Annotated in this window: 53 protein-coding genes (2 of these 53 running past the window's edge); 14 read left to right on the top strand and 39 right to left on the bottom strand. The window is 67.7% G+C overall.

Annotated features, from left to right (window positions below; translation table 11 throughout):
* Positions 1-53, top strand: the 3' end of a protein-coding gene (locus AC5P6A_RS08885; protein WP_155030320.1) for a slipin family protein. The gene continues 1072 nt to the left of window position 1, outside the view; 53 of the gene's 1125 nt are visible here — the last part of the coding sequence; its start codon lies beyond the left edge, outside the window; its stop codon occupies positions 51-53.
* 56 nt (positions 54-109) lie between these two features.
* Positions 110-1330, top strand: a complete 1221-nt coding sequence (locus tag AC5P6A_RS08880) for an RtcB family protein (RefSeq protein WP_019661691.1) — start codon at positions 110-112, stop codon at positions 1328-1330.
* A 109-nt stretch (positions 1331-1439) separates the two neighbouring features.
* Here the strand turns inward: AC5P6A_RS08880 and AC5P6A_RS08875 are convergent, their stop codons facing one another.
* Both AC5P6A_RS08875 and AC5P6A_RS08870 read right to left on the bottom strand, forming a co-directional pair.
* Positions 1440-2345 carry an NAD(P)/FAD-dependent oxidoreductase gene (locus tag AC5P6A_RS08875; RefSeq protein ID WP_180876363.1) on the bottom strand — a complete coding sequence of 302 codons (906 nt, stop codon included), beginning with the start codon at positions 2343-2345 and terminating at the stop codon, positions 1440-1442.
* Positions 2335-2790 carry an Rrf2 family transcriptional regulator gene (locus tag AC5P6A_RS08870; protein ID WP_065177851.1) on the bottom strand — a complete coding sequence of 152 codons (456 nt, stop codon included), beginning with the start codon at positions 2788-2790 and terminating at the stop codon, positions 2335-2337. The genes AC5P6A_RS08875 and AC5P6A_RS08870 overlap by 11 nt, the downstream gene beginning before the upstream one ends.
* A 183-nt stretch (positions 2791-2973) precedes the next feature.
* Between AC5P6A_RS08870 and AC5P6A_RS08865 the strand changes: the two genes are divergently transcribed.
* Together AC5P6A_RS08865 and dkgB are read left to right on the top strand one after the other, a co-directional pair.
* Complete coding sequence (locus tag AC5P6A_RS08865; protein WP_219633861.1) at positions 2974-5094, top strand: methyl-accepting chemotaxis protein; 2121 nt, start codon at positions 2974-2976, stop codon at positions 5092-5094.
* A 245-nt stretch (positions 5095-5339) separates the two neighbouring features.
* Positions 5340-6149 (top strand): 2,5-didehydrogluconate reductase DkgB, encoded by an 810-nt coding sequence (gene dkgB, locus AC5P6A_RS08860; RefSeq protein ID WP_134732091.1) that lies wholly within the window; start codon positions 5340-5342, stop codon positions 6147-6149.
* 73 nt (positions 6150-6222) lie between these two features.
* Here dkgB and AC5P6A_RS08855 read toward each other — a convergent pair whose 3' ends face one another.
* Entirely contained in the window at positions 6223-6924 is a 702-nt protein-coding gene (locus tag AC5P6A_RS08855; RefSeq protein ID WP_019661696.1) for an alpha/beta fold hydrolase, read from the bottom strand.
* Positions 6925-7176: 252 nt separating this feature from the next.
* Between AC5P6A_RS08855 and AC5P6A_RS08850 the strand changes: the two genes are divergently transcribed.
* Positions 7177-7263 (top strand): hypothetical protein, encoded by an 87-nt coding sequence (locus AC5P6A_RS08850; protein WP_260832893.1) that lies wholly within the window; start codon positions 7177-7179, stop codon positions 7261-7263.
* A 42-nt stretch (positions 7264-7305) separates the two neighbouring features.
* On the opposite strand, the gene AC5P6A_RS08845 is transcribed toward AC5P6A_RS08850, so the two are convergent.
* Positions 7306-10032 carry a bifunctional acetate--CoA ligase family protein/GNAT family N-acetyltransferase gene (locus AC5P6A_RS08845; protein ID WP_346715003.1) on the bottom strand — a complete coding sequence of 909 codons (2727 nt, stop codon included), beginning with the start codon at positions 10030-10032 and terminating at the stop codon, positions 7306-7308.
* 129 nt (positions 10033-10161) lie between these two features.
* Positions 10162-11532: a magnesium transporter gene (mgtE, locus tag AC5P6A_RS08840; protein ID WP_180876359.1), complete on the bottom strand. Its 1371-nt coding sequence runs from the start codon at positions 11530-11532 to the stop codon at positions 10162-10164.
* A gap of 344 nt (positions 11533-11876) precedes the next feature.
* Here mgtE and AC5P6A_RS08835 point away from each other — a divergent pair, with 344 nt between their 5' ends.
* Positions 11877-13655 (top strand): monovalent cation:proton antiporter-2 (CPA2) family protein, encoded by a 1779-nt coding sequence (locus tag AC5P6A_RS08835; protein ID WP_180876357.1) that lies wholly within the window; start codon positions 11877-11879, stop codon positions 13653-13655.
* 134 nt (positions 13656-13789) lie between these two features.
* On the opposite strand, the gene AC5P6A_RS08830 is transcribed toward AC5P6A_RS08835, so the two are convergent.
* The 23 genes from AC5P6A_RS08830 to AC5P6A_RS08720 all read right to left on the bottom strand — a co-directional run bounded on the left by AC5P6A_RS08830 (position 13790) and on the right by AC5P6A_RS08720 (position 37058).
* Positions 13790-17128: an ankyrin repeat domain-containing protein gene (locus AC5P6A_RS08830; RefSeq protein WP_346715002.1), complete on the bottom strand. Its 3339-nt coding sequence runs from the start codon at positions 17126-17128 to the stop codon at positions 13790-13792.
* On the bottom strand, positions 17121-17381 hold the full coding sequence (locus tag AC5P6A_RS08825; RefSeq protein ID WP_014648833.1) for a YcgL domain-containing protein: 261 nt from the start codon (positions 17379-17381) through the stop codon (positions 17121-17123). Before AC5P6A_RS08825 ends, AC5P6A_RS08830 begins: the two co-directional genes overlap by 8 nt.
* 160 nt (positions 17382-17541) lie before the next feature.
* Positions 17542-17982, bottom strand: a complete 441-nt coding sequence (locus AC5P6A_RS08820; RefSeq protein WP_005420284.1) for a hypothetical protein — start codon at positions 17980-17982, stop codon at positions 17542-17544.
* Positions 17983-18043: 61 nt separating this feature from the next.
* On the bottom strand, positions 18044-19282 hold the full coding sequence (locus AC5P6A_RS08815) for a beta-ketoacyl-ACP synthase (RefSeq protein WP_019661702.1): 1239 nt from the start codon (positions 19280-19282) through the stop codon (positions 18044-18046).
* The gene (locus tag AC5P6A_RS08810; RefSeq protein ID WP_021203490.1) at positions 19282-20013 is read right to left on the bottom strand and encodes a 3-ketoacyl-ACP reductase FabG2; all 732 of its coding nucleotides are present in this window, start codon (positions 20011-20013) and stop codon (positions 19282-19284) included. Before AC5P6A_RS08810 ends, AC5P6A_RS08815 begins: the two co-directional genes overlap by 1 nt.
* Entirely contained in the window at positions 20010-20465 is a 456-nt protein-coding gene (locus AC5P6A_RS08805) for a hotdog family protein (RefSeq protein WP_019661704.1), read from the bottom strand. The genes AC5P6A_RS08810 and AC5P6A_RS08805 overlap by 4 nt, the downstream gene beginning before the upstream one ends.
* The gene (locus AC5P6A_RS08800; RefSeq protein ID WP_346715001.1) at positions 20462-21646 is read right to left on the bottom strand and encodes a beta-ketoacyl-[acyl-carrier-protein] synthase family protein; all 1185 of its coding nucleotides are present in this window, start codon (positions 21644-21646) and stop codon (positions 20462-20464) included. Before AC5P6A_RS08800 ends, AC5P6A_RS08805 begins: the two co-directional genes overlap by 4 nt.
* A complete protein-coding gene (locus AC5P6A_RS08795) occupies positions 21643-22200 on the bottom strand; it encodes a DUF3261 domain-containing protein (protein WP_019661706.1) in 558 nt (185 codons plus the stop codon). Before AC5P6A_RS08795 ends, AC5P6A_RS08800 begins: the two co-directional genes overlap by 4 nt.
* Positions 22188-23438: an NAD(P)/FAD-dependent oxidoreductase gene (locus AC5P6A_RS08790; RefSeq protein ID WP_346715000.1), complete on the bottom strand. Its 1251-nt coding sequence runs from the start codon at positions 23436-23438 to the stop codon at positions 22188-22190. The genes AC5P6A_RS08795 and AC5P6A_RS08790 overlap by 13 nt, the downstream gene beginning before the upstream one ends.
* A 53-nt stretch (positions 23439-23491) precedes the next feature.
* Positions 23492-25846, bottom strand: a complete 2355-nt coding sequence (locus tag AC5P6A_RS08785) for an MMPL family transporter (RefSeq protein WP_155030332.1) — start codon at positions 25844-25846, stop codon at positions 23492-23494.
* Positions 25839-26468, bottom strand: coding sequence for a LolA family protein (locus AC5P6A_RS08780; protein WP_495222297.1), 630 nt, complete (start codon positions 26466-26468; stop codon positions 25839-25841). The genes AC5P6A_RS08785 and AC5P6A_RS08780 overlap by 8 nt, the downstream gene beginning before the upstream one ends.
* On the bottom strand, positions 26465-26890 hold the full coding sequence (locus tag AC5P6A_RS08775) for an acyl-CoA thioesterase (protein WP_111102292.1): 426 nt from the start codon (positions 26888-26890) through the stop codon (positions 26465-26467). Before AC5P6A_RS08775 ends, AC5P6A_RS08780 begins: the two co-directional genes overlap by 4 nt.
* A complete protein-coding gene (locus tag AC5P6A_RS08770) occupies positions 26883-28433 on the bottom strand; it encodes an HAL/PAL/TAL family ammonia-lyase (protein ID WP_058979158.1) in 1551 nt (516 codons plus the stop codon). The genes AC5P6A_RS08775 and AC5P6A_RS08770 overlap by 8 nt, the downstream gene beginning before the upstream one ends.
* Positions 28423-29364, bottom strand: coding sequence for a lysophospholipid acyltransferase family protein (locus tag AC5P6A_RS08765; protein ID WP_134735289.1), 942 nt, complete (start codon positions 29362-29364; stop codon positions 28423-28425). The genes AC5P6A_RS08770 and AC5P6A_RS08765 overlap by 11 nt, the downstream gene beginning before the upstream one ends.
* A 1-nt stretch (position 29365) precedes the next feature.
* Positions 29366-30136, bottom strand: coding sequence for a glycosyltransferase family 2 protein (locus AC5P6A_RS08760; protein ID WP_134735290.1), 771 nt, complete (start codon positions 30134-30136; stop codon positions 29366-29368).
* Entirely contained in the window at positions 30126-31811 is a 1686-nt protein-coding gene (locus AC5P6A_RS08755; protein ID WP_134735291.1) for an ApeI family dehydratase, read from the bottom strand. The genes AC5P6A_RS08760 and AC5P6A_RS08755 overlap by 11 nt, the downstream gene beginning before the upstream one ends.
* Positions 31804-32355: a COG4648 family protein gene (locus AC5P6A_RS08750; protein ID WP_026347223.1), complete on the bottom strand. Its 552-nt coding sequence runs from the start codon at positions 32353-32355 to the stop codon at positions 31804-31806. Before AC5P6A_RS08750 ends, AC5P6A_RS08755 begins: the two co-directional genes overlap by 8 nt.
* A 22-nt stretch (positions 32356-32377) precedes the next feature.
* Positions 32378-32635, bottom strand: a complete 258-nt coding sequence (locus AC5P6A_RS08745; protein ID WP_006402206.1) for an acyl carrier protein — start codon at positions 32633-32635, stop codon at positions 32378-32380.
* A gap of 17 nt (positions 32636-32652) precedes the next feature.
* Positions 32653-32910 (bottom strand): phosphopantetheine-binding protein, encoded by a 258-nt coding sequence (locus AC5P6A_RS08740; protein ID WP_005411610.1) that lies wholly within the window; start codon positions 32908-32910, stop codon positions 32653-32655.
* Positions 32897-33694, bottom strand: coding sequence for a lysophospholipid acyltransferase family protein (locus AC5P6A_RS08735; RefSeq protein WP_233653554.1), 798 nt, complete (start codon positions 33692-33694; stop codon positions 32897-32899). The genes AC5P6A_RS08740 and AC5P6A_RS08735 overlap by 14 nt, the downstream gene beginning before the upstream one ends.
* The gene (locus tag AC5P6A_RS08730; protein WP_233653553.1) at positions 33687-34430 is read right to left on the bottom strand and encodes a beta-ketoacyl synthase chain length factor; all 744 of its coding nucleotides are present in this window, start codon (positions 34428-34430) and stop codon (positions 33687-33689) included. The genes AC5P6A_RS08735 and AC5P6A_RS08730 overlap by 8 nt, the downstream gene beginning before the upstream one ends.
* Positions 34431-34645: 215 nt before the next feature.
* The gene (gene cydB / locus AC5P6A_RS08725; protein WP_346714998.1) at positions 34646-35659 is read right to left on the bottom strand and encodes a cytochrome d ubiquinol oxidase subunit II; all 1014 of its coding nucleotides are present in this window, start codon (positions 35657-35659) and stop codon (positions 34646-34648) included.
* Between the two features lies 1 nt (position 35660).
* Positions 35661-37058, bottom strand: a complete 1398-nt coding sequence (locus tag AC5P6A_RS08720; protein WP_308305633.1) for a cytochrome ubiquinol oxidase subunit I — start codon at positions 37056-37058, stop codon at positions 35661-35663.
* Positions 37059-37361: 303 nt separating this feature from the next.
* Here AC5P6A_RS08720 and AC5P6A_RS08715 point away from each other — a divergent pair, with 303 nt between their 5' ends.
* Positions 37362-37904: a hypothetical protein gene (locus AC5P6A_RS08715; RefSeq protein WP_095378252.1), complete on the top strand. Its 543-nt coding sequence runs from the start codon at positions 37362-37364 to the stop codon at positions 37902-37904.
* Positions 37905-37994: 90 nt separating this feature from the next.
* On the opposite strand, the gene AC5P6A_RS08710 is transcribed toward AC5P6A_RS08715, so the two are convergent.
* Genes AC5P6A_RS08710 through AC5P6A_RS08700 form a run of 3 tightly spaced genes read right to left on the bottom strand, consistent with a single transcriptional unit; the run spans position 37995 to position 39227 of the window.
* Positions 37995-38210, bottom strand: coding sequence for a hypothetical protein (locus AC5P6A_RS08710; protein ID WP_227844895.1), 216 nt, complete (start codon positions 38208-38210; stop codon positions 37995-37997).
* Positions 38207-38860 carry an RNA polymerase sigma factor gene (locus AC5P6A_RS08705; RefSeq protein WP_095378254.1) on the bottom strand — a complete coding sequence of 218 codons (654 nt, stop codon included), beginning with the start codon at positions 38858-38860 and terminating at the stop codon, positions 38207-38209. The genes AC5P6A_RS08710 and AC5P6A_RS08705 overlap by 4 nt, the downstream gene beginning before the upstream one ends.
* A gap of 37 nt (positions 38861-38897) precedes the next feature.
* Positions 38898-39227, bottom strand: coding sequence for a hypothetical protein (locus tag AC5P6A_RS08700; protein WP_010482336.1), 330 nt, complete (start codon positions 39225-39227; stop codon positions 38898-38900).
* A 167-nt stretch (positions 39228-39394) separates the two neighbouring features.
* Here AC5P6A_RS08700 and AC5P6A_RS08695 point away from each other — a divergent pair, with 167 nt between their 5' ends.
* The 5 genes from AC5P6A_RS08695 to hemF all read left to right on the top strand — a co-directional run bounded on the left by AC5P6A_RS08695 (position 39395) and on the right by hemF (position 45495).
* Positions 39395-41764, top strand: a complete 2370-nt coding sequence (locus tag AC5P6A_RS08695; protein WP_346714997.1) for a S9 family peptidase — start codon at positions 39395-39397, stop codon at positions 41762-41764.
* On the top strand, positions 41761-42180 hold the full coding sequence (locus AC5P6A_RS08690) for an NUDIX hydrolase (RefSeq protein ID WP_134732117.1): 420 nt from the start codon (positions 41761-41763) through the stop codon (positions 42178-42180). The genes AC5P6A_RS08695 and AC5P6A_RS08690 overlap by 4 nt, the downstream gene beginning before the upstream one ends.
* 30 nt (positions 42181-42210) lie before the next feature.
* Positions 42211-42771: a hypothetical protein gene (locus tag AC5P6A_RS08685; RefSeq protein ID WP_346714996.1), complete on the top strand. Its 561-nt coding sequence runs from the start codon at positions 42211-42213 to the stop codon at positions 42769-42771.
* A 141-nt stretch (positions 42772-42912) separates the two neighbouring features.
* On the top strand, positions 42913-44559 hold the full coding sequence (locus AC5P6A_RS08680) for a hypothetical protein (RefSeq protein WP_346714995.1): 1647 nt from the start codon (positions 42913-42915) through the stop codon (positions 44557-44559).
* A 39-nt stretch (positions 44560-44598) separates the two neighbouring features.
* Positions 44599-45495 (top strand): oxygen-dependent coproporphyrinogen oxidase, encoded by an 897-nt coding sequence (gene hemF, locus AC5P6A_RS08675; RefSeq protein WP_021203513.1) that lies wholly within the window; start codon positions 44599-44601, stop codon positions 45493-45495.
* A gap of 36 nt (positions 45496-45531) precedes the next feature.
* Here the strand turns inward: hemF and AC5P6A_RS08670 are convergent, their stop codons facing one another.
* Positions 45532-46011 (bottom strand): DUF421 domain-containing protein, encoded by a 480-nt coding sequence (locus tag AC5P6A_RS08670; RefSeq protein WP_021203514.1) that lies wholly within the window; start codon positions 46009-46011, stop codon positions 45532-45534.
* A gap of 354 nt (positions 46012-46365) precedes the next feature.
* Complete coding sequence (gene polA, locus AC5P6A_RS08665; protein ID WP_134735302.1) at positions 46366-49140, bottom strand: DNA polymerase I; 2775 nt, start codon at positions 49138-49140, stop codon at positions 46366-46368.
* A gap of 98 nt (positions 49141-49238) precedes the next feature.
* Here polA and AC5P6A_RS08660 point away from each other — a divergent pair, with 98 nt between their 5' ends.
* A complete protein-coding gene (locus tag AC5P6A_RS08660) occupies positions 49239-49523 on the top strand; it encodes a DUF2782 domain-containing protein (protein WP_005411628.1) in 285 nt (94 codons plus the stop codon).
* Positions 49524-49670: 147 nt separating this feature from the next.
* Here AC5P6A_RS08660 and AC5P6A_RS08655 read toward each other — a convergent pair whose 3' ends face one another.
* From AC5P6A_RS08655 to AC5P6A_RS08645, 3 genes are all read right to left on the bottom strand, one after another.
* Positions 49671-50117, bottom strand: coding sequence for a universal stress protein (locus AC5P6A_RS08655; protein ID WP_005420335.1), 447 nt, complete (start codon positions 50115-50117; stop codon positions 49671-49673).
* A gap of 285 nt (positions 50118-50402) precedes the next feature.
* On the bottom strand, positions 50403-50957 hold the full coding sequence (locus tag AC5P6A_RS08650; protein WP_155030348.1) for a hypothetical protein: 555 nt from the start codon (positions 50955-50957) through the stop codon (positions 50403-50405).
* A 106-nt stretch (positions 50958-51063) separates the two neighbouring features.
* Positions 51064-51390 (bottom strand): low molecular weight protein tyrosine phosphatase family protein, encoded by a 327-nt coding sequence (locus tag AC5P6A_RS08645; protein ID WP_155030349.1) that lies wholly within the window; start codon positions 51388-51390, stop codon positions 51064-51066.
* A 138-nt stretch (positions 51391-51528) separates the two neighbouring features.
* On the opposite strand from AC5P6A_RS08645, the gene AC5P6A_RS08640 reads away from it, so the two are divergent.
* Positions 51529-52239, top strand: a complete 711-nt coding sequence (locus tag AC5P6A_RS08640; RefSeq protein WP_258009994.1) for a hypothetical protein — start codon at positions 51529-51531, stop codon at positions 52237-52239.
* A 106-nt stretch (positions 52240-52345) separates the two neighbouring features.
* Here AC5P6A_RS08640 and uvrD read toward each other — a convergent pair whose 3' ends face one another.
* The 3 genes in view from uvrD to cls are tightly spaced (at most 45 nt apart) and all read right to left on the bottom strand, a layout consistent with a single transcriptional unit that may run on beyond the window.
* Positions 52346-54538 carry a DNA helicase II gene (uvrD, locus tag AC5P6A_RS08635; RefSeq protein ID WP_251102439.1) on the bottom strand — a complete coding sequence of 731 codons (2193 nt, stop codon included), beginning with the start codon at positions 54536-54538 and terminating at the stop codon, positions 52346-52348.
* A gap of 9 nt (positions 54539-54547) precedes the next feature.
* Positions 54548-55969, bottom strand: a complete 1422-nt coding sequence (locus tag AC5P6A_RS08630; protein ID WP_164144854.1) for an FAD/NAD(P)-binding protein — start codon at positions 55967-55969, stop codon at positions 54548-54550.
* A 45-nt stretch (positions 55970-56014) separates the two neighbouring features.
* A protein-coding gene (cls, locus tag AC5P6A_RS08625) for a cardiolipin synthase (RefSeq protein ID WP_164144858.1) crosses the window boundary here: on the bottom strand, positions 56015-56148 show its 3' end. The gene runs 1285 nt beyond the window's last position; the window shows 134 of its 1419 coding nt (coding positions 1286-1419); its start codon lies beyond the right edge, outside the window; the stop codon is at positions 56015-56017.

Here is a 56148-nt window from a genome sequence, read left to right as displayed (position 1 = left end):
CCGTGTTCGGCGGCCTGGATGGCGTGCTGAAGCAGCTGGTGACGATCAGGTAGGGGGTAGCGGCGGCGCAGGGACGCGCCGCCGGCCCATCAAGGACATACACGAAGACATGGACACTCAACACAACTATCAATGGCTGCACGTCGAGGGCACCACGCCGATCAAGGGCTGGGTCAACGGTGTGCCGCTGGAAGCGCAGGCGCATGAGCAGCTGCGCAACATCGCCGCGATCCCGTTCGTCGGGCCGTGGGTGGCCGTGATGCCGGACGTGCACCTGGGTAAGGGCGCGACCGTCGGCTCGGTGATCCCGACCCGCGGTGCGATCATCCCGGCCGCGGTCGGCGTTGACATCGGCTGCGGCATGGCGGCGGTGCGCACCACGCTGCGCGCCAACGACCTGCCCGACGACCTGCGGCAGCTGCGCAACAGCATCGAGCGCAGCATTCCGGTCGGCAACGGGCGCGGCGGCGAGCATCACCGCATGCCCGACAGCATCCACACGCGGCTGGTGCAGTCCGGGCTGGCCGACGGCCTGGAGAAGATCAAGGACAAGCACCGCAGGATCCGCACCGATAAGCTGGACCGCCAGCTGGGTACGCTGGGCGGCGGCAACCACTTCATCGAACTGTGCCTGGACGAGACGGATACGGTGTGGGTGATGCTGCACAGCGGCTCGCGCGGCACCGGCAACCTGATCGGTACCTACTTCATCGAGAAGGCGCGCGAGGAACTGGCCCGGCGCGTGCTGGGCTTCCACCTGCCGGACAAGGACCTGGCGTTCTTCATGGAAGGCGAGCCGCTGTTCGATGACTACGTCGAAGCCGTGTCGTGGGCGCAGGACTACGCCCGGCAGAACCGCGAGGCGATGATGTCGCGCGTGCTGGCCGAGATGCGCCACCGGCTGCCGAAGTTCCAGCTGGCGGCAATGGCGGTGAACTGCCACCACAACTATGTACAGAAGGAAACGCACCACGGGCAGGAGCTGCTGGTGACCCGGAAGGGGGCCGTCAGCGCTCGCGAGGGGGAGCTGGGCATCATTCCCGGCAGCATGGGCACGCGCAGCTACATCGTGCGTGGCAAAGGCAACGCGGACAGCTTCCACAGCTGCAGCCACGGTGCCGGCCGGGTGATGAGCCGTGGCGCCGCGCGCCAGCAGATCACGCTGGCCCAGCATCGCGAGGCCACCGCGCACGTGGAATGCCGCAAGGACAGCGGCGTGCTGGACGAGTCACCGGCCGCGTACAAGTCGATCGACGATGTGATGGCCGCGCAGCTGGACCTGGTCGACGTGGTGCACACCCTGCGCCAGGTGTTGTGCGTGAAGGGGTAACGGAGCGGTGCCGGCCAAGGCCGGCACCCACCGCACCCGATTGCAGTAGATCCACGCCATGCGTGGATGGAACAGCGCCGACCAAGATCGGCCTCTACCTGTGCAACGTTCAGCGCGCGATGCTGTCTTCGGCCACCAGCGCGTGGTGCACGCCGATGCCCGCGCGCACGCCTTCGGCCATGGCCAGGGTGATGTTGCCGACCGTCGTCGCATCGCCTGCGGCATACACGTTCGGCACCGAGGTCTGCTTCATCGCATCGACCTCGATCAGCACGCCCAGCGGGCTCTCGACCAACGTGCAGCCCAGCTGCTGCACCAATGGCGTGGCCATCGCCTGGGTGGCCGGCACGAACAACGCACGCTGGGCGATTCGGCGGCCGTCGGCCAGCTCCACTTCCAGCCAGGTCGGCTGGTCGCCCTGCACGCCCAGCACGGGTGACGTCTCGATCTGCACGCCGCGCTGCTGCATGGCGGCGCGTTCCTCATCCGTGATGTCCAGTCCCATGCTGAAGAACGTGACATTGCCCCAGTCGGCGAACAGCGGCGCCTTGCTGGCGGACATCGGATGACCGCCAAGCAGGCCAATGGCACCACCACCCACTTCATAGCCATGGCAGTACGGGCAATGCAGCACGGTGCTGCCCCAGCGCTCGGCCAGGCCCGGCAACGCCGGCAACTGGTCGGCAATACCGCTGGCCAGCAGCAGCTTGCGCGCGGCCAGCACCTGGCCATCGGCGGTACGCACTTCCACGCCTTCGGCGCGGGCGGTGGCCTGCACGGCTTCGGCATGCACCCAACGCACTGTGGGGTAGTCCAGCAGCTGCTGTCGCGCGGTCTTCAGCAGCTCGGCGCCACTGATGCCATCCAGCCCCAGCACCCCGTGCGAATGGCTGGCGGAACGATTGCGCGGCAAACCGGCGTCGATGACGGTGACCGGGCGGCGGGCACGGGCCAGGATCAGGCCCGCAGCAATGCCGGCATAACTGCCGCCGACGATGAGCACATCAGGATTCATGGTGACCTTCCAGGGAGCGGTGATGGGCGAGGTGGCGGGCGAAGTCGGCGCCGAGCTTGTCCAGTGTGGTCGCCCGCAGGCGCTGTTCGAGCAGGCGCTGTGCTTCGCGTGCACCCTCCAGCAAAGCGCTGTTGACCAGCTGCTGGATCGGGCAGCCGCCGCCGGAATCGCGGGCGCCGACCTGCACCAGCGGTGGTGCGCCCACAGCCAGATAGATGTCATGCAGGGTGATCGTTGCAGCATCACGGGCCAGGTGGCTGCCACCGCCATGGCCACGGGCGCTGCGAACCAGGCCCGCCCTGTGCAGCTGCGCCAGCAGACGGCGGATCACCACCGGATGGGTCGGCAGGCAGGACGCCAGCTGCTCGGAGGTGCGCGGGCCGTCCTGGCCGACCAGATGCGCCATCACGTGAAGGGCGTCGGAGAGCGGGTTCGCGGTCTTCATGTAACTACGATAGTTACATTTATATCCCCTGTCCAGGGTCCACATTTGTTCCATACGGACACATTTGTCCTATGAAACAGTTCCTTCACATCACTAAACGAAACGCTAATGTGATTTACGTCGCACTTCAGCGGGAGCTTGGCGGGTCGATACCGCAATGCCCCTTCCCGAGAGTGCTTCCCCATGAATGCGTCTGTCCGTGCTCCGCGCCTGCAGTCCAAGCTGCTCGGCGCGGTGTCTGTTGGCTTGGCCGTGGTCCTGCTGTGCGCGCTGGCTGGCCTGGCCTCCGCCTGGTTCAAGTTGTCCACCGAGGTTCCGCCCGAAGTCACACACAGCCGCGACGCCGAACGCCTGCAGCGTGAGTTCCGCGGCCAGGTGCAGGAATGGAAGAACGTGCTGCTCCGCGGCCACGACGACGCGTTGCGTCAGCGCCACCTGGACGCTTTCGACAACGAAGGCCGCCTGGTCGAACGGCTGGCCAAGGGCCTGGTGACCAGCCCGGACGCGCGCACGCGTGAACTGGCGCAGGCGTTCGTTGGCCTGCACGCGCAGCTGCAGCAGGACTATCACGCGGCGCTGCAGGCATTTGCCGCGGCCGGCTACGACCCGGCCGCCGGCGACAACCTGGTGCGCGGCAAGGATCGCGCGGTGGCGACCGCTCTGGATGCATTGAGTACGCATGCCACGCAGGTGGCCGAAGCGGCGCTGGCGGCACGTTCGCAGCAGGCCCGGCAGACCCTGCTGCTGTGCGCGGCGCTGACCGTGCTGGCCGCCGTGTTGCTGCTGATGGGCCTGGCCTGGTGGCTGCGGCGCGCAGTGGTGCAGCCGGTGCTGGCGGTGGAAGCCGCTGCGCGTGCCGTGGCCGCCGGTGATCTGCAGCACGTGGTGCAGGTGCGCAGCCGCGACGAGATCGGTCGCCTCGCGCAGGCGATGCAGGCGGTGCAGTCCACGCTGCGCGGCGTACTGGACGCACAGGCGACGATGGCGCAGGCGCATGACGCCGGCACCATCAGCCATCGCATGGAGGCCAGTGCGTTCCCGGGCGCGTTCGGCACCATGGTGGCCGACTGCAACACGCTGGTTGACGCGCACATCCAGGTGAAGATGCGCGCGATCTCGATCATGGGCCGCTATGCCGTCGGTGACCTCAGCCAGGACATGGAACGCCTGCCCGGCGAAAAGGCCGTGATCACCAACGCATTGGATACGGCCAAGGCCAATCTCGGCATGATCAACGGCGAGATCCGCCGCCTGGCCGAAGCCGCCGCCGCCGGTGACTTCAGCCAGCGTGGCGACAGCGCGCGCTTCGAGTATGACTTCCGCGTGATGGTCGACGGCCTGAACCGCCTGATGCAGACCACAGAACTGAACCTGGGCGAAGTCTCAACGATGCTGCGCGCGATCGCCGATGGCCGCCTCGGTGCACGCATGCACGGTGATTTCCAGGGTGTGTTCGCGCGTATCGCCGGCGATGCCAATACCACCGCCACGCAGCTGGCGACCATCGTCACCGACATCAAGCACGCCTCCGGCAACATCCACACCGCCGCCGCGGAGATCGCCGCCGGCAACAATGACCTGTCGCGCCGTACCGAGCAGCAGGCCGCCAATCTGGAAGAGACCGCGGCATCCATGGAAGAGCTGACCTCCACCGTGCGCCAGAACGCCGAACACGCGCGCCAGGCCAACCAGCTGGCGATCGGTGCACAGGGTGTCGCCTCACACGGTGGCAGCGTGGTCGGGCAGGTGGTGGCGACCATGGGTGCGATCGAAACGTCGTCACGGCAGATCGCCGAGATCATCAGCGTGATCGATGGCATCGCGTTCCAGACCAACATCCTGGCATTGAACGCTGCGGTGGAAGCCGCGCGTGCCGGCGAGCAGGGCCGTGGCTTCGCGGTGGTCGCCAGCGAGGTCCGCACGCTGGCGCAGCGTTCGGCGGCGGCGGCGAAGGAGATCAAGTCGCTGATCGAAGCCTCGGTGGAACAGGTGGGGCACGGTGCACAGCGCGTGCGTGAGGCCGGTGACACCATGGCCGAGATCGTGGCCTCGGTGCAGCGCGTGACCGACATCATGGCCGAGATTTCCGCCGCCTCGCAGGAACAGAGCGCGGGCATCGAGCAGGTCAGCCAGACCGTGATCCAGATGGACGGCACCACCCAGCAGAACGCTGCGCTGGTGGAGGAAGCCAGCGCCGCCGCACGCAGCCTGGAACAGCAGGCGAACCGGTTGATCGACGCGGTGGATGTGTTCGACCTGTCGACCACCGCCGCAGCGAAGGACGCGCTGATGCGCGCGGCCTGATTGATCCGGTTGCCGGCCGGCGGCCGGCACTACCGTGGAGCGCAGACAGGGGGAGTGCCGGCCGCTGGCCGGCAGCTCCCAACGCTGCATGGGTGGCGGCATGAACAGTGCGGACCAACGGTCCGCACCCACCATCACCTGCCGTCGTACACGTCGATGCAATGCACCGTTGCCGGCATGCACACGGCCGCTGGCCTACCCTTTCGTGGATATTCCCGCCTCTCTCCCCCTCTGCTGGAGCCCCCATGACTGTCCCCGCCTTCGGTCTCGGTACCTTCCGCCTGAAAGACCAGACCGTGATCGACTCGGTGCGCAACGCGCTGGATGTCGGCTACCGCGCCATCGATACCGCGCAGATCTACGGCAATGAAGCCGAGGTCGGCCAGGCCATCGCCGATTCCGGCGTGCCGCGCGAAGAGATCTACCTGACCACCAAGGTCTGGATCACCGCGTTCAAGCGGGAAGCGCTGCTGGCCAGCCTGCATACCAGTCTGGAAAAGCTGCGTACCGATCATGTGGACCTGACGCTGATCCACTGGCCGTCGCCGAACGACAAGGTCGACGTGCCGATGGAGGAGTACCTGCCGGCGCTGGCCGAGGCCAAGGCACAGGGCCTGACGAAGGCGATCGGCATCTCCAACTTCACCATCGCCCAGACCCGCAAGGCCATCGAGATCCTTGGCGCCGATGCCATCGCCACCAACCAGATCGAGATCCATCCCTACCTGCAGAACCGCCTGCTGGTGAAGTTCCTGCAGGACAACGGCATCCACGTCACCGCCTACATGAGCCTGGCCTATGGCGAGGTGATCAAGGACCCGGCGATCCAGGCCATTGCCGGCCGTCACCAGGCCACTCCGGCGCAGATCGCGCTGGCCTGGGCGCTGCAGCAGGGCTTCTCGGTGATCCCGTCGTCGACCAAGCGCGAGAACCTGTCGAGCAACCTCGAAGCGGCAGCGATCCGGCTGACCGACGAAGACATGGCGCAGATCGCCAAGCTGGATCGTGGCCATCGCCTGGCGAATCCGGAAGGCATTGCGCCGGCCTGGGATTGAAGAGCGGCCGCCGGGCATGGCCCGGCGCTACCGGATACGCGTGGGTAGCGCCGGGCCATGCCCGGCGGATCCATCAGGCCTGCAACAACCAGCCTCGCATTGCCGCACTGACCTCATCCGGCTTTTCCATCGGTGCCAGGTGCCCGCAGTCCGGCACCACCACCAGCTGCGAGTGCGGCACCAGGGCGTGCATTTCCTCGCTGACCGCGAGTGGCGTAATGCGGTCGTTGGCGCCACATACGATCAGCAGCGGATCGCGGTAGCCAGCCAGCACGTCATGGCCGTCACGGCGTTCCAGCGCGCTCTGGCGCAGGAACACGTCCGCGCCCAGGCGGGCGGTCATGTCACGCACACGTTGCACCAGCACGTAATCATCCAGCCGCGAGGCATCGATGTAGCTGCGCATCAGCACATCGCCGAAGCCATGGAACTTGCCGGGCAGGCGCACGCTGGCCCGTTGGCTGCGGCGCTGTTCGGCACGTTCCGGTGAATCGGCGTGGATCGAGGTATCGATCAACGCCAGCTGCAGCACGCGTTCCGGCGCGATGCGCAGGATCTGCTGGGCGACGAAACCGCCCAGCGAGAACCCGGCCAACGCAAAGCGCTCCGGCGCCTGTGCCAGCACGTCCTCGGCCACCGCCTGCAGGGTTTCGCCACGGGTCTGGTCGCCTACCGTGCAATCGGCGATGTCGGCAAGATCAGCCAACTGTGAGCGCCACAGCTCAGCGTCGTTGAGCAGGCCAGGCAGCAACAGCAGGGGGATACGGTCGGTCATGGGGGTATTGTCGCGCCAGCACGGTGACGGAACCATGCCGCAACAGGGGGCGGATTGTAGCGTCGAGCCACGTTCGACGGCTGCATAGCCAGTGGCGCATGGCTCGACGCTACAGAAGACAGCGGCGGAGCCGCTCTTTGGCGACACCATCACCATCACCATCTACACCGCGCTGTGGGGACAGGCCGCGAGTAAACCTGGCGCAGCAGAGACAAGCAAGCACGGCAGCTGGCTGCCAACCCGATCATCGGCATGCGCTACGACGCCATCTATGTGATGACCGGGCTGACCGTGCGGCTGTGCTATGGCACGGCGGTGGCGGTGGAACCGCAGCGGTGAGGTGATCGCCGGGCATGGCCCGGCGCTACCGATGGGCGGCGATCACGCCACCGGGGGGACATCGGGCACTTCGACCTGCTGCACCGGCAAGGTCACCATCATCACCGTCGGGTCATCCGGGTCCAGCTTCGTCTTGAAGCCCAGGCTCTGGCACATCGCCAGCATGGTGCTGTTCTCGCGCAGCACCTGGCCTTCGACCACGTCCAGGCCCAGCCACTTGGCGTACTCGATCATGATCGCCATCAGCCGCCAGCCGAGACCGTGGCCCTTCAGGTCCGAGCGGATCAGGATGCCGTACTCACCGCGGTGGTAATCCGCATCGGCGTGCAGGCGCACCGCGCCAAGCATTTCGCCACTGCGCGGTTCGATCGCCACCAGTGCGATCGAGCGTGCGTAGTCGAGCTGGGTCAGGCGCGCGATGAACTCGTGGCTGAAGTGCTTCACCGACTGGAAAAAGCGCAGGCGCAGGTCCTCGTCGCTGACGCGGGCGAAGAACGCACGGAACAGCGCGTCGTCCTCCGGCCGCACCGGACGCACGAAGGCACGGCCGCCATCGGACAGTTCGATGGTGCGCTCCCACTCCTTCGGGTACGGGAACACCGAGAAGCGCGGATGGCCACGGCCCTTGTGCAGGATGCGCGACGGCGCCACCGCCACGCGTGCGTCGAGGGCGAGGATGCCCTTGCCGTCGACCAGCAACGGATTGATGTCCAGCGTACGCACTTCGGGGATGTCGGCGGCCAGCTGTGCCAGCTTGACCAGCGCCAATGCCAGTGCGCGCTCGTCGGCGGCAGGCACATCGCCATAGGCCTTGAGGATGCGCGAGGCGCGGGTCTGGCCGATCAGCTCGTGGGCCAGGCGCAGGTCCAGCGGCGGCAGCGCCAACGCCTTGTCATTGATGACTTCAACCGCGGTACCGCCACGGCCGACCACGATCACCGGGCCGAACGTCGCGTCATCGGCAATACCGACGATCAACTCGCGCGCCTTCGGGCGAACGATGGTCGGCTGCACCAGCAGACCATCGATGCGCGCATCCGGCCGCAGCTGGCGTGCACGCGACAGGATCGCGTTGGCCGCGCTCTGCACCGCCGGCAGGGTGGACAGGTTCAGGCGCACGCCGTCCACTTCCGACTTGTGCGGAATATCCGGCGAGAGAATCTTCAGCGCCACGCTGGCGCCACGCTCCAGCAATGGCTGCGCCAGGTCCATTGCCTCGTGCGCATCGCGCGCGTGCATCACCGGCGCGGAGGGAATGCCGTAGGCCTTGAGCAGTTCGTGGGTGGCCAACGGGTCCAGCCATTGCTGGCCGTTGGCCAATGCCGCATCGACCAGCGCGCGTGCGGCCGCCGCGTCGACACTAAAGTCCTGCGGCAGGCTGGGCGGTGTTTCCATCAGCGCGTTCTGCGCTTCGCGGTAACGCACCAGATGCTGGAAGCCGCGCACCGCTTCGGCCTCGGTCGGATAGGTCGGCACCCGCGCCGCGTTGAGCGTGGCGGTGGCCTGGTCATCGTTGCCCAGCCACACCGCGAACACCGGCTTGTCGCGATGATGGCGCGGGCGCAGGCCGAGCGTGCGGGTGAGTGCCTGCGCGGCGTCCGCCGATGAGGTGAACGCGGTCGGCACGTTGACCACCATCACCGCGTCGTTCTCGTTGTCGGCCAGCAGCGCTTCGATGGCCGCGGCATAGCGGTCACCATCGGCGTCGACCACGATGTCGACCGGATTGCTGCGCGACCAGCCCTGTGGCAATACCGCATCGAGCTTCTGCACCGTGCTGTCGGACAGGGTGGCCAGCGTGCCACGCAGTGCAATGAGCTGGTCCACGGCAAGGCGACCGACGCCGCCACCATTGCTGAGAATGGCCAGGCGGCGGCCAGGGAAGGTGCCCAGCCGCCCCAGTGTTTCGGCGGCGGTGAACAGCTCGTCCAGCGCACCGACGCGCAGCAGGCCGGCGCGGTTGAAGGCGGCACCGTACACATCATCGGCACGGGCCAGGGCCTGCACATGGGTATCGCGGCTGCCCGGCTGCACGCGCTCGGCGCGCCCCGACTTCACCACCACCACCGGCTTGGCGCGGGCGGCGGCACGCGCAGCCGACATGAACTTGCGCGCGTCCTTGATCTGCTCGACGTAGAGCAGGATGGCGCGCGTACGGTAATCGGTGGCGAAGTAGTCGAGCAGATCGCCGAAGTCGACGTCCAGCGTGTCGCCCAGCGAGACCACGGCAGAGAACCCGACCGAGCGCGCCACGCCCCACTCCACCAGTGCGGCGGCGATGGCCGAGGATTCGGAGATCAACGCAAGATCACCGGCCTGCGGGAAGTGCGCGGCGATGCTGGCATTGAGCCGTGCGTGCGGCGCGATCACGCCCAGGCAATGCGGCCCGAGGATGCGCAGGCCATGCTTGCGCGCCACCGCCTCCACCTGTGCAGACAACGAACCGGGGCCTTCGCCCAGGTGCGCGGTGAGGATGATCGCCGCCTGCACGCCACGTTCGGCGGCAGTGCGCACCACCTGCGGCACGATGGCCGCTGGTGCGGTGATAACCGCCAGGTCGGGGACCCAGTCCAGGTCCTTCAGCCGCTTGACCGTGCGGATGCCATCGATCTCGGCATGCCGCGGATTGATCCACGCCACCTTGCCGGGGAAGCCGGTGCCGCGCAGGTTGCGCATCACCGCGCGGCCGGCCGAACGCTCACGCGGACTGCCGCCGATCACCGCGACCGACTGCGGACGGAACACGGACTGCAGGTGGTAGGTACTCATGCGCCTACGGTACACGGACTGGCGCGGCAACGGCATGATCGTGCGCAAGGTCCTGATACCGCACCCACGCATGGCGTGGATCTACCGCCGGGACCAGTAGATCCACGTCATGTGTGGATGACGCTCCCGTTACAACAGCGTGCCGTGCAGGATCATCGCGGCGATGCTGAAATAGATCACCAGGCCGGTCACGTCCACCAGGGTGGCCACGAACGGGGCCGAGGCGCTGGCCGGGTCGAAACCGAGCCGCTTGAGGATGAAGGGCAGCATCGAGCCGGACAGCGAGCCGAACGTGACGATGCCGACCAGCGCCGCGCCGATGGTGATCGCCAGCAGGATCCAGTGCTCGCCGTAGTCGTGCAGGCCACCCAGCTGCCAGATCACGATGCGCACGATGGCCAGGCAGCCGAGGATCGCGCCCAGCACCATGCCGGTGGGCACTTCGCGCAGGGCCACCTTCCACCAGTCGCGCAGGCGCAGCTCGCGCAGCGCCAGGCTGCGGATCAGCAGCGAGGTGGCCTGCGAACCGGAGTTGCCGCCCGAACTCATGATGAGCGGAATGAACAGGGTCAGCACCACCGCGCGCGCCAGTTCGTCCTCATAGTGCTGCATCGCGCTGGCGGTCAGCATCTCGCCCAGGAACAGCACGCTCAGCCAGCCGGCGCGCTTGCGCAGCATCTCCAGGAAGCCGATCTGCATGTAGGGCTTGTCCAGTGCCTCCATGCCGCCGAACTTGTGCGCGTCCTCGGTCGATTCCTCGATCAGCGCGTCGAGCACGTCGTCCACGGTGACGATGCCGAGCATGTGCTGCTGCGCATCGACCACCGGGATCGCCAGCAAGTCGTGGCGACGGATCAGCCGTGCCACTTCTTCCTGGTCCATCAGTGCGTCCACCGTCACCGGTGGATTGACCTGGGCCACGTCCAGGATCGACTCCTCCGGCAGGCCGGTGATCAGCCGGCGCATGGTCACCACCTGCTGCAGCTGCTGGCTGGACGGCTCCAGCACGTAGATCGCGTACACCGTTTCACGGGTGCGCTCGACCTGGCGGATGTGCTGCAGGGTCTGCGCCACGGTCCAGCTGGCGGGTACCGCCACGTACTCGGTGGTCATCAGCGCACCGGCGGTGTTCGGCGGGTAGCTGAGCAGCTTCTGGATGGCCTGGCGGGCGTCGGTGCCCAGCAGCGGGATCAACCGCGCGCGTTCTTCCTCATCCAGCTCATGGACGATGTCGGTGGCGCGGTCGTCGGCCATCAAGCCGAGCAGGGCGGCAGCGCGCGCCGGGGGCAGCGCTGCCACCAGCTCGCCACTGCGGTGCAGTTCCGGCGCTTCCAGCATTTTCACTGCACGCGGCAACGGAAGGGCAGCCAGCGTTTCCGCGGCGCGGGTCAGCTCCAGCGTGTTGAGGAATTCCACCGCATCGGCGGTGTTGAAGTTCGCCAGCGGCGCGGCCAGTGCGGCGGCATCGGCCACCGGGCGCAGCAATTGCTTCTGGTTCATCGGGTTTGCCTTGTGGGGGTGCGACCTCGCGCAACGCCAACGCAGGCAAACCGTCCCGATGTCAGGCGGTGGCCATCGCTGGCGTCGAACGAGGTCGACTTCTACTGTCGCTGGACATGGGTTGGGGACTCCGGGATGCGTGTGCCGACGGACGCGCCGCCAGCGGCGGGCAGTCTGGACCCGTGGACCATGCAGGTCAACCCGGTCCCGCCGCGGCAGCACCCTGCCCGCAGGTTGTTCTCGTGCATGCACAGGCCGGCGCGCATAATGGCGCGGTGGTGTTCGCCACGCTTTTCCCAACCCGAACGGACGCACAGCGGCTCCCCCGATGACCAGGTATTCCCATGCATAGCGGTGGTCTGGAACTGGCGCTGGTGCTGCTGCTGGCGGCGGTCATCGCCGTGCCGGTGTTCAAGAAGTTCGGCTTCGGCGCGGTGCTGGGCTACTTGGCGGCCGGTGTGGTGCTGGGCCCGGACGGGCTGGGCTTCGTGCAGGACGCCGACCGCATCCTCGGTGCCGCCGAGATCGGCGTGGTGATGCTGCTGTTCGTGATCGGCCTGGAGCTGTCACCGGCACGCCTGAAGGTGATGCGGCGCTCGGTGTTCGGCGCCGGTGCGGCACAGGTGGCGCTGTCCGGGCTGGTGCTGGGCGGCCTGCTGCTGCTCGACCACTTCCAGTGGAAGAGCGCGCTGGTGGTAGGTGTGGCGCTGGCGCTGTCATCCACGGCGGTGGGCCTGCAGCTGCTGTCCGAGCACAAGGCGATCAACAGCGACCATGGCCGGCTCGGGTTCGCCATCCTGCTGTTCCAGGACCTGATCGCGATTCCGCTGCTGGCGGCCATCCCGCTGCTGGGCGGGGTGAAGAACGAGACCCTGCGCTGGGAAGACGCCGCCGTGGCCCTCGGTGCGCTGGCCGTGGTGATCCTGTGCGGGCGACCGGTGCTGCGCAAGGTGTTCAGCATCATCGCCCGCACCCGCAGCCCGGAAGTGTTCACCGCCACCGCACTGCTGGTGGTGCTGGGCACCGCCTGGTTCATGCAGGAAGCCGGCCTCAGCCCCAGCCTCGGCGCGTTCCTGGCCGGCGTGCTGCTGTCCGATTCGGAGTTCCGGCATGAGCTGGAAGCGCAGATCGAGCCGTTCAAGGGCCTGCTGCTGGGCCTGTTCTTCATCGCGGTGGGCATGGGCATCGACCTGGACCGCATTGCCGCCGAACCGTGGATGATCGCGGCTGGCGTCGGCATCCTGCTGGTGGTCAAGTTCAGCCTGCTGTACGCGATCGGCCGCATCGCCCGGCTCAGTCCGCGGCAGTCGCTGCTGCTGGGCAGCGTGTTGTGGCTGGGCGGCGAGTTCGCTTTCGTGGTGTTCAACGAAGCGCAGCGCGCGCACCTGCTCGGCAATGCCAACCACGACCGGCTGGTGGCGATCGTGGGCCTGTCGATGGCGATCACGCCGCTGCTGATGATCGCGCTGCTCAAGCTGCTCGGCCAGGAGAAGGCCGCACCGCGCGAGGCAGCCGAGGCCGACAAGGTGGCGCCGGACAACCGCCCCAAGGTGCTGATCGCCGGAATGGGCCGCTTCGGCCAGGTCATCGCACGCCTGCTGACGGCACAGAAGGTGCCGTTCGTGGCACTGGAGGCGAACCCGGACACCGTGGCCGACCTGCGCCGTTTCGGCAACCAGCTGTATTACGGCGACCCGACCCGGCCGGAGATGCTGCGTGCGGCGGGCGGCGAGCACATCGATGTGTTCGTGATCACCGTGGACGACCCGGAGACCAACCTGCGCGCGGTGCGCATGGTGCGCCGGCTGTACCCGGACGCGAAGGTGCTGGCGCGTGCGCGCAACCGCCAGCATGCCTGGCGCCTGATGGACATGTCGGCCGAGCCGTTCCGCGAAGTGTTTGGCACCAGCCTGGAGATGAGCGGCCGCGTGCTGACCGCATTGGGCGTGGCGCCGGACGTGGCCGAACGCCATGTGCAGCGCTTCCGCGAACATGATGAGCAGCTGCTGCGTGACCAGTATCTGGTGTACGACGACGAAGCGGCCGTGATCCAGACCTCGCGCGATGCACGCAACGACCTGATGCATCTTTTCGAGGCCGACGCGGAAAGGGACGGCGAGTAGGTGTGCCGACCAACGGTCGGCACCCACCCGATCAATGGCGGACCCGGTAGTGCCGGCCGCTGGCCGGCAATCCCGTGTTCCCGGAGATGTCATGAAGTAGCCGGCCAGCGGCCGGCACTACCGTTTTCCAGCGATCAGCCGTTGTCGCGCAGGAACCGCGCCATCGACGAAACGCCCGGCACGCGCGGTTCGAACTCACCGGCCACGTCGATGAAGCCGCGCATCACGGCGATCTCGCGCGGGCTGCGGTTGAGGCTGTCGCGTGCTTCCGGATCCGCCCCCGCGCGCAGCAGGCGCTGCACCAGCAGCGGCAGGCCATGCAGCGCGGCCAAATGCAACGGGCCGAAGCCGCGCGGATCACGCACGTCCAGGCTCACGTCCTCATCCAGCAGGCGCTCTACCGCCGCCATCACCACCTGCTCGTCGCAGGCGGTACCCGGCTCGGCGCGAGCGCCCAGCAGCAGCAGCAGGGGCGTGACCGAACCGGCGGCGGCCTGGTCCGGCTCGGCGCCCGCCAACAGCAGGGTGTCGAGCAGGGCCAGCAGGCGCGAGCGGTCGCGGGCACTGAAACCGTACAGCGCGGCACAGTGCAGCGGGCCCAGCTGCTGCGCGTCACCGGCGTGCACGTCGGCACCTGCGGTGAGCAGGCGCGCGACGATGTCCGGCAGGCCCAGCGCCGAGGCCAGCATCAGCACGGTCACCCCACCCGGCAGGCGATGTTCCAGCTTGGCGCCGGCGTCGAGCAGGGCCGAGACGATATCCACCTGGCGCATGCTGACCGCTGCCGACAGCGGCGTCGCGCCACTGGCCGCGGCGTGCTGCGGATCGGCGCCACGCGCCAGCAGCAGGTCGGTCACCGCCAGATGGCCACCACCGGCGGCGCGCAGCAGCGCGGTGCAGCCCTGCGCATCGACCGCGTCGACGGCGAAGCCCAGATCGATCAGGCGGCGCACGGCGTCTACATCACCGGCCATCGCAGCGGCCGGCAGATCGGCCTCGCGCAGGGTACGGCGCGGCAACGGCCACACCCGCCAGTCCAGCCAGTCGGCCAGGTCACGGCGACCGATCGACAGCGCCACGCCCAACGGCGTCTGGCCGTCGGCGGCGCGGGCTTCCGGCGAGGCACCGTGCTGCACCAGCAGCTTCAGTGCGCCTTCGCGGGCCAACGCGGTGGCCAGGTGCAATGCGGTCATGCCGTGGCTGTCGCGCGCTTCACGATCAACACCGGCCTTGAGCAGGGCCTGCTGCAGGCGCAGCCAGCCCAGGCGCACCGCGAGCGACAGCGGCGGATCGCCTGCCGGCGAGGCGGCGAACGGATCGGCGCCACGTTCCAGCAGTTCCAGTGCCAGCTGTTCCAGGCCACGGGCGGCCTGGTCGTGCTGCGCACACGCTGCGAGGAAGCGTGCCAGGCCACCGCGTCCGGCCGGCGACAGGCCACGCTGCAGCATGACCTGCAGCGCCGGCACCGCGTCGATGCCGCGCGATAGTAGAGCGAACATCGGCGTGTCGGAACAGGCGTCACGCACGTAGGGATCGGCACCGTGGGCCAGCAGCCAGTCGACCGCACGCGGCTCCAGCGCCAGCTCCGGATCGAGCAGCAGGCCACCCAGCTCTTCCGGCTGGCACAGCTTGGCCAGCGCGGCCATGCCTTCGGTGTTGCCGAAGCCCAGCGCTTCGCGCAGCAGGGTCAGCGGCGGGCGGTCCGGCAGCAGGCCACTTGCGCCGACGGCTTCGCCACGCTCGGCCAGTCCATCGCTGACCGCAGCCGGCAATGGATAGGACGGGTCCAGCAGAGCCACGATCGCCCAGCGGCCGGCTTCGGCGGCATAGTCCACCGCACGGCGGCCGACCGGATCGGTGGCATCGGCGGCGATGCCGAGTTCGACCAGGCGCTTGATCAGCAGCGGCGAGACATCCTCGGCCATCGCCGCCAGCTGCACCGCATTTCGGCCTTCGCCGTCCACCGCGACCAGGTCCGGCTTGTGCGGCAGCAGATGCTCGATCACGGCGGCGCGACCGGCACGGGCCGCTTCCAGCCACGGCGTACGGCCCAGCGCATCGCGCGCTTCCAGATTGGCGCCGGCAGCCAGCAGCACGCCGATGATCTCGACGTGACCGGCCAGCGCCGCTTCATGCAGCGCGCTGCGACGCTGGCGATCACGCGCGTCGGCCCGCGCCTTGTGCTTGAGCAGCAGCTGCACGCCCGCCGGATCGTCGTCCTCGGTGGCGGCGGCGGCCAGCAGCACCGGGGTGCCATCGGCCGGTTCGCAGCGTGCACCGCGTTCGAGCAGGAAACGGGCCAGGCGCCAGTTGCCGACCTGGCAGGCCACGGCCAGCGGCGACCAGCCCTCGTTGTTCAACGCATCGACTTCGGCGGCGGCATCGCGCAGCAGCGCCGCCACACCCGGGTCGGAACTGCGCGCGGCATGGTGCAGCGGCGTGTTGCCATCGCTGTCGGTGGCACGCGAGTCGGCACCGTTGGCGAGCAGGGTCATCACCGCCTCGGGGCGGCCATGCCAGCTGTCACGGGTGGCGGCCAGCAGCGGGGTCATGCCCCGGTGCGGTGCGTTCACATCGACGCCGCGGGCGATCAGCTCGCGCAGCAGGCGCAGGTCCGGCAGCACCGCTGCCAGCACCGCCAGGCTGCGCTGGTCGCGCCAGTTCGGGTCCGGCAGCGCATACGGATCGGCACCGGCCTGCAGCAGTTGCAGGCCCCGGTCGATGCGGCCATGGCGGGCGGCTTCATACAGCGCCGGGGTCAGCTCCTGCGGCGCCATCGCCTCCAGCGGCGTGGTTTCGACCGCAGCGGAGAACATCGGTTCGCGCTCGTCGCTGGCCGTGGCCAGTGGGCCTGCGCGCAGCGACACCAGCGGTGCCGGCGCCACCCGCTGCAGCAGCAGGTGCAGCACGGGAGACAGCAGCACCACCGCCAGCGCGGCGGGCCAGTGTGCGCTTTCCGGCAGCAGTCCCGGCCAGGCCGGCAGCACCACCAGCGCGGCCAGCGCGATCACCAGCGCGGCCACACCGAGGCCGCGCCAGGCGCCCAGGTCACGCCCCGCCAGCGCCTGCCAGTGCTGGGCCAGGCTGCCGTCGAGGCGTTCGACATCGTTCCACAACGGCCAGGTGCGCCAGGCGGCGAGCAGGCCGGCGCTGACCAGCACGCTCAGGCCCAGCACCGCCGCAAGGCTGCCGCTGTCGCGCAGCGCCGCCAGCGGCCAGGCCAGCAACAGCGCCAGCAGCAGCGGCGCGGCCGTCCACAACGCCAGCAGCGCCGGCAGGTCCTGGCGAGCGACCACCTTCAGTGGCAGCAGCGCGCGGCTGCGACGCCACCATGAGATCGCCAGCGCGAACGCTGGCTGCGCCAGTGCGGCCAGGACGGCACCCGGGAAGCCGCCCACGGCGGCGCCCAGCGCCAGCACCGCGCCCGCGGCGAAGGCAATTGACACAAGGCGCGGACGGGAGGCGTCAGTCATAGTGGCGCGGCATCAGGCTGGCCACCGACGGCGGCACCTGCAGGTAGAACCCGCGCTCGCTCATTTCGCTGCGGACCTTTTCCGGGTCAGCCTGCGCCAGGCGGCGCTGGGCATCCAGGGCCACCTCCAGGACGAAGGCGAGCGTCCCCAGCGAGGTGAGCAGCGGCGCGGGCAGCGCGCTGAAATCATCGCGACGGGGAACGTAGACGTAGGTGTCCGGCTTGAGTTGGCTTTTATAGACGTAGGCGTGCATGTCCGCGGGACGATAACCCGGGAAGAGCCATGATTGTGTCGGAAAGCCGACACCGGGGAAAGCCGTCAGCCGACGTTGGCGGCGTGATCGACGGCGTTTCCCCGGCGAGGTTCAGCAATGTGGCGGCGTCGTTCAGCCACGGCTGCCACCACACGGGCGCTTACTTGACCTTGGCGTAGGTGCCCTTCAGCGCGACACCCGCGAGGATGGCACCGGCGTAGCACTCGTAGTTGGTGCTGCTCTTGAACTCGTTCTTCTTGTAATAGCTGACGATGTCGACCACGGCGTTGGCGCCGCGCGACTTGGCACCGTCCTGCAGCGCGCGCAGTGCCGACAACGCAACCCAGCGGCAGGCCTCGGCATCGCTCTTGTTGGCGGCGTTGGTCTTCTTGTTGGTCACGTCTTCGCCCAGGCGCTGCTGCACGCTGACCGGCTGGCCGGCCAGATAGAAGCGCACGCTGCCGTCGATGCCAGCGTCCTTGGCGGCCTGCGAATTGACCAGTTCCTGCAGGGACTGTTCGACACGCGTGTCGCGGGCAGAGGCGGTGGAGGTCAGGGCCAGCAGCGCGGTGGCAGTGGCGATCATGAGAGTGCGGCGCATCGAAACTTCTCCTTGTCAGGGGTGCGGGTGGGTAGCGGAAACAGTGCGGTGGGACGGTGGTTCACTCGCGCCAGCGGCGGAACACCAGCGAGGTGTTGATGCCGCCGAAGGCGAAGTTGTTGCTCATCACGTACTCGGCCTGCAGTTCGCGGCCCTGCCCGGTGATGAAGTCGAGCTGGCCACAGCGCGGATCGACCTCGGCCAGGTTCAGGGTCGGCGCGAACCAGCCGGTGCGCATCATCTCGATGCTCAGCCAGGCCTCGAACGCGCCACAGGCACCCAGCATGTGGCCGACGTAGCTCTTCAGCGAGCTGATCGGCACGCGGCTGCCGAACACCTGTGCGGTGGCCTGGGTCTCGGCGATGTCGCCGTGGTCGGTGGCGGTGCCATGGGCGTTGACGTAGTCGATCTGCGCCGGGTCCAGGCCGGCGTCCTCCAATGCCAGGCGCATGGCCTGGGCCATGGTGTCGGCGCTGGGCTGGGTGACGTGCTGGCCATCGCTGTTGGTGCCGTAGCCGACCACCTCGGCCAGGATGGTGGCGCCACGCGCCTGCGCGTGTTCCAGGTCCTCCAGGATCAGCGTGCAGGCGCCCTCGCCCAGTACCAGGCCATCACGGCCGGCATCGAACGGGCGCGGCGTGGTCTGCGGCGCGTCGTTGCGCACGCTGGTGGCGAACAGGGTGTCGAACACCGCCGCTGCGGTGGCATCGAGCTGCTCGGCACCGCCGGCCACCATCACCGTCTGCTTGCCGCTGCGGATGGCTTCATAGGCCGCACCCACGCCCTGGCTGCCCGAGGTACAGGCACTGGACGTGGTGTACACGCGCCCGGACAGGCCGAAGAACACGCCGATGTTGACCGGCGCGGTGTGGCTCATCATCTTCAGGTAGGTGGTGGCACTGATGCCATCGGTGGTGAACTCGTTGAGCATGCGCCCGAATTCACCGGTGGCCTCATGGCTACCCGACGAGGAACCATAGGCCACGCCGGTGCGGCCGCTGCGCAGCACCGGGTGCTCGTGCAGGCCTGCCTCGCGCAGCGCCACCTCGGTGGCGCGCACCGACATGATCGCGACCTTGCCCATCGAGCGGGTGGTCTTGCGGTTGTAGTTGGGCGGCAGCGCGAAATCCTGCGCCGGCGCCGCCAGCTTGGTGTTCAGCCCGGCATACACATCCCACTCGGGCATCGCACGCACCGCATTGCGGCAGCTGCGCAGGTGTGCCTCGATGGTCGGCCAATCGTGGCCGAGCGGACTGATGGCGGCGGCACCGGTGACCACCACGCGACGATTGGCGGCCATCAGAGCATGCCTCCGTTCACCGAGATCACCTGGCGGGTGATGTAGCCGGCCGGCTCGGACAGCAGGAACGCGACCGTCGCCGCCACTTCGTCGGGACGGCCGACGCGGCCGGCGGGAATCAGCTTGAGCGCGTGTTCAACCACTTCATCGTTGAGCATTTCGGTTTCGATCAGGCCCGGAGCCACGCAGTTGACGGTGATCTGGCGGCTGGCCAGTTCCAGCGCCAGCGCCTTGGTGGCACCGATGATGCCGGCCTTGGCAGCACTGTAGTTGACCTGGCCGCGGTTGCCGGCCAACCCGGATACCGACGACAGGGTGACGATGCGGCCCGGCTTGCGCCGCCGTACCATCGGCATGATCAGCGGATGCAGCACGTTGTAGAAGCCATCCAGGTTGGTGTGGATGACCTGGTCCCAATCGTCCTCCGACAGCGCCGGGAAGGCGCCGTCACGGGCGATGCCGGCATTGCAGACCACGCCGTAATACGCGCCATGTGCCTCGACATCGGCTTCCAGCGCGGCCCTCGCGGCCTCGCGGTCGGCCACATCGAACACCAGCACGCGGGCCTGCTGGCCCAGTGCCTGGATCTCAGCCTCCACGGCCTGTGCCTCTTCCAGGCGGCTGCGGCAATGCACCACCACGTCGAAGCCATCGCGCGCGATGCGCAGCGCAATGGCCCGGCCGATGCCCCGGCTGGCGCCGGTCACCAGCACGCTTCGATTCCCTGTCATGCCTGTCCACTCTCCAGATAGGCCATCGCGTCGGCCGGTTCGTACACCGACACGTTGGCTGTCGCCCATTCGTCCTCACCTGCCAGGATGCGGCAGGCGAACATCCCCAATCCATTGTCACCCAACAGCTCGCAGCGCGCCTGTACGCGCAGTCGCGAACCGCTGGGGAAGCTGCTGCGCGCGCTGCTGTAGCGGCGGCTGCCGAGCAGGAAGCCCAGCTGCGGCGGCTTGCCGGCTGCACGCGCACGGCAGCCGGCCCAGGCCGCAATGGCCTGCGCCATGTATTCGATGCCGACCCACGCCGGCACTTCGCCGTTCTCCACGAACAGGCCGGCCTCGGGCACCACCAGTTCGGCCTCGAGGGTGTCCTGGTCCCAATGCGTGATGCGCTGCAGCAGGCACATGTCCTGGCGGTGCGGCACCACCTCTTCGATTGCATACAGCGTGTTCATCGACGCTCCAGTGCCAGCACGGCGTTGCTGCCGCCGAAAGCGAACGAATTGCTCAGCACCCGTCGCGGCGGCTGCGCCAGGCGGGTGGCCGGTGCGACCAGCGGCAACACCGGCAGCGCTGGGTCGGCCACGCCGTCCCACCAGTGCGGCGGCAGCTGCTGCTGCGGGTTCTCGGCCAGCACGATCCAGCACAGCGCCGCCTCGATGGCGCCCGAGGCACCCAGCGTGTGGCCGGTCAACGGCTTGGTCGAACTGGCCGGCACGTGGCTGCCCAGTACCTGCGACACGGCCAGGCTTTCCATCGCATCGTTGTGGCCGGTAGCTGTCCCATGCAGGTTCACATAGTCCACTTCGCCGGCGGCCCAGCCAGCACGCTGCAGCGCCTGCTGCAGGGCGTCGATGGCGCCCAGGCCCTGCGGGTCAGGCGCGGACATGTGGTGGGCATCGGCCGACTCGCCCCACCCCGCCAGGCATACCGGGCCGGGTTCGCGGGTGAGCAGGAACAGCGCGGCACCCTCGCCGATGTTGATGCCGGCGCGGTGCTGCGAGAACGGGTTGCAGCGTGCCGCCGACACCGATTCCAGCGCGCTGAAGCCAGCCACGGTGAAGCGGCACAGCGAATCGGCGCCACCGGCGATCACCGCATCGACGATGCCGGCGCGCAGCATGCGCGCGGCTGACATCAGTGCCTTGGCACTGGACGAACACGCGGTGGACAGGGTCCACGCCGGTCCCTGTGCGCCGCTGCGCTGGCGCACGAACTGCGCGGCGGTGCCCATTTCCTGCTGGGCGTAATCGAAGCCCTGCGGCCACTGGCCCTGTTCAGCGTGGCTGCGCAGGGCCTGCTCGGATTCACCGATGCCCGAGGTGCTGGTGCCCAGCACCACCGCCACGCGCTCGGCACCATGGCGGGCAATCGCCGCGGCCACCGCCGGTGCGATCTGCGCCAGCGCCACGTCCAGCAGGGCGTTGTTGCGCCCACGCAGGGCCACCGGCAGGTCTTCCAGCGCCGGCAGCGGCGTGCGTACTTCTCCCAGCGCCAGGGTGCGCCCCGGCATCAGGCTGTCGTTGGTGCTGAGCCCGCCCGGTACATCGGCGAACAGCGCCGACGCCACTGTGGCACGGTCCTCGCCAAGCGCGCAGACCATGCCCAGGTCGTTCAGGTAGATCGGTGCACTCATCGGTCCTGCCCGGCCATGTCGATTGATTCGATGCGCAGCGCATAGCCTTCGGCGCGGTTGTCCAGCTGCATGCTGCCATCGTCCAGGCGCTGCAGCAGCAGCCACACCGTGCCGTCGCGCGACAAGCTGCGCTGGTGGCCGTCGTCGATGACCTCCCAGCCGGCCGGCAGCGCTGCGGCGATGGCCGCGGTCGGCCACAGCGCGAACTGCAGGTCATCCAGCACACGCTCGGCACGCACCTGCGGCGGCAACCACGGCGCACGCTGCTGGGTCAGCTGCTGGCCGTCCCACTGCAGGCGCACGCCGGTCTGGCCCATCGCCTGCACCGCCAGCTGCACCCGCTGTGCATCGGCTTCCAGCAGCGCATCGAGGTCGCGCTCATGGCTGCCGAAACGGAAGTGCAGCTGCTGCTGCAGCGCCAGCGGCGCCGGCAGGCTGGCCGGCGACAGGCGCAGCGGCGGCAGTTCCACCTGTGGCTTGGGCATGCGCCCGGCACAGGCGGCCAGCAGCAGGCACAGCAGCAGGGCCGCAGTACGGAAGATCAGGCGCTGCACAGCTGCTCCAGCACGCGCATGCGACGGCCGCTGTCGTCGGCCACATACGGGTTGTTGGTGTCCCAGGCGTAGCCGGCCAGGATGGAGCTGATCATGTCGCGCACTTCGGGCTGCTGCTGCGGGTGGTAGATGATCTTCTGGAAACCGCCGTCGTACCAGCTTTCGACGAAGCGCCGGAAGGTCTTCACGCCGGCACGCAGCGGAATGGAGAACTCAGCCTCCCAGTCCACGGCCTGGCCGGCATAGCGGCGCTTGAGGCATTCACTGGCCAGCTGCGCGGACTTGAAGGCAATGGTCACGCCCGAGGAGAACACCGGATCGAGGAACTCGCCGGCGTTGCCCAGCAACGCATAGCCGGGCCCCCACAGCGAGCTGACGTTGGCCGAGTAGCCGGTGATGCGGCGCACCGGCAGCACCGCCCATTCGGCGTTGGCCAGTAGGCGGGTCAGGTTGGGGTCCTCGCCGACGATGGCCTGCAGCTTCTGCAGGTCGTCGCCCTCGTAGCGCTCGAAGAACGACGGCTCGGCGACCACGCCCAGCGAACAGCAGCCGTTGGAGAACGGGATCGTCCAGTACCAGACGTCGATGTGCTCGGGATGGGTGGTGATCAGGATCTTGTTGCGGTCGAAGTCCGCTTCGGCCGGAATGTTGTCGCGCACGTGGCAGAAGATCGCGCCGCGCACCGGGAAGTTGGACGGCGACTCCAGCTGCAGCAGCCGCGGCAGCAGGCGCGCGAAGCCGGAGGCATCGAGGATGAAATCGGCCTCGATGCGGTATTCACTGCCGTCCGGGCGGCGCGCCGTCACCGCCGGTTGCTCGCCCGGCTCGACAGCAAGCACTTCGTCGCCGAAGCGCAGCGTGGTGCCCATGCGCTCGGCACCGCGTGCCAGCACATTGTCGAAGTCGGCGCGCTGCACCTGGTAGGTGGTGCCCCAACCCGGCGAGAACTTCTTCCTGAAGTCGAATGCAGTGCGCGCTTCGCCGTGCACGAAGGCGGCACCGTTCTTGTACTGGAAGCCCGCCTCGACCACATCCTGCAGCAGGCCGGCCGCCTCGATGTACTCCATGCTCTGCGGCAGCAGGCTTTCGCCGATGGAGAAGCGTGGAAACTGCTGGCGTTCCAGCATCAGCACCTGGCGGCCCTGCTGGCGCAGCATCGCAGCAGCCACCGAACCGGCCGGGCCCGCGCCGATGATCAGGATTTCAGTACGTTCGACAGCATCCACAGCAGTGTTCATCGGTGCGTCCTTGTTGCTCGATCAAGTGGAAAGAAGGAAGTCGGAAAACAGGCTCAGGCCGGCGGCAGATCGTGCGGCGGCGGACGGAACAGCGGCGAGATCAGCCAGACCAGGCCGATGCCGAACAGCAGGGTCAGGCCGAACGCGCGCAACGCCGGGGTCTGCGACAGGCCCAGCAGGCCGAACGACAGCCAGGTGCTGGCCGCGCCCACGCACACCGCCAGCCAGGCGCTGGCATCGCCGCGGTGCTCGATCAGGAAAATGCCGTAGTCGATGCCCATGCCCAGCAGCAGCATCAGTGCCAGCACGTTGAACAGCTGCAGCGGCTGGCCGAACAGGCCAAGCAGGCCCAGGGTCAATGCGCCGGCAATCAGGGTCGGCGCGAACACGCGCCAGGCCTGGCGGCGGTAGCGCAGCCACAGCGCGCCGAACACCAGTACGATGCCGACCAGCAGCAGCCCGCCCATCAGCTTGCGGTAGTGGCCCAGCAGCTGCGAGAAGTCGGCGGTGCGATCCACCCAGCGCACGCCGGGCAGGCCCTCGGCGGCACCTTCCAGCGTGGCCAGGGCATCGGCGCGCGACAGGTCGTCGACCATCACCACGCTGATCATCTGCCCACCGACTTCACCCACCCACAGGTGGCTGAACGGCTGCGAGGCCGGCGAGGCCAGGAAGGCTTCGGCGGTGAGCGGCGCTGCGGCGAACTGCGGACGCTGCAGCGGCTCTCCCACCGCCTCGGACACGGCCGACAGCACGCCAGGTTCCACCTTCGCGGTCAGCGCGGCATCGGCCTGCTGGCGTGCCGGCGACGGCAGCCAATCGCTGATCGCGCGATAGCCACCAATGCGCTTGTCGTTGGCCAGTACACGCAGGCGCTCGGTCAGTGCTTCCTCGCGCTGCAGCAGCTGCGCAGCATCCGCGCCCTGCACCAGGTAGAACTGCGCCGGGCTGGGCATGCCCAGCAGCTGGCTCAGGCGGATCTGCTGCGCCATCAACGCTGGCGGTGATGACTGCAGGCTGCGCAGGTCGTCGTTGCTGTGCAGGCGTGCGATGCCGATTGCAGACAGTGCCAGCGTGATCACCACGAACATCGTCACCGCGCGACGGCCATGCAGGCGCGGGAAACGTTCCAGCGTATTGCCCAGCCACTGCGAGAACCGGGTCTGGCGGATCTCGCCGCCATCGAGCCACGGGAACCAGAAGATCACCGTGAGGAAAGCAGCCGCCAGGCCGACCACCGAGAACAGCGCCATCTGGCGCAGGCCCGGGAACGGGGCCAGGCCCAGTGCCAGGTAGGCCAGCGCGCTGGTCAGCAGGGCCAGCCACAGGCCGGGCAGCAGGTGCCGCAGCAGCTTCCAGCGACGATCGGCCGGCTCGGCCTGGCGCGAGGCGAACCAGTGGATACCGTAATCCTCGGCCACACCCACCAGCGATGCACCGAACACCAGGGTCAGCACGTGCACCTTGCCAAACACCAGCACGGTCACCGCCAGTGCCACGCCGCAGCCGATCAGCAATGACGCGGCGACCAGCAGGATCGGGCGCAGCGAACGGAACGCCAGCCACACCAGCAGCAGCACCGCGGCCAGCGAGCCCCAGCCGATCGTGTTGATCTCACGGTTGGCCTGCACTGCGGCTGCCTCCGCATGCAGCGGCACGCCGGCGTGCAGGATCTCCAGCTCCGGTGCTACGGCCTTGGCCGCCTTTCCGGCGCGTTCCAGCAGGCCATCAAGGTGGCGCTCGCCATCCAGCTGGAATGCCGAACCAGGTGTATCGAACTGCAGCACGGCCCAATGCCTGCCCTCGGCTTCGAGCAGGCCGTCATCGCCCAGCCGCAACCCCGAGCCCTGCGCCTGCTGCTGCCACCATTGCGGCCACAGCGACAGCGGGTCCTGGCGCCAATCGGTCAGGCGTGGGGCGCCCATCGGACCATACAGCGCAGCCAACGCCTGCTCCGCCAGCGCGCCCGGCTCGCTGCCCTTCAACTGCTCGCGCTGGGCCGGCGTCAGCAGCCGGTCACGGTACGGCGCATAGAACGCGCGCGCCTCATCGAACCAGCCCTCGATGGAACCACTGGGCACCAGCAACGCGTGATCGGCGTCCTTGGCCATGGCCGCAGCGAACGCGGACTGCGCGCGCTTGGCGGCGGCACCGTCCTGGCTGCCGAGCAGTACCACCACCTGCCGCGAACTGCCATCGGCGATGCGCCGGGTGACATCGCTCAACAGGCGGTCATGTGCATCCTGCGGCAGCAGCGCAAGGATGTCGGTGTCGATCCGCGACTGCTGGCTCCACAGCTGCCACTGCTGTGCGCCCAGCGCCAGCAGCAACACCAGCCAGGCGATGCCCAGCCAGTGCCACCAGCGCCGCAGGCGGTCCGGTGCGTTCGATGCCACGGCCTCACTCAAAACGGCGGGCCTCGTCGGAGTTGAGCGTAGCTGGGGCCTCGCTCAACGCGCTGAACTGGATCTGCGTGCGGTCCTTGTTGGCCTCGACGATCTCGACCTGGCGCACGTAGCGGTCGCCCTGCAGGGTCAGCGACTGGAAGGCCTTGGCCAGCATCGCCGACTTCGGCGTCAGCCGCAGCCGCCAGCCCTGCCCTTCACGGCTGGCCGCCACGTTGAACTGGCCGGACAGCGCCTGCACGTCGCCACTCATCAGCGCGAACATGATCGCGTTCACCGAACGCATCGCCGGCTGCTGCCGTGCATCGAGCTCGACACGGGTGCTGCCATCGCGCTGGCGGCTGAGGATGCGGTCGGCGGTGACCACCACTTCGGAGGGGAACGGCTTGAGCGTGGTCCAGATCACGCCATGCTGGCGCGCGACCACGAACTGGCCCTGCGAGCGCAGCGGGTTCCTGAAGCCGCTGACCTGCTTTTCCTGGCTGAACTGGCCACGCAGCACGTCCGGCCGCGCCACCGCCTGGGTGATCGCATCAATGGCGGGGTCGGCCGCCTGCACCTGCGGTGCGGCAACGAAGATCAGCGCGCACAGCAGCGCGCTGGAAAGACGGACAAGGGTGTTCACGGTGCAGGCACTCCCAGGCGTTCCCACAGTACCGGCGGGCACTGGTACAGCATTTCCTTGCTGGCCGCGTCCACCGCGACCTGGATGGTCATCGCGCGGGTCAGCACCTGGCCGCTTTCCGCATCGAGGATTTCATACTCGATCTTCAGCCGGTTCTCCCATTCCACGATGCGCGCGACCACGCGCAGGGCCTGGTTGAACAGCAGCGGCCGCACGTACTTCACCCGCGCATCGACCACCGGCCACAGGTAGCCCGATTCCAGCATCTGCGGATAGTCGTAGTTGTAGCGCCCGAGCAGCGCGCAGCGCGCGATCTCGAAGTACTTGAAGTAGTTGCCATGCCAGACCACGTTCATCGGATCGCAGTCATGGAAGGCAGGGGTCAACGCGATTTCGCCAACCCGTTCGATGGCCTCATTCACCGGCGTACAGCTCCCAACGTTGCGCGCGGATCTCCACCAGCAGTTCCCGCAGTTCGCGATCCAGCGCGCGGTCTTCTTCGACCAGGGCGATGCGCTGCCCCAGGTCGGCGTACATGTCGGCCAGACTGCCATGCAGCTGCGCATTCAGGCCAACCCGTTCGCGCAGCGCCAGGCCCTGGCGGGCAGCGATCAGCATCGCGGCCACCACCTGCTCGGTCAGCTCGATCACGCGCAGGCAGTCGCGCGCGGCAATGGTGCCCATGCTGACCTTGTCCTGGTTGTGGCACTCGGTGGAGCGCGAGAACACGCTGGCCGGCATGGTCTGCTTCAGCGCTTCGGCGGTCCAGGCCGAAACGCTGATCTGCAGCGCCTTCAGGCCATGGTTGATGGCCGCGCGCGGGCCGGTGGCCGCCGACAGGTTGGCCGGAAGGCCATGGTTGTAGCGGGCATCGACCACCAGCGCCAGCTGCCGGTCGAGCAGATCGGCAACGTTGGCCACGGTGTTCTTCAGGGTGTCCATCGCCAGCGCGATGTGGCCGCCGTAGAAGTGGCCGCCGTGCAGGATCCGCTCGCCATCGGCATCGATCAGCGGGTTGTCGTTGGCGCTGTTCAGCTCGGTTTCGATCAGCTGGCGCAGGAACGGCAGGCTGTCTTCCAGCACGCCGATGACGTGCGGCGCGCAGCGCAATGAGTAACGGTCCTGCAGGCGCTGTTCATTGCGCGGCGGGCGTTCGCTGTGCAGGTCGCTGCGCAGGCGCGCGGCGATGCGGCCCTGGCCCGGGTGCGGCTTGGCCGCGAACAGGGTTTCGTCGAAGTGGTGCGCGTTGCCGTCGCTGGCCAGCACGTTGAACGCGGTCAGGCGCGTGGCCATGCGGGCCAGGTAATCGGCGCGCTGCCAGGCCAGGCAGGCCAGGCCGGTCATCACCGCGGTGCCGTTCATGATCGCCAGGCCTTCCTTCGGCCGCAGTTTCAGCGGGGTCATGCCGATCTTCGCCAGCACCTCGGCCGCCGGCTGCACGCGGCGCTCGTGCAGCACCTCGCGTTCGCCGCACAGCACTGCCGCCACGTACGACAGCGGGGTCAGGTCGCCACTGGCACCGACCGAGCCTTCGGCCGGAATCATCGGCAGCACGTCGTGCTGCAGCAGCGTGGCCAGGCCTTCCAGCAGCGGCAGGCTGACACCGGACATGCCGCGCACCAGCGACGCCAGGCGCGCGGCCAGCACCGCACGCGTCTCGACCGGGTCCAGGTAACGGCCCAGGCCGCAGCCATGGTAGGTGTACAGGTGGTGCGGCAGTTCAGCCACCAGTGCCGGCGGGATGTTCACCGTGCACGAGTCGCCATAGCCGGTGGTTACACCGTAGATCACGCCGTCCTCGCGCAGCAGGCGGTCGAGGAAGTCGGCGCCGCGCTGGATGTGCGCGCGGAATGCCGGCGCGTCGCTCAGTGCGGCCTCACACTGGCGCTGGGCCAGGGCAACCACGTCTTCGATGGTCAACGGTGCATCGCCAAAGCGGCACACGGGTACGGCGTCAGTCGTCATGCGGAGCCTGATCCCAGAAGGGGAAGAAATTGAACCAGTCCAACGGGGACTGGATGACCTGCAGTTCCAGCCAGCGCGCGAAGCGCTGTGCCTGTTCGGCCAGCGCGGCGTCGCGCGAGCCACGCGGCAGCACGATGCGTTCGGCGAACTGTTCGAATGCCACCCGATAGCCGTCGCCCTGGTGCAGGCAGGCCATGGTGTAGACCGGGCAGCCCAGCGCGGCGGCGAGCACATAGGCGCCGATCGGGAACGGCGCGCGGTGGCCCAGGAAATCGGCGGTGACGCTGCGGCCACCCTGTACCGGCGTGCGGTCGCCGACGATGGCAACGAAGCCCCCCGCCGCAACGCGCTCGGCCAGCATCACCGCCGTGGCCGGCCCCATTTCGGTCACCTGCACCAGTTCCACCGCCGCCAGCGGGTCCAGCCGCTGCAGCAGACGGTTGAAGCGCTGCGCGTGTGCGGTATGCACCAGCACGGTGATGCGGAATCCCGGCACCTGCTCGGCCAGCACCTGGCACAGCTCCAGGCAGCCGATGTGCGCGGTGAGGATCAGCCCGCCCTCGCGGCGCGCGATCTTCTGCAGCACCAGGTCGCGGTGCAGGTGGATGCGTTCGGCCGGGTAGCGCCCGCCCAGGCCGAGGATCTTGTCCAGCATCGTGTCGGCGAAGGTAAAGAAGTGGCGCAGGCTGTCACGCCGTTTCGGCGCGTGGCCGAGCACGCCGCTGTGCGCCTGCAGCCGCTGCAGGTACTGCATCGAGGCCTGTCGCCCCACACGGTTGCCCAGCCAATGGCAGGCCACCACCGGCCACACGCACAGGCGGAACGGCCAGCGCCCGAACCAGCGGTGCACCCAGCACAGGAACAGCACGCCGGCCACCGAGGTGGATTCGCCGATGTCGGCCCAGTGTGGGGCGCCCTGCGCGGCCGTCATCTCAGCGCTGCCCCCGCAGGCGGCGCCACAGCAGGCGCGGCGCGCGCCAGAGCATGCCGAAGAACAGACGGGTATGCATGCGGCTGATGCGCACGTTGTCGCGCCACACATCGAAGTGCGACACGCCATCGGCAGGATAGGTCACGCGCGTGGCCAGGTGCTCGACCGGCAGCCCGCGCCAGTACAGGCGCACCATTATTTCGGTATCGAAATCCATGCGCCGGCCGATGGTCTCTTCACCGATCAGGCGCAGCACCGGCGGCAGTGGATACACGCGTAAGCCGCACATGGTGTCGCGCAGGTGCAGCGACAGCGTGTTGATCCAGACCCAGATGTGGGTGGCGTAGCGACCGTACAGGCGCGCCTTGGGAACACTGGCGTCGTAGGCCGGAATGCCACAGATCACTGCACCCGGGTGCAGGCGCGCGGCTTCGATGAAGCGTGGCAGGTCAGCCGTATCATGCTGGCCGTCGGCATCGATCTGCAGCACGTGGCTGTAGCCTCGCGCGCCGGCCTCGGCGAAACCGGCCAGCATTGCCCCGCCCTTGCCCTGGTTCACGTCCAGGCGCAGCAGGTCGACACCCTGGCGTTGTGCCAGCGCGCGCAGCACCGCCGCGCACCCATCGTGCGAACCATCGTCGACCAGCAGGCAGGGCAGTCCCGCGGCCTGCACGCCGTCGAGCACCGCCGCGATGGCGTGCTCGTGGTCGTAGACGGGAATCACCACCAGTGGCGCGAATGCGGCACCGGCAACGGCCGGATCAGTCCGCATCGGCGAAGACCACTTTGCCGCTGGCATGCACACCATGGCTGGAGGTGTAACGGAAGGCCAGCGCGCTGCGTGCGGCATCCCAGTCCAGCTGCAGGGTCAGCTCATCGCCGGGGCGGGCCACATGCTGGAACTTCACCGCATCCATGCGCAGAAACGCTGCCGGCATTGCGAACACCTGGCGGCCGAAACGCACCGCCCAATCCAGCTGCGCCACGCCGGGCAGGATCGCTGCCTGGGGGAAGTGGCCCTGGAACGGCCGCAGCGTCGGGTCCAGGGTCATGCGCAGGGTGGCGCTGGCGGCGTCGCGGCGGTCCCAGACCGGCACCGGCATCAGTGGCTGGAACAGCGCTGCCAGCGCCGCCTGGGTTACCTTGCCCTGCGCATTGATCGGCAGCGCCTGCACCAGGCGCCAACGGCGCGGCCGGGTCACTGCGTCATGCGCGTGCGCCAGGCGCGCGCCAAGGCGCTGGCCCAGGGCGCGGCGCGCGGTGTCACCACCCGCCAGCAGCGCCCGGTCAGCCGGTACCACCACGGCCGCCAGCTGCTCGCGCTGGCCGGGCAGGACCAGCACGCGCGCGTCGTCCACTTCGGCGTCTTCGCGCAGCGCGCGCTCCAGTGCATCCAGCGAGACGCGGCGTTCTTCGATCTTGACGATGCGATCGGCCCGGCCCAGCAGGCGGAACCGGCCATCGGCCAACGCTTCCACGCGGTCCTGGGTACGCCACCAGTCGAGGGTTTCCAGATGCGCCGAGGCGACGGCCAGGCAGCCATCCTCGATGCGCCACTGCACGCCCGGCAACGGTTGCCACGGTGGCAGCTCGGTGTCCCAGCGGCGCCAGGCGATGCCACCGGTTTCGCTGCTGCCGTAAACCTCGGTCGGCGCCACACCCAGCCACTGCCGCACCTGGCGTGCGGCTTCTTCCGGCAGCGGGCCGCCGGAGGAGAACACCGCGCGCAGGCGGCCATGCAGGCTGGCCCAGTCCAGCTGCTCGGGCAGGCGCTTGAGGTGGGCTGGCGTCGCCACCAGCACCGTGTCGGTACCGGCCAGCGCACCCACCAGGTCTTCATGGAAGAACCGGCGTGGATGGATCAGGCGGCCGGCGGCCAACGGCCACAGCACGCGGAACAGCAGGCCGTAGATGTGCTGGTGGGATACCGTGCCATGGACCTGCACGCTCTCCATCTGCGCGCCGAACGCGGCCTGCAGCGCCTCCACCTCGCGCGCCAGCTGGTCCAGGCGCTTGCCGATCGCACTGGGCTGGCCGGTGCTGCCGGAGGTGAACACGCACAGCTCGCAGGCGCGCTCGTCCAGCGCCTGCAGTTCATCGTCCACCGTGGTGTCCAGTGCCGCCAGCGGGTGGTAGTCGGCGCTGACATCACCCGCGAAACCGCTCACCTGCGGCTGCAGTGCCTGCAGCGTGGCCGGCAGGTTGTCGGCCGCCAGGAACACCCGCTTGCCGGCATGCCAGGCACCGAACAGCGCCGCCGCGAAGGCCACGGCGTCATCGAAGTACAGGGCCCAGTCGCGGCCTTCGGCCGCCGCAAAGGCGGCGCGCCAGCCCAGCACGCGCTGGCGGAAGCGGGCGTGGTCGATCACCTCGCCATCGCAGACGCCAACATTGCGCTGCGGCCGCGCCTCCAGCAGCAGCCGGTCCAGGGCAATCCACTCAGCCATGCGCGTGCGCCGCCTTCACCCGCCGCCGCACCAGCCACTCACCTGCGAACAACACGCCCATCATGACGTACGCCAACAATCCGTTGTAGAGCATCCAGGCCCGGTCCGACGCGTACAGCGCGGTCAGCAGGGCCAGGCTGCCGTTGAGAACGAAAAACCCGCACCACACCTGGGTGACGCGTCGGGTATAGGCCACCGCGAACGGGGGCAGGTCCGGCTCCTGCAGCCGCGCCAGGCGCTCCACCAGCGGTGGCCCGAAGCGCAGGCTGGTGCCGAACACTGCCAGCATCACCGCATTGACCAGCGCCGGGTACAGCTTCAGTGGCAGGGCCTGGTTGAGCACGGTAGCCAGTACCGCCAGCAGGCCGGTGCCCGCCGCTGCGGCCCACCACAGCGGCTGGCGCGAACTCAGCGCGCGCAGCAGGGCCAGGGTGAACAGCAGCAGCGACAGCCAGCGTGGCTCGAAACGACCCATCGCCAGGTACACCAGTACCGGGTAGGCCAGCGAGATCGCAGCCACCACGACCGTGCGTGCGCGTGCCATGGTGGAGCCGTCGGCGCTGCGGTCAGGCGGCTGCCTGGTCCGGCAGCAGCCTGTGCACCACATCGACGATGTCCTGCACGGTACGCACGGCCTTGAACGCTTCCGGCTGCAGGTTGCGGCCGAGCAGCGGCTTGAGCTGCACGATCAGGTCCACCGCATCGATGCTGTCGATGTCCAGGTCGTCGTACAGGCGGGCTTCCGGGGTGATCCGGGCCGTTTCGATCTCGAAGCTGTCGGTCAGGATGCTGACGATGCGTTCGAACAGTTCATTCTTGGTCATGGCAATTCCTGGCGCCGTTACGACTGGCGGGCGGCGACGAACTCGCCGAGCGCGCGCACGCTGGAGAAATGGCGACGGGTTTCTTCCGAATCGGCCGAGAGGCTGACACCGTACTTCTTCTGCAGCGCCAGTCCCAGCTCCAGCGCGTCGATCGAATCCAGGCCGAGGCCCTCGACGAACAGCGGCGCGGTCGGATCGATGTCCTCCGGCGTGATGTCCTCCAGCGAAAGGGAGGAAATGATCAATTCCTTGATCTCGTGCTCAAGTGCTTGCACGGTTCGGATCTCCAGACAGGTCGAAATAACGAGAAAGGTGCTCGGTGACGCGACGGGCCGCCAAGGCATCCCCCCTTGGCGAGTCGTCTTCGGCCAGAAATGGCGCGATCGGGATATCTTCGCCGATCTGCAGCCGAACGTGAAAGCGACGTGAGGGGACACGATACCACTTCTGCCCCTTGGTCAGCGTTGGCGGGCTGCAGGTGATCCGCACCGGGGTGACGTCGATGCGGCCCCGTACGGCGATGTTGGCGGCCCCGCGCTGCAGCCGCGGTGGCTGCCCCGGCACGCTGCGGGTGCCTTCCGGGAAGATGACCAGGGTGCCTCCAGCGCGCACTGCGGCCACACAGTCATCGACCAGGCCGGCGCCATCGTCATTGGAGATGTAGCCGGCAGCCCGCACCGGGCCGCGCATGAACGGGTTGCAGGCCACCGCCCGCTTGACCACGCAGTCGGCGTTGGGAAGCAGCGAGATCAGGCAAACCACGTCGATCAGGGTCGGGTGGTTGGCCAGCACCAGCAGGCCGTCGCGCTGCAGGCGTTCGCCGCCCTCGATCTCGTAGGTCATCACCCCCAGCCCGCGCATCAGCCGCAGATGGCTGGCGAACGCGACCTGGACCACGCGCCGGGCACGGCGGCGCCGCGCCACCGGATCACGCATCAGCAGCAACACCGGCATCACCAGAACGCCGAGCAGCAGCCCGCCCAGGCCAAACGCGACGAAGCTGAGGCCAGTGCCAAACACACGCCAGGCATGGTCGAGGCGGCGCAGCAGCTCAGCCACGGCGGCTCCAGCACCAGCGCTGGCCGTGGGCCACGTGTTCCAGTGCCAGCGCGCCGGACAACAGGAACCGGTGCAGGTCCAGCGCATGCGGCAGCAGGCCGGGCGCAGTGCTGGCCTGGCCGTCGGCCGGCTGCCACTGCAGCGACAGCGTCGGCCGGCCCTCTGCCGGAGCGGTCAAACGCCAGCACCATGCAAAGAACGGGTCAGGTTCGTCGGCAAACGTCGCGTAAATTTCAGGAAGCGGCGACTCATAGACCACCACCCGCACTTCGCGGGCGCCATCGGCGAGCAGACCGGCCGCTTCCAGGCAGGCGGTCTCGACCGTGGCCTGGCCGGCGGCCAGCGCCAGGTAGTTGCCGCGGTGACCGCGCGCGATCGAGTACAACGCAGCGATCGCGTTGTGCACCGACAGGCCGAACCCCGTCGGTGACAGGGGCTGATCGCTGGCGAGCGCCCCCAGCAGCTCCATCGAACGGGCCACGTCGCCGTGGCGGCTGGCGAACACCAGCGGCACCTGGCTGTCAGCGCCCTGCCCGTCCTCGCACCAGCAGGCAGCCTGGATCGCCATCCGGCCCAGCCGCTCGATTCGGCGGCGCTGCATTGCCGGGATTTCGGCGAGCGGCGGCGTGTCTTCGCCAACCGGCGGATACGGCGCATCGGCCCAGCCCAGCCACTGGCTACGCTCGCTCAGGCCGGGCGCCCAGGCAGCCCAGTCGACGATGGAGAATTCGATCATTAGCGAAGGTGCTTCAACGGGAGAACGATAGGCACGAGCCATTACGGCGACGCGCGGCGGCCCCCCGTTCCTGCAGCCGTGCGTCCGTCCAGGACGTCGCCGGCTGCCCCCCTGGCTGCCGGAAAGGAGCGCACGCTAGCACGTCCCGCCCGGGGTGTGCAGATTTCACATTCCACAACAGGGGGCCCGGCACCAGCGGGCCCCGCTTCAATCGATCAGTGGTAACCGCTATCGGCGCGCACTTTGCCGCGGAACACCCGGTACGACCACGCCGTATAGCCGAGGATGACCGGCAGCAGAATGACCAGGCCGACCAGGCTGAAGCCCAGCGAGGAGGCCGGCGCGGCGGCCTGCCACAGGGTCATCGACGGCGGCAGCAGATAGGGCCACATGCCCAGCACCAGGCCGAGGAAGCCAAGCACGAACAAGGCCAGGCTGAGCAGGAACGGCGGCAGGTCGCGGCGCGGATGGGTCGCGCTGCGCCACAGCGCGGCGGCCACCGCCAGCGTCAACAGCGGCACCGGCGACAGCCACCAGAAGTTGCCGTCGCTGAACCAGCGCGCCATCAACCGCGAATCGAGGAACGGCAGCCAGCTGCTGACCAGGCCCATCGCCGCGATCACCGCCACCACCAGCGGCCGGGTCATCTGCCGGGCCAGCGCCTGCACGCGCCCTTCGGTCTTCAGGATCAGCCAGGTGCTGCCCAACAACGCATAGCCAGCCACCAACGCAGCACCGGTCAGCATCGCGAACGGGCTGAACCAGGTGAATGCGCCGCCCTGGTAGACGCCGTCCACCAGCGGGATGCCCTGCACCAGGGTGCCGAGGATCACGCCCTGGGCAAAGGTCGCCAGCAGCGAACCGAGGCCGAACGCCACGCTCCACAGCCGGCGCGATCGATGCGCCTTGAAGCGGAACTCGAAGGCCACGCCGCGGAACACCAGCGCCACCACCAGCAACAGCACCGGCAGGTACAGCGCCGACAACAGCACCGCATAGGCCTTCGGGAACGCCGCCAGCAGCCCGGCGCCGCCCAGTACCAGCCAGGTCTCGTTGCCGTCCCAGATCGGCGCGGCGGTGTTCATCATCAGGTCCAACTGCTCCTCGTCCTCGGCAAACGGGGCGAGGATGCCGATGCCGAGCACGAAGCCATCCAGCATCACGTACATCAGCACGCCGAAGCCGATCACCGCAAACCACGCCACCGGCAGCCAGGTCATCAGGTCCATGTCAGCGCTCCTCCAGCGGTTCGTCGGCCGCCGACAGCGGGCGTGCCGGGGTGTGGCTGCCGTGGTCCAGCGATGGCCCATCATCGTGCGGACGCGGTCCGTGGCGCAGGATCTTCACCAGGTACCAGATGCCCCAGCCGAACACGAAGGCGTAGCCGACCACGTAGACGCCCAGCGACAGCGCGGTCATCCACGCGCTCTGCGGGCCCACCGCATCAGCGGTGCGCAGCACGCCATACACCACCCACGGCTGGCGCCCCATCTCGGTAACGAACCAACCCGACAGCAGCGCGATGAAACCGCTGGGCAGCATCCAGTTCCAGCCGCGCAGCAGCCACGGCGAATCCAGCAGCTTCTTCCGCCACAACTGGAACGCTGACACCCAGGCCAGCAGCAGCATCAGCGTGCCCAGCCCGACCATGATCCGGAAGGCGAAGAACACCGGCGTCACCGGCGGCCGCTCGCTGGCGGGTACCGAGGTGAGAGGATCGAAGGTGCCGTCCAGGCTGTGGGTGAGGATCACGCTGCCCAGCTTCGGGATGGCAACTTCGAAATCATTGCGCTCTTCCTTCTCGTTCGGCAGCGCGAACACCACCAGCGGTACGCCCTCGCCCTCCTTGGTTTCATGCCAGTGCGCTTCCATCGCCGCGATCTTCATCGGCTGGTGCTTGAGCGTGTTCAGGCCATGCATGTCGCCGACGAAAATCTGCACCGGCACGGTCAGTGCCGCGAACGCCACCGCTGCCACCAGCATGCGCCGGCCCGCTTCCACATGCGTGCCCTTGCGCAGGTACCACGCACCGACACCACCGATCACGAAACAGGTGGTGATGAACGAACCCAGCGCCATGTGCGCCAGGCGATAGGGGAACGAGGGGTTGAACACCACCTGCCACCAGTCCACCGGATGCACGATGCCGTTGACCATCTCGTAGCCGGCCGGCGTATGCAGCCAGCTGTTGGACGACAGGATCCAGAACGTGGAGAACAGCGTGCCCAGCGCCACCATGCAGGTGGACAGGAAATGCAGGCGCGGCGAAACCCGGCCCCAGCCGAACATCATCACGCCGAGGAAGCTGGCTTCCAGGAAGAACGCGGTCAGCACTTCGTAGGTCAGCAGCGGGCCGATGACCGTGCCGGCCACCTCGCTCAGCCGTGGCCAGTTGGTTCCGAACTGGAAGGCCATGACGATGCCGCTGACCACGCCCATGCCGAACGACACCGCGAAGATCTTCTGCCAGAAGAAATACAGCTCGCGCCACACGGGCAACTTCGTGCGCAGCCAGCGCCATTCGATGAAGGCCAGCCAGCTGGCCGTGCCAATGGTGAAGGCGGGGAACAGCACATGGAAACTGATGACGAATCCGAACTGGATCCGGGACAACAACAACGCGTCCAAGGGACGCCTCCTGCCTGTGAGGTGGGATACCGGACCACTTTAGGAGGATTTCGTTAAGGTGGGATGCGACCGGGTGACGCGCTGCTTCACTTTGTCGCAGGTGGACCGGCTCAGGGAAGGGTCCAATTTCAGATGGGCCGGACCAATTGCAACTCGTTGCATATCTGCGGGTCCTTTGACGTGAGAGCTTCTTGCCGTCTTGGGTTGCTGACTGCAGTCGGCCGAGTTCGGCAGGCAGCACTGCAACTTTCGCCGGTTCCTCACGAAACATCGCCAAAATCAGCCAAATCATTTAGAGAACCAATGATCACAACTTCCCAACGCCGTGAGCTTCTGCGCGCGCTTTACTCCACCGAAAGGCTCTACCTTGGCTTCTCAGCCTCATCGATTTTCCAAGAGCAGCCAGCGCGCAACTTTCTGGATTCGTTGTGGAACTTGGTTGCGACTGGCGACATGCCTTCACAACGTCTAATGAGCGAGACCCATCTCTATCTCGAGAACGCCGTTCCACTCGACCAGTACGGTGTTTCAGCCGCTGACAATAAAGGCGAGGCGTTCGTTCTGGCCTTGGATTCACTGGTGCTTTTCCTGACCGATGAATCTTCAGAATCGCTTGACTTCATCCCTGAGGAGTTCGAAAGATTCGTCGTCGAGGAAGTGGTGACCGATGAGATGATCGATCAGCAGGGTCCAACACGACAAACGCTGCTGGTCACGACGGAGGTCCGAGCAGAGATTGATAATCATCCGCTGATCAGGGCGTTCCTCAGCCAGATTCAGCTGGATGAATGGAAGTCGAGGAGCATCGATCTGAATCCTGAAGATATCGAAAAATCGAAGGGATGATCCAAGTGGTCCCCGTGGACGGGTTGCAGAAGGTTTCGATCGGGCTTGAGGCACGGCGGCTCCATAAAGGGCCCCGGGTTTGATCTTCAATCAGTGCCAGAAGTACCAGGCCGCCGCAGCCAACAGCGCGCCAAACAACAGCACCTGCACCACCACATAGCCCACGCCGCTGTCGCGCGACTCAGCGGCAATGCGCTTCTGCAGCGCCTCGCTCACATTCGGTGTCTGTTCCTGCTGAGCCTGCTCACGCAACGCCTGCGCCAGCGCGCGCTCTTCCGCATCGCGAGGGTCGGTGGGTGGGTTCACAGCAGCTCTCCGGCAGTGGCATGCCGCGTCAGTTCCTGCTTCAGGACCTGGCGCGCGCGGTGCAGGTGGCTCTTGATGGTACCGCGTGCCAGTCCGGTCACCTGCTCGATCTCGGCCAGATCGAAATCCTCCAGGTAATGCAGGCCGACGATCAGCCGCTGCGGTGCACTCAGCCGTTCCAGCGCCTCGCCAAGATGGCGACCAGCCTGCAGCGCCTCGCTCAGTTCAGCCGGCCCCGGCCCTTCATCGCCGATCCCCAGTTCCTCCGGCACCTCCACCGCCACCATCCATTGCGCCTCCAGCCGCCGCCGGCGCAGGTGCTGCAGCGCGGTGGTGTAGGCCACCCGCGAAACCCAGGTACGCAACGAAGATTCAAAGCGGAACCGGTGCAGTTGGCGGAACACGGCCAGGAAGGTTTCCTGCAGCAGGTCGGCCACCTGATCACGGTCGCCCACCATGCGCCCGATCACATGCGCGCAGGTGCGTTGATGGGTCTCGACCAGCTGCGAAAACGCCGCCTGCGAGCCATCGATGATGGCCCGCACCAAGGCTTGGTCCGCATCCAGCGGTGCAGCGGGTGCCGCCGTCGCCGCTGCATCGTGGCGGCGACGGCCCCGAAGTGCCGACAGCGCTTCGCCGAGCAGGCTCATGCGCGGGGCGCCCCCTGTGCCCGTGGCATGTCCTGGCTCAGCCCTTGCGCGCGGCAGGGCGGGTGAAGTGCCAGGCCAGCAGCTGGCCAAGGCCGGCGCTGCCGACCATCGCAGCGGCGGCGCCGAAGGTCAGCTCGCGTGCACCGATCGCCTCCAGCAGGCCCATCGCCACGGCCAAGCTGACCAAGCTGATGCCCCAGCGCAGCGCGCCCTGGCGGCGGCGCTCTTCTTCCAGCACGGCCAGCGAGCGGATCACTTCCTCCGGCACGTGCGGGGCCACCAGCTTGCTACGCGCGCGGGCATCGGCAATGGCGTGGATCGCGTAGGCGATGCAGATGAAGAGGGTGATCGGGATCAATTCCTGCATGGTCGGGCTCCTGTTCGGTGGATGATGCGGGTTCAGGAGAATGGATGCGCGACCACGGCAACCGGTTGCGCCACTTTGCCAATGCCGCTGCCATGACCTGTGGCCCCTGCCCCCGGCCCGGACGGCTGCTACCCTTGGCCGGTTTCCTCTTCTGGTGCCGTCCGCCCATGTCCCGAGTGCTGCCCCTGTCCCTCCTGCTGTCGGCCGTGCTGGCCGCACCGGCCGCGCATGCCGCGCCGACGCCGATCACCATCGAACAGGCGATGGCCGACCCGGACTGGATCGGTCCGCCGGTCGAGAAGGCTTGGTGGTCGTGGAACAGCCAGCAGGTGGAGTACCAGCTCAAGCGCAACGGCAGCCCGGTGCGCGATACCTTCCGCCAGCCGGTGGCCGGTGGCGTGGCCGCGCAGGTGGCCGATGACCAGCGCGGCACCCTGGACGTGGCCGAGCCGGTCTATGACCGCAGCCGCAGCCGCAGCGCCTTCGTGCGCAATGGCGACGTGTTCGTGCGCGACCTGCGCAGTGGCGCGCTGACCCAGCTCACCCGCAGCAACGAACGCGCGGGCAACGTGAACTTCGCCGCCGACAATGGCGTGATCTGGCGCGTCGGCCAGAACTGGTTCCACTGGACCGCCGCCAGCGGCGTGCAGCAGGTGGCCGGCCTGAAGGCCGAAAAGGATCCGCGTACGCCGCCGAAGGCCGATGTGCTGCGCGACCAGCAGCTGCGCACGCTGGAAACCCTGCGCCGCGACCGCGAGCAGCGCGAGGCATTGAAGGACCAGGACCAGCGCTGGCGCCAGGCCGACCCGACGCGTGCGCCGGGCCCGGTGTACCTGGGCGCCGACGTGGAGATCGCCGACAGCGTGCTGTCGCCGGACCTCACCCACCTGATCGTGGTGACCAAGCCGAAGGACTTCGACGACGGCCGCACCAGCAAGATGCCGCTGTACGTGACCGAATCGGGCTACGAGGAAACCGAGGACACCCGCACCCGCGTCGGCCGCAACGGCTTCGAGCCGCACACGCTGTGGTACGTGGACGTGCGCACCGGCAAGGCCGAAAAGGTCTCGCTGGCCAGCCTGCCGGGCATCAGCACCGACCCGCTGGCCGAACTGCGCCGCAAGGCCGGCAAGGACGCGCTGAAGGGTGAGCGCAGCGTGCAGGTGATGAGCGACTTCATGGGCGGCGGCATCCGCTGGAGCGCCGATGGCCAGCAGGCCGCGGTGATGCTGCGTGCCAACGACAACAAGGACCGCTGGATCATCAGCGTCAACGCTGCCGACGGCCGTGTGCAGAACCGCCACCGCCTGACCGACAACGCCTGGATCAACTGGGGCTTCAACGATTTCGGCTGGATGGCCGATGGCCGCACGCTGTGGCTGTTGTCCGAGGAATCGGGCTTCTCGCACCTGTATACCCAGGCCGGCACGGCCAAGCCGCAGGCGCTGACCAGCGGCAAGTGGGAAACCTCGGCGCCGGTGCCGTCGGCCGATGGCAAGGGCTTCTACTTCCTGTGCAACCAGCAGGCGCCGCATGACTACGAAGTCTGCGCGGTCGACACCGGCAGCCGCCAGGTGCGCGAGCTGACCAGCCTCAACGGCGTGGAGGATTTCTCGCTGTCGCCGGACGGCCAGCAGCTGCTGGTGCGCTACTCCGGCGCCTACCTGCCGCCGCAGCTGGCCGTGCTGCCCAGTGCCGGTGGCCAGGCACGCGTGCTGACCGACACCCGCACCGCCGACTATAAGGCGCGCCAGTGGATCCAGCCGAAGCTGGTGGCAGTGCCGTCCAAGCATGGTGCTGGCGTGGTCTGGGCCAAGTACTACGAACCGGAAAACAAGGAACCGGGGAAGAAGTACCCGATCGTGATGTTCGTGCACGGCGCCGGCTACCTGCAGAACGTGCACCAGCGCTACCCGGCCTACTTCCGCGAGCAGATGTTCCACAACCTGCTGGTGCAGAAGGGCTACATCGTGCTGGACATGGATTACCGCGGCAGCGAGGGCTACGGCCGCGACTGGCGCACGGCGATCTACCGCAACATGGGCCACCCGGAACTGGAAGACTACAAGGACGGCCTGGACTGGCTGGTCGACACCCAGCAGGGTGACCGCGACCACGCCGGCATCTACGGCGGTTCCTATGGCGGCTTCATGACCTTCATGGCGCTGTTCCGTGCGCCGGGCACCTTCAAGGCCGGCGCCGCGCTGCGCCCGGTGGTGGACTGGCACAACTACAACCACGGCTACACCAGCAACATCCTCAACACCCCGGACATCGACCCGGAGGCGTACCGCGTTTCCTCGCCGATCGAGTATGCACAGAACCTGCAGGACAACCTGCTGATCGCCCACGGCATGATGGATGACAACGTGTTCTTCCAGGATTCGGTGAACCTGACCCAGCGCCTGATCGAACTGCACAAGGACAACTGGTCGATCGCCCCGTACCCACTGGAACGTCACGGCTACGTGCGTGCCGATTCCTGGCTGGACCAGTACAAGCGCATCCTCAAGCTGTTCGAGCAGAACCTGAAGTGAGCAACGCCGCAGCCACGATCCGGATCGTGGCTGCGGTCATCCTGGATGACCGCGGCCAGGCGCTGGTGGTGCGCAAGCACGGTGCGCGCCGCTTCATCCAGCCAGGTGGCAAGCCCGAACCCGGCGAAGCGCCCCTGCAGGCGCTGGCCCGCGAGCTGGACGAGGAACTGGGGGTACAGCTGTGCGCCGATGCCGCCATCGCGCTGGGCACGTTCGAGGACTGGGCGGTGAACGAACCCGGCCACCGCGTGCAGGCACAGGCCTGGTGGGTGCAGGTGGACGGTGCGCCGCAGGCGCGCGCCGAGATCGCCGAGCTGGCCTGGGTGCCGCTGCAACCGCCGCATGGCCTGCCCTTGGCACCCTTGAGCGAACACCATATCCTGCCGGCGGTCGCCACCCGGGTGACGGTCCGCTGAGCAGGCGGGCGCCGACTGCAAGGACATCGGATGTCAATGTCGATCCCGTCGATCCCCTCGCCGCCGTCCCCGGCCTATCACGCCTGGGTGCGCCCGGTGGCACAGGCCTCGTTCTGGCTGTCACTGCTGCTGACGATCTACTTCGTGCTGCAGGGACTGGTGCTGTGGCCGCTGAACCACCTTGCGCTGTGGCACCTGGTGGAAAGCGAAGTGCAGCACCAGCAGCTGCACAGTCTGGTCTGGCTGCTGGCGCACCCGGTGGCCGCGTCAATGATCGTCGCGCTGTTGTGCCTGGCCTCGACCGTGTCCAGCTGGGGCCTGCTGCGTGAACGTCGCTGGGGCCTGTGGAGCTTCGTGGTGCTGCTGCTGTTGAGCGGCTTGAGCAACTTCGCAGTCGCCTGGTGGCTGGACGTGTTCATGCGCGACCTCATCCCATTGCTGGCCGATGACCCGGCCCTGCTGCAGGAGCTGCAGCTGAAACGCTGGCTGATCACGCTGACCATGGTCGGCATGTCGTTCGTGCTTCTCGGCCTGCAGGGCTGGCTGGCCTGGCGCCTGCTGCGCCCCGACGTGCGCGCGCGCTTCCGCTGAGCTCTCGCTCCCGGCATTTTTGACGCGAACGACCTGCCCGGCACAGACGCCGTGACCGCAGCACAGGCGTTCCAGCGGGTTTGATTGCGGATCGGTGGCGGTTGGCTATCGTGGCCCGCGTCTTTCTGCCCTGGCTCCAAGATGCCTCCTTTAGCCCCACGCCACCTGATTCCGGCCTTCATTGCCTTGTTGCTGCTGACCTGGGCGCAGCAGGCGGCCGCAACCGGTCTGCCACGCTGTGGCCTATTCGCGGCCGAAGGCGGTGGCAACCAGCTGCGCGTGGATGGGCCTGACCGCGGGGTGGCGAAGAACACGCACATCTCTGATCGGCCCTTCGTTGTCCAAGAGATCGATGGCGAGCTGAGCCTCGTCAACCTCACCTTCGGAGTTGCATCTGGACTGAACGTCCAGCGTGGCGGTCGCGTCCTGCAGCAGGGCAACACGCGCTACCGCCTGATCCAGCCAGCGGCGTGCCTGCCCCCGGTCGAGCACGCGCCAGGCAGCTGCCTGGCAGATGCCCAGCGCTGCCTTGACAGGCATCATCATGAGCTGAGCCTGACGGCGCTGGAATCGGCCTGTGCCGAAGGGGTTCCATTTCTGTGCCAGCGCCTGCCCGATCGCTATCGCGAGGCTGACCAGGCCCCCGGCAGCGATACACCGACCGAAGCACAGATCGCGGTGATACAGGCCACGATGGAAAAGGAGATGGCCGAGATGGACTTCCCCCGCCAGTGTCGCAAGGATGACCCTGCGGCCGACACCGAGGCCTGCATGGCCATCCTGGAAGAGCGGCCAGAGCTGGTCGAGGCCGTCGCCACTGCCATCCGCACGGCCTCGATGGCGGCCAAGATGGTTGAAGTGTTCTCGCCTGCAGCCAAGCCTGCGCTGTCCGACGCGCGATTGCAGCGCCTGCAGGACCTATGCACGCAGGTGGGTGAAAGTGACTTCTGCATGGAGGTTGCCACCCTGCAGTGGACCGCCGGCAATCTGCAGGACGGCAGGGCGGCGTTGCAGATGGCCTGCGAAGGCGGCAACGAGACGTCCTGCCGGCAGGCGGCTGCACTGCGGGCGCTGGATGGGGAGCTGTTGCCGCAGGCCGCCAGCGCCGTGCCCTGTGGCCACTACGTGGCCTCCGGCGGGCTGTTGGACGAACTGACGTTCGGCGATGGTGGACTGGTGGAGGTGGGCTACGGTTCGCGGGTGCGTGCACGCGTGCAGGACGGCCAGATCCGCATGCGCCACGAGCTGGGGGGTGACTACGTGCTGCAACCGTTGGCCAACGGTGACCTGCTGGGGCTGGACGATTCGATGCGTTTTGAGCGCTTCCAGCGACAGCCGGGAAGTGCCCAGTGCAGCGCACCGCTGGTGTTCGACGAAATCCCATTCCCGCAGGATTGCCCACGCGCGTCGGTCGACGGCGAAGCAGAAGCCTGCTGCGCGGCCGGCAGGATGCAGGGCTGCAATGTGCTGGGCAGCCGCGCCGCGCTGGGCGGGAAGTGGGTCGAGGCCAGCCAGCACTACCAGAAGGTGTGCCAGGCCGGCATCCGCGAAGGCTGTGAAAACCTGGCCAGCGTGATGGAGAACAGCAGCAGTGTGGACGTCCGCCCCATGCTTGAGGCCGTCTGCGAGGCCGAGGGCAGTGGCCGCCACGTGGCATGTGACGTGCTGGCGACGCGCAACTGGAGCTTGCTGGGTTTCGGCCAGGCCTTGCAGCGTGCTGTCCAGGAGCAGTCGGCGGACGAGGATCAGACCGGACCGGCGCCACGCACCCCCAACCACAAGCAGTAAGGGGCTTGCCTCCCCGGGCCCTGCGGTAAAGTACGCGCCATGAATGAATTCGAGCGCGTGCGCACCTACCTCACCGACCTGCAGGACCGCATCTGTGCGGCGATCGAGGCCGTCGATGGCCGGGCCCGCTTCCAGGAAGACCTGTGGCAGCGTGCAGAGGGCGGTGGCGGGCGTACCCGCGTGCTGCGCGACGGTGCGGTGTTCGAGCAGGCCGGCATCGGCTTCTCCGACGTTGCTGGCAGCCGCCTGCCGCCGTCGGCCTCGGCCAACCGCCCGGAACTGGCGGGCGCCTCCTGGCGCGCCACCGGCGTGTCGCTGGTGTTCCACCCGCTCAACCCGTACGTGCCGACCACCCATGCCAACGTGCGCTTTTTCCAGGCGCAGCGCGACGGTGAAGTGGTGGCCAGCTGGTTCGGCGGCGGCTTCGACCTGACCCCGTTCTACCCGTTCGACGAGGACGTGCAGCACTGGCACCGGGTCGCACGCGATCTGTGTGCACCGTTCGGCGACGAACGCTACGCCGCGCACAAGCGCTGGTGTGATGAGTACTTCTTCCTGCGCCACCGCAACGAAACGCGCGGCGTCGGCGGTCTGTTCTTCGACGACCTGCACGGCGACTTCGAGCGCGATTTCGATTATCTGCGCGCGGTCGGCGATGGCTTCCTCGACGCCTACCTGCCGATCGTGCAGCAGCGCAAGGACGCCATCTATGGCGAGCGCGAACGCGAGTTCCAGCTGTACCGCCGCGGCCGCTACGTGGAATTCAACCTGGTCTACGACCGCGGCACCCTGTTCGGGCTGCAGAGCGGTGGCCGCAGCGAAAGCATCCTGATGAGCCTGCCGCCGCGGGTGCGCTGGGAATACGGCTTCTCGCCCGAACCCGGCAGCCCCGAATCGCGCCTGGCCGATTACCTGGTGCCGCGCGACTGGCTCTGAGGGGTGTCGTCGCGCGGGGCGTGGGCTCGGCGCTGGTCAGCTGCCCTTCCGCGCGATGATGGTGATGTGCCCTGTCGTCTCCAGCAGGGCAATCTGCACATCTTCAATCTGCAGCCCGCCCTGCTGGCGCAGCGCGGCATCGAAGTCGGCGCGGCTGATCAGCTCGCGCCGAAGTACCGCCTCGAACAGGCGACCATCGCGCGCGATTACGGTGGGTTCTCCTTCGATCAACCGCTCCATGCGCCGATTCCGGGTGGTGAGCCAGCCCACCCCGTAGTTCAGCAGGATCAGGGTCGCCGCCAGCAGCAGGCCGCCGCCCAGCGAGGTATCCGTGCCCAGCAGCGCGTTCTGCACCGCGTTGCCCAGCAGCACGATCAGCAGCACGTCGAACGGCGTGATCTGCCCCAGAGCCCGCTTGCCGCCCAGCCGGACCATGCCCAGCACCACGACGTAGACCACCACCGCGCGCAGGATGAATTCCCACCACGGCATGGCCAGGGCGAACAGGTCGGGCATGGTCTTCCCCTGCGGAACGGTGGCCCAGCCTAGCACCTGGGGTCAGATCCCTCTGCCCCATCAGCGCCCGGGGTATGCCATCGGCACAAATAAAAAGCCCCGCTGACCAGGGGGAGGTCAACGGGGCCGGGGAACGGGCACTTGGGGAGGAGTCCCCGTTCCGAGATCTGCTCCAGGGGATGGGAGAGATCCACAACAGGCATTGCGCCTGTCGGGAGTTATAGAAGCACTCCGAACACTAACGGTTCGTGAAGGGGCCCCATTTAATGAAATTCAATCGGGGCAACATTCATGGTCGAGTCAGAAACCCCCGACTCATGAACAAATTCACGTCGTTTTCGGCCCGGAATGCGGTCAGTGCGCTTCATCCCAGTTGCTGCCGACGCCCGTATCGACCACCAGCGGCACCCGCAGTTTGGCCGCTTGCGACATGCGTTCCACCACCTGCAAGCGCAAGTCTTCGACGAAACTGCTTTCGGTTTCGAACACCAGTTCATCGTGCACCTGCAGGATCATCCGTGCCGGTGCCCCGCTGTCGCGCAGCCACTGGTCCACATCCACCATCGCGCGCTTGATGATGTCGGCGGCTGTGCCCTGCATCGGCGCGTTGATCGCGGCGCGCTCGGCCCCGGCACGCAGGCCCTGGTTGCGGGCGTGGATGTCGTTCAGGTACAGGCGGCGGCCGAACAGGGTTTCCACATAGCCCTGGTCGCGGGCCTGCTGGCGCATCCGCTCCATGAAGTCGCGCACGCCCGGGTAGCGGCTGAAGTACAGCGCCACATAGTCCTGCGCCTGGCCGCGGTCGATGCCCAGGTTGCGGGCCAGGCCGAAGGCGCTCATGCCGTACATCAGGCCGAAGTTGATCGCCTTGGCGGCGCGGCGCTCGTTCGGGGTCACCTCCTCCAGCGTGCGCCCGAACACCTCGGCGGCGGTGGCACGGTGCACGTCGGCACCCTGCTCGAAGGCGCGCACCAGGCCCGGGTCCTCGGACAGGTGCGCCATGATCCGCAGCTCGATCTGCGAATAGTCGGCGGCCAGCAGCTGGCAGCCTTCCGGGGCGATGAACGCGCGGCGGATGCGACGACCGTCCTCGGTGCGGATCGGGATGTTCTGCAGGTTCGGGTCCGACGAGGACAGGCGGCCGGTAGCGGCGCCGGACTGGTGGTAGCTGGTGTGCACCCGGCCGGTGTCCGGATTGACCATCTCCGGCAGCTTGTCGGTGTAGGTGCTGCGCAGCTTGGCCAATCCGCGGTAGTCGAGGATCACCCGCGGCAGTTCATGCTGGTCGGCAATCGCCTCCAGCGCCTCTTCATTGGTGCTGGGCTGGCCCTTCGGGGTCTTCACCACCGCCGGCAGCTTCAACTCGTCGAACAGCACCGCCTGCAACTGCTTGGGCGAATCCAGGTTGAAGCTGCGGCCGGCCAGCTCGGTGGCCTTCTGCTGCGCGGCCAGCATGCGCGAGGACAGGTCCTGGCTCTGCCGGCGCAGCTCGTCGGTGTCGATCCGCACGCCGTTGGCTTCGATGCTGGCCAGCACCGGCACCAGCGGCATCTCGATGTCGCGGTACACGCTGTCCAGCGCCGGCTCGGCCAGCAGCTGCGGCTGCAGCGCGCGATGCAGACGCAGGGTGATGTCGGCGTCTTCGGCCGCATAGCGGCTGGCTTCGTCGATGCCCACCTGCGAGAACGGAATCTGCTTGGCGCCCTTGCCGGCCACGTCCTCGAACTTGACGGTGCTGTAGCCCAGGTAACGCAGGGCCAGCGAATCCATGTCGTGACGGGTGGCGGTGGAGTTGAGCACGAAGCTCTCGAGCATGGTGTCGTCGTGGTAGCCCTGCACGTCCACGCCGTGGCGGCGCAGCACATGCAGGTCGTACTTGCCATGCTGGCCCAGCTTCTTCTTCGCCGGGTCCTGCAGCGCCGGGCGCAGTGCGTCCAGCACCTGCTGCGCTGGCAGCTGGACCGGAGCCCCCGGGTAATCATGGCCCACCGGAATGTAGGCCGCCCTGCCCGGCTCGACCGCCAGGCTGATGCCGACCAGGCGCGCGCGCATAGCGTCCAGCGCATCGGTTTCAGTGTCGAAGCTGATCAGGTCGGCCTGCTGCAGGCGCTCGACCCAGGCCTGCAGCTGCTCGGCGGTCAGAACGGTCTCGTATTCACCCGGCGCGGACAGTGCCGGATCCAGCGTGCCGGCGGCGGGCGCCTCGGCGCTGCCCCGCGCGAAGCCGGCCGCGGTACCGCGCAGGCTCGGGGTGGCCTCGCTGGCCGCTGCCGGCGCCGGCACAGGCGCACCCAGTTCCTTCAGGGCCTGGGTGAAGCCGTAGCGCGTATACAGTTCGGTCAGCTCCGGCACGTCCTGCTCGCGCAGCGCCAGGCTGGTCGGGCTGGCCTCGAGCGCCAGGTCGGTGCGGATGGTCACCAGCTCGCGGTTCAGCGGCAGGCGCTCCAGCGCGGCGCGCAGGTTCTCGCCGATCTTGCCCTTCATGGTCGGCGCGGCCGCCATCACCCCGTCCAGGTGCTGGTACTCGGCCAGCCACTTGGCAGCGGTCTTCGGCCCGCACTTCTCCACGCCCGGCACGTTGTCGACCGCGTCGCCCATCAGCGCCAGCAGGTCGACGATCTGATCGGCGCGCACGCCGAACTTGTCCATCACCGCCGCGTCGGAATCCATGCGGCTGCCGGTCATGGTATTGACCAGCTCGATACCCGGGCGCACCAGCTGGGCGAAGTCCTTGTCGCCGGTGGAGATGGTCACCTTCAGGTCCTGCGCCAGGCCCTGCAGCGCAAGCGTGCCGATCACATCGTCGGCTTCCACGCCGGGGATGCGCAGGATGCTGATGCCCAGCGCTTCGACGATGCGGCACATCGGCTCGACCTGGCTGCGCAGCTCATCGGGCATCGGCGGGCGGTTGGCCTTGTACTGGTCGTACAGGTCATCACGGAAGGTCTTGCCGGGCGCATCGACCACGAACGCGACGTAGGCCGGGCGCTCCTTCAGCGTCGAACGCAGCATGTTGACCACGCCGAACAGCGCGCCGGTGGGCTCACCCTGTGCATTGGACAGGGGCGGCAGCGCGTGGAACGCGCGGTACAGGTAACTGGACCCGTCGATCAGGACTAATCTGCTCATGCGCCGATTCTACGCGCCCGTGCCTGCACCGCGACGACACGGCACGCACCTGGCGATGGGGCATAATCAGGGCTCTCTCCAGGCAAAGGCCCCTGCCGATGAAGACCCTGATGCTGGCTTCCCTGCTCCTGCTCGCTGGCTGCGCCAGCATGGGTGGCGCAGGTGCTCCCCCGGTGGACGTCAAGGGCGCCGATGTCTCCAAGCGCACTATGGACAACGGCGATGTCATCGAGGAATACCGTGTGTCCGGCCAGCTGCGCATGGTCAAGGTGACGCCGTCGCGCGGTGCCCCGTTCTACATGTACGACAAGAACGGCGATGGCCGATTCGACAACGACAAGGATGGCGTGTCGCCGGTGTACTGGAAGCTGTACAGCTGGTGATGTGACCGGGGTCGGATCCCTGCAACTCAGTAGACCTGCAACTCAGTAGATCCACGCCATGCGTGGATCCACCCCGGCCCCCACAAAAAACAACGCCGGCGCGCATCCTGCGGCCGGCGTCAGGTCCCCTCCCCGGGAACACTTGAATCAGCGAATGACCAGCACCGGCAGCGTGCTGCGCGCCAGCACCTCGGCGGTCTGGCTGCCCAGCAGCACGCGGGTCACGCCCCGGCGGCCATGCGAGGTCATCACGATCAGGTCGCTGTTGCGCTCGGCCGCCGTCTCGATGATGCCGTCGGCCGCGTAGCGGTCCAGCACGTGCACCGGGTTGGCGGTGATGCCCTGCTCGGCGGCCTTGGCCAGCGCCGGCTGCAGCACCTTCTGCGCGCCTTCCTCGCGGTCGGCCTTGTACTCCGGGCTGTTCATGTAGCCCACGCTCCAGCCCATGGCGTCGTACATGCCGACGGCCCACGGCTCGGACACAGTCACGATATCGACCTCGGCATTGAGGTCCTTGGCCAGCTCCAGGCCCTTGGCCAAGCCCTTGTCGGCCAGCTCGGACCCGTCGGTGGCAATCAGGATGCGCTTGTACATGGTAGGGCTCCGTGGCGATCTGCCAGATGGGAACGACACCATTACACACCGGATGTGCAGGCTGCGCCTTGAGCAGGATCAATCCGGCGCTGTGCAGGGGCCCGTGCGCGCCACCCGCTTGCCCGCCCCCCTTCTGTAGAGCCGAGCCCATGCTCGGCTGCTTCTGGCGGGAAAAGCAGCCGAGCCTGGCTATGCCGGTCGTCCTGACCGGCACCCTTCGGGCCGTCGCAAGCGACGTTGGCAGCGGCTCCTGCCGCTACCTTCGGCTCTACATCAGGCCCGCCTTCAGGCGATCTGCACGATCCGCGCGTTCTGGCACAGCGGGTAGCTGGCCACGAACCCGTCAATCGCATCGCGCATCGCCTCGAACGATTGGCCGTACATGTACAGCGCGGTCTCGCTCGGGCCCTGCCACCAGCTGCAGATCTCGCCCAGGCCGTCGATGTTCTCCGACAGCTGCTCGAACACGTGGTTGGAATCGCACTGTTCGTAGACCTCGTCCGGCAGGTTCAGGCCATCCAGGTAGATGCCCAGGCCCTCGGTCACGCCGAAGCTGCGATCGGCTTCACCCGCGCCCTGGATCTTCGAGCCCTTCGGTGCACCCAGCTGCTCCAGCAGGTCGATCAGCTTGGGCACGCCATCGGCATCGACCAGCGCCACTTCGATATCGCCGTATTCGACCTCACCCAGGTCGGACATCGCCGTGCCGCCGCCGGTGATCTCGCCGACATTGGCCGCCTGCAGCAGCGCATCGAGTGGGTCCTCGAACAGTTCGTGGCGATGTTCGGGCTGCAGCCGGGCATTCAACGTCACGGTGACGTGCAGCGCGGGTTCGGTCATGGGAGCGGTCCTGAAAGAAGTGCCGCCTATTGTAGAGCCGAGCCCATGCTCGGCTGCTTTTCGCGCCAGAAGCAGCCGAGCATGGGCTCGGCTCTACAACAGCCCGTCAGCGCAGGAACGGGGTCACCTTGCGCTTGAGCAGCTCCACCAGCACCGGGTCCATGTACTCGTAGTCATCCGGGATATCCAGGCAGATCACGCGCTTCTCCTTCAGCCACGGCTTGTAGCGGCTGGACAGCCGGTTGCGGTGGGCCTTCTCCATCACGAACACCAGGTCGGCCCACTGCAGCAGCTCGGGGCTGAGCACCTCCTCGGCGTCGGCCAGCAGCCCGGCCGAGGCGGTCTCGATGCCCGGCCAATCGGCAAATACCCGCTCGGCGGTGGGGCTGCGCAGGCGGTTCTGGCTGCAGAGGAAGAGCACGTTGCGGGTCATGGCCGCAGCCTAATCGGGGTCGGATCCCTTTTCCAACGGAAAAGGGCTCTGACACCAACAGGGTGCTTTCAGACAAGTTGCATCGTCGGATGACCGTTCAAGGGGCCACCATGTGCTTCTGCCACCGTCCAGATGCCCATGATCACCAAGGATGACCTGTTAACGACGTTCGGAGAGGTGGCCGAAATCCACGGCTGCTACTTCTGCAAGTACGTAGTCGCGACGTACGTACTCTATTGCTGCGTGAGGAACGCCAAGGGACATGACCTCGCGATCGCGTCCAAGAATGTCGATGATCCGGAATTCGCCACCAGCGTCGTGCTGAACGCACCGCACCATCTTTCACATGATGGGCCAACGATCTTCGAGATTCCTTCCAACGCCTATGGGTTCACTCATGCGATGGCGGTTCCCAGCACCTATCACGGGCTTCTGAATCGGATCGAGAAGCGCACGGGGCTGTTCCTATGCCTGCCAATCTTCCGGTGTGAGTTCAACGGCAACGAATCAGCAGAGGATTTCAGATGGTCCACACATCACATCGTTGACGTCAACAACTGGCATAGGACCAGGCAGCCGAAGATAAGCGTGTACTTCGACAATCCCCGCACTGGCGGCGGAACGGACAAGGACGGCGCCATCGTGAGCCTGGAGACGTTAATGGCCGAGATCGACAACCTCAACGGAGTGAGCAGCGGCTTCATCGAGATCACCAACTATCGCGATGAGGTGATCGAGGTGTTGTCGCCGGAGGATGGCCGCTACGTATTGATCCGCAACCGTCAGGACGAAGAAGCGATGGACCGAGCGCGGTTGGTGGCAGCCGTAGAGACGTTCACCACCGGCTGACGACCGACCGCGTTTGTAGAGCCGAGCCCATGCTCGGCTGGGTTTTCCCGGTACAAGCAGCCGAGCATAGGCTCGGCTCTACAGGTATCCCGCCTCCCGACGGTGATCAGATCACCGTCAGGTTGGCGTAGGCCATCACCAGCCACTTGCTGCCGGCGTCGGCGAATTCGACCTGCACGCGGGCGTGTGCGCCGCTGCCTTCGTAGTCGGTCACCATGCCTTCGCCAAACTTGGGATGGGTAACCAGCGCGCCGAGCTTGACCGGCGGTGCCTCGATCGAGGCGTGGCCCATCACCCGGCTGGCGCCCATCGATGCCGGCCGCGAGACCTGCACCTTCGGGCGCACTTCGTGCAGCAGCTCGCGCGGAATCTCGCGCAGGAAGCGTGACGGCAGGCTGTAGTTGTCCTGGCCGTGGATGCGGCGCGATTCGGCGTAGCTCAGCACCAGCTTCTGGCGCGCGCGGGTGATGCCGACGTAGGCCAGGCGACGCTCTTCCTCCAGCCGCCCGCTTTCTTCCAGCGAACGTGCGCTGGGGAACAGGCCGTCTTCCATGCCTGCCAGGAACACCAGCGGGAATTCCAGGCCCTTGGCCGAGTGCAGGGTCATCAACTGCACACCGTCCTCGCCGGCCTGCGCCTGGCCTTCACCGGCCTCCAGCGCGGCATAGGCCAGGAACGCGACCAGCTCGTCCATGTCCTCGCCCACTTCCTCGACGTCGTCGGCGCGGCGCACGAAGCGCGAGGCGACCGAGACCAGTTCGTCGAGGTTGTCGGTGCGCGATTCCGAGTCCAGCGAATTGCGGCTTTCCTTGCTCCAGTGCTCGCGCAGCTGCGAGCGGGCCAGCACGTGGTCCACGCGCTCGGCCAGGGTCATGTGCACGGTCTGCGCCTGCAGCTCGTTGACCAGCCCCAGGAAGCCGGCCAGTGCATTGCGCGCACGTGCGGCCAGCGCGCTGCCCTGGGTGACCAGCATCGTCGCTTCCCACAACGAAATGCCCTGCGCACGCGCCTCGCGGCGCACTTCGTCCAGCGTGCGGTCGCCGATGCCCCGGGTGGGCGTGTTGACCGCGCGCTCGAAGGCGGCGTCATCGTTGCGGTTGGACAGCAGGCGCAGGTAGGCCAGTGCATCCTTGATTTCGGCACGCTCGAAGAAGCGCATGCCGCCATACACGCGGTACGGCACCTGCTCGCTCAGCAGCGCTTCTTCCAGCGCGCGCGACTGCGCGTTGCTGCGGTAGAGCACGGCCACTTCGGTGTAGCTGCCACCGTCGCGCACCCACTGGCGGGCGCGCTCGACGATGTAGCGCGCCTCGTCCATCTCGTTGTACGCGGCGTACAGGTCGATCGGCTCGCCGTCGCCGCTGTCGGTCCACAGCTGCTTGCCGATGCGGTCCGGGTTGTGCGCGATCACTGCGTTGGCAGCGCCGAGGATGTTGGCGGTGGAGCGGTAGTTCTGCTCCAGGCGGATGGTCTGCGCGCCCGGGAAATCGCGCAGGAAGCCCTGCACGTTCTCGACCTTGGCACCGCGCCAGCCGTAGATGGCCTGGTCATCGTCGCCGACCACGAACACGTGGCCGGAATCGCCGGCCAGCACGCGCACGAAGGCGTACTGGATGGCGTTGGTGTCCTGGAACTCGTCCACCAGGATTTCGCGGAAGCGCGCGCGGTAATGCGCCAGCAGGGCCGGGTTGTCGCGCAGCAGTTCATGCGCGCGCAGCAGCAGCTCGGCGAAGTCGACCAGGCCGGCGCGGTCGCAGCGTGCCTGGTATTCGATGTAGGCCTGGCGCATGGTTTCCAGCCACGCGTCGTGCGGTTCGGGCTGGATGTGCTGCGGGCGGCGGCCCTCGTCCTTCTGCGCGTTGATCCACCACGCGATCTGCTTGGGCGGGTACTTGCCGTCGTCCAGCTCCAGCGCCTGCACCACGCGCTTGACCAGCCGCAGCTGGTCGTCCGAATCCATCACCTGGAAGCCTTCGGGCAGCTTGGCGTCCTGCCAGTGCAGGCGCAGCAGGCGGTTGGCCAGGCCGTGGAAGGTACCGATCCACATGCCACGGCTGCCATGGGGCAGCTGGGCGTCGATGCGGTGGCGCATTTCGCCGGCCGCCTTGTTGGTGAAGGTCACCGCGAAAATGCCGTGGGTCGGCACGCCATCGACTTCATGCAGCCAGGCGATGCGGTGGGTGAGTACGCGGGTCTTGCCGGAACCGGCACCGGCCAGCACCAGGTGGTGGCCGGGGGGAGCGGAGACGGCTTCGCGCTGGGCCGGGTTCAGGCCATCAAGCAGGTGGGAGACATCCATGCCCCCATTTTACGGCATCGCCGTCGCGGCTCCTGCGACCACTTCGGTGGCCAGCGCCTGCGCCTGCTGACGCAGTTCAGGCACCGCCAGGCTTTCCCACAGGCTGCCGATGCGCAGGCTGCCGAGCACGCCCAGCCGCGCCTGCGGCTGGCCACCGGCGGCGCGCAGGCGGTCGCCCGGCACCGTGCTGTCCAGGCCCAGCCCATGCGGGCCGGGGCGTGCCAGGCCCTCGGCCTGCAGCTGCTGCAGCAACGGATTGCGCAATGCGTTGGCGCGGGTTTCCACGCCGGTGGCGTTGACCACACCGCCGATCGTCCAGTGCTGTTCATTGCCGTTGGCATCGCGACCCGACAGCCGCAGGGCATCGCCTTCGCGGCCGACGGATTGCAGGCGGGACCGGTGAATGCGCAGTTGGCCGCTTTCGGTCAGCGCCTGCAGCTGTGCGTCGACCTCTTCGGCGATGCGGTGGCGATGCACGTCCCAGTAGCGCACCACATGGCGCAGGAAACGACGCTGGTCGGCCTCGTCGAGGCTGCACCACAGCGCCTGCCCGTGCGGACGGATGCGGTCCATCACGCCCTGCCACGGCAGGCCATCGGCCTGCGCTTGACGGGCGAAGCCACGCAGCGCACGCAGGCGCTGGCGCAGGTTCATCGGCAGCAGCACCGCCGGATCGAAGCTGGGCAGGCCGCCGTGCGCGTGCGGCAACGGCAGCAGGCCATGGCGCGAGATCACATGCAGCGGGCCGGTATGACCGGCGGCGACCAGCGCCAGCACGGTGTCGGCCATGCTCAGGCCGGAGCCGACAATGGCCACGGCCTGGTCGCCGGCCAGGGTACGCACACCGTCGTAGTCCCAGGCCTCGATCACGTCATCGGCGGGCAGTGCGTCGGCACCGGCCACCGGCAGCGGCCGCATGCTGTTGCCGGTGGCGAGCACCGCCTGCGCGGCATGCAGCGTGCTGCCATCGCCGAGTGTCAGCTGGTAGCCGTGGTCATCCGGCTGCAGGCCCAGTACCGGCTGCGCGATCACCTGCAGCTGCGCCGGGCTCGCCGCGGCGGCCTCCTGCAGGCGCTGCTGCAGGTAGGCAGCAAAGTAATGGCGACACACGTAACGCTCGCCCAGCACCTCGCGCGCCTCGCCCGGGTAGGCGTTGGCGGCCATCAGGTAGTCGAGGAAATCGCCAGGCTGGTCGGCAAACGCACTCATCTTCGCCGCCGGCACGTTCAGCAGGTGCTCCGGCCACGGCGTGGCATAGGCGATGCCCTGCGCCAGCTGCGAAGCCGGTTCGAAGATGGCCAGCGCCAGCGGCGCCTGGGCCTGGCGCAACACCTGGATCGCCACCAGCACCCCGGCCGCACCACCACCGATGATTGCCAGGTCCAGTTCGCCATTACGCGGTGAATCAGTCATGCGCCGATTGTAGGCCATCGGCGATGACGGGCCGGGTTGCCGAAGCGGGCGGTTGCCGCCACCTCACATCAACGCATCGGCCAGCCGTGCGATGCCTTCGCGGCTGCGCCGCCACGTGGGGCGACTGCGCCACTGCTGCAGGTCCAGCTGCCGCGACTCGCGCAGGTAGCCATCCTCGATCGCGCACAGCTGCTGCA

The sequence above is a fragment of the Stenotrophomonas sp. YJH_SMC_20 genome (genome assembly GCF_059367845.1).
Note: the sequence above shows the minus strand (reverse complement) of the source record. Positions and strands in the feature narration are given on the sequence as shown.

Coding starts and splice junctions, on each gene's coding strand:
- AC5P6A_RS08880 (WP_019661691.1), top strand. CDS start 110: ATGGACACTCAACACAACTATCAATGGCTGCACGTCGAGGGCACCACG.
- AC5P6A_RS08695 (WP_346714997.1), top strand. CDS start 39,395: ATGTCCCGAGTGCTGCCCCTGTCCCTCCTGCTGTCGGCCGTGCTGGCC.
- AC5P6A_RS08715 (WP_095378252.1), top strand. CDS start 37,362: ATGATCACAACTTCCCAACGCCGTGAGCTTCTGCGCGCGCTTTACTCC.
- AC5P6A_RS08680 (WP_346714995.1), top strand. CDS start 42,913: ATGCCTCCTTTAGCCCCACGCCACCTGATTCCGGCCTTCATTGCCTTG.
- AC5P6A_RS08850 (WP_260832893.1), top strand. CDS start 7,177: ATGCGCTACGACGCCATCTATGTGATGACCGGGCTGACCGTGCGGCTG.
- AC5P6A_RS08875 (WP_180876363.1), bottom strand. CDS start 2,345: ATGAATCCTGATGTGCTCATCGTCGGCGGCAGTTATGCCGGCATTGCT.
- AC5P6A_RS08640 (WP_258009994.1), top strand. CDS start 51,529: ATGATCACCAAGGATGACCTGTTAACGACGTTCGGAGAGGTGGCCGAA.
- cydB (WP_346714998.1), bottom strand. CDS start 35,659: ATGGACCTGATGACCTGGCTGCCGGTGGCGTGGTTTGCGGTGATCGGC.
- AC5P6A_RS08800 (WP_346715001.1), bottom strand. CDS start 21,646: ATGAGTGCACCGATCTACCTGAACGACCTGGGCATGGTCTGCGCGCTT.
- AC5P6A_RS08660 (WP_005411628.1), top strand. CDS start 49,239: ATGAAGACCCTGATGCTGGCTTCCCTGCTCCTGCTCGCTGGCTGCGCC.
- AC5P6A_RS08630 (WP_164144854.1), bottom strand. CDS start 55,969: ATGGCCTACAATCGGCGCATGACTGATTCACCGCGTAATGGCGAACTG.
- AC5P6A_RS08685 (WP_346714996.1), top strand. CDS start 42,211: ATGTCAATGTCGATCCCGTCGATCCCCTCGCCGCCGTCCCCGGCCTAT.
- AC5P6A_RS08770 (WP_058979158.1), bottom strand. CDS start 28,433: ATGACGACTGACGCCGTACCCGTGTGCCGCTTTGGCGATGCACCGTTG.
- AC5P6A_RS08705 (WP_095378254.1), bottom strand. CDS start 38,860: ATGAGCCTGCTCGGCGAAGCGCTGTCGGCACTTCGGGGCCGTCGCCGC.
- AC5P6A_RS08825 (WP_014648833.1), bottom strand. CDS start 17,381: ATGCACGCCTACGTCTATAAAAGCCAACTCAAGCCGGACACCTACGTC.
- AC5P6A_RS08820 (WP_005420284.1), bottom strand. CDS start 17,982: ATGCGCCGCACTCTCATGATCGCCACTGCCACCGCGCTGCTGGCCCTG.
- mgtE (WP_180876359.1), bottom strand. CDS start 11,532: ATGAACCAGAAGCAATTGCTGCGCCCGGTGGCCGATGCCGCCGCACTG.
- AC5P6A_RS08645 (WP_155030349.1), bottom strand. CDS start 51,390: ATGACCCGCAACGTGCTCTTCCTCTGCAGCCAGAACCGCCTGCGCAGC.
- dkgB (WP_134732091.1), top strand. CDS start 5,340: ATGACTGTCCCCGCCTTCGGTCTCGGTACCTTCCGCCTGAAAGACCAG.
- AC5P6A_RS08730 (WP_233653553.1), bottom strand. CDS start 34,430: ATGATCGAATTCTCCATCGTCGACTGGGCTGCCTGGGCGCCCGGCCTG.
- AC5P6A_RS08650 (WP_155030348.1), bottom strand. CDS start 50,957: ATGACCGAACCCGCGCTGCACGTCACCGTGACGTTGAATGCCCGGCTG.
- AC5P6A_RS08815 (WP_019661702.1), bottom strand. CDS start 19,282: ATGGCCGCCAATCGTCGCGTGGTGGTCACCGGTGCCGCCGCCATCAGT.
- AC5P6A_RS08670 (WP_021203514.1), bottom strand. CDS start 46,011: ATGCCCGACCTGTTCGCCCTGGCCATGCCGTGGTGGGAATTCATCCTG.
- AC5P6A_RS08805 (WP_019661704.1), bottom strand. CDS start 20,465: ATGAACACGCTGTATGCAATCGAAGAGGTGGTGCCGCACCGCCAGGAC.
- AC5P6A_RS08865 (WP_219633861.1), top strand. CDS start 2,974: ATGAATGCGTCTGTCCGTGCTCCGCGCCTGCAGTCCAAGCTGCTCGGC.
- AC5P6A_RS08700 (WP_010482336.1), bottom strand. CDS start 39,227: ATGCAGGAATTGATCCCGATCACCCTCTTCATCTGCATCGCCTACGCG.
- polA (WP_134735302.1), bottom strand. CDS start 49,140: ATGAGCAGATTAGTCCTGATCGACGGGTCCAGTTACCTGTACCGCGCG.
- hemF (WP_021203513.1), top strand. CDS start 44,599: ATGAATGAATTCGAGCGCGTGCGCACCTACCTCACCGACCTGCAGGAC.
- AC5P6A_RS08810 (WP_021203490.1), bottom strand. CDS start 20,013: ATGACAGGGAATCGAAGCGTGCTGGTGACCGGCGCCAGCCGGGGCATC.
- AC5P6A_RS08755 (WP_134735291.1), bottom strand. CDS start 31,811: ATGGCTGAGTGGATTGCCCTGGACCGGCTGCTGCTGGAGGCGCGGCCG.
- AC5P6A_RS08655 (WP_005420335.1), bottom strand. CDS start 50,117: ATGTACAAGCGCATCCTGATTGCCACCGACGGGTCCGAGCTGGCCGAC.
- AC5P6A_RS08790 (WP_346715000.1), bottom strand. CDS start 23,438: ATGAACACTGCTGTGGATGCTGTCGAACGTACTGAAATCCTGATCATC.
- AC5P6A_RS08765 (WP_134735289.1), bottom strand. CDS start 29,364: ATGACGGCCGCGCAGGGCGCCCCACACTGGGCCGACATCGGCGAATCC.
- AC5P6A_RS08750 (WP_026347223.1), bottom strand. CDS start 32,355: ATGGCACGCGCACGCACGGTCGTGGTGGCTGCGATCTCGCTGGCCTAC.
- AC5P6A_RS08870 (WP_065177851.1), bottom strand. CDS start 2,790: ATGAAGACCGCGAACCCGCTCTCCGACGCCCTTCACGTGATGGCGCAT.
- AC5P6A_RS08760 (WP_134735290.1), bottom strand. CDS start 30,136: ATGCGGACTGATCCGGCCGTTGCCGGTGCCGCATTCGCGCCACTGGTG.
- uvrD (WP_251102439.1), bottom strand. CDS start 54,538: ATGGATGTCTCCCACCTGCTTGATGGCCTGAACCCGGCCCAGCGCGAA.
- AC5P6A_RS08830 (WP_346715002.1), bottom strand. CDS start 17,128: ATGACTGACGCCTCCCGTCCGCGCCTTGTGTCAATTGCCTTCGCCGCG.
- AC5P6A_RS08855 (WP_019661696.1), bottom strand. CDS start 6,924: ATGACCGACCGTATCCCCCTGCTGTTGCTGCCTGGCCTGCTCAACGAC.
- AC5P6A_RS08835 (WP_180876357.1), top strand. CDS start 11,877: ATGCATAGCGGTGGTCTGGAACTGGCGCTGGTGCTGCTGCTGGCGGCG.
- AC5P6A_RS08845 (WP_346715003.1), bottom strand. CDS start 10,032: ATGAGTACCTACCACCTGCAGTCCGTGTTCCGTCCGCAGTCGGTCGCG.
- AC5P6A_RS08745 (WP_006402206.1), bottom strand. CDS start 32,635: ATGACCAAGAATGAACTGTTCGAACGCATCGTCAGCATCCTGACCGAC.